The organism is Ruegeria sp. AF8, assembly GCF_056541825.1.
This window is the reverse complement of sequence record NZ_JBQFYW010000016.1, coordinates 55,937-106,148: the sequence shown is the minus strand read 5'-3', so window position 1 is coordinate 106,148 and position 50,212 is coordinate 55,937. Positions and strand designations below refer to the sequence as shown.

The following is a 50,212-nucleotide window of genomic DNA, read 5'->3' as shown; positions in this document are numbered from 1 at the left end:
AGCAAGGTGATCGCTACATTCGCAAGCTGTTGGTCGTAGGCATGACATCGCGCGCTGTGATGGCAAAACGTTCGCCAGAGAAGGTCGATCTGTGGACAGCAAAGATCATCGCTGACAAACCATTCCGATTGGCAACAACCGCCATGGCCAACAAGGCCGCTCGGGCCATCTGGGCGATGCTCACAAAGAAACAGGAATACCGGCAGCCTGCGTTCTAACCGCGCCGACTGCCCACGAGATGCAAGACGTTGAAGTGATGATGCGGAATTAAGTCAACCAAGAGCAAGGACACTCCGGGAACGGCAGCGACCCTCTGAGGTCGATAAGCCGATTGGAACCTCGCTCGCGGAATTCATCAAGGCCAGTGGCGACAATGCCGCCACACAAACAGGCCGGACAGACGAAGGTACTGACGAAAATGACCGCAGAAATCACCAGAAAACACTTGCAATGCAGGAGCCACCCACAGATGCCGTTTAGGCCGGGACCGGTTTATCGGTCCACAGCCTAGGCTAACAGAATAGGTTACCCTTGGAACTACGCAACAGAACAAAACTTATGTTTTGCGAGCCAGTTGCCGACGCGATGGGCGTTGCAGCCGAGTGCATCCAATCGTTTTCATTTTGGGGGTTATTTAGGCGGGTAGGCGCCCATGGATTCGATTTTTTTTGTTTAAAATCAAAGCATAGTGGCGGAGACGAAGTCCGTCAAACTGCCGGGAAATTTTATTTAACGCACTGTAATATATATGTTTTTTAATTTACCGTGCTGCAATATGTGTAGCAAAATGTGCAGCAAAATATTACCTCATGACCGAACCACTAACCTTTAGCTCCACTCAATACCAAACACCGCCCCAGAGCGAACTGAGCGGCATTCAACGCAGTCTGATCTCAATTTTTACTTCAACTGATGTCCGGTTGCTCGTCGCTACGCGATGAGTGCCAATCTGATTATCAATTGATTGAAAGTCCCGCGTTTTATACCGGATGTACCGCCAGCTTTGCGGCCATGACCCAATACGGTCAGTACATTGCTGAAGTCCTTAATAGGCAACTTTTCAGCTTTCCGATGGGGTCTTAAGGGGTTGGAAAACTTGCCACCTTGAGCGTGGTGCACCGAACTGCAACCACCGGGATTTGATCAGTACGTTAGTGAAGTACGAAGTCGTTGGGTGACTCAGCAGTCCGCGCAACACCAACTACTGCTAAACATGAGTTTGTTCTTCGGTGTCCTGAGTTGTAAGAATTCTCCAAAGTCAAAATATTGAGGATTCGAGGCGACCTGATGGCAGTAGACATCGAGAGCATTTTCAAAGCGACGGCGCAAAGTTCGCGCTCTTTTTTGATCACCAACGGCCAGGGCTGCTACATACCCGCCTATCAGCGTCCATATTCCTGGGGTGCAGAAAATATTGACCGATTGTTTGAAGACGCGCTGCACGGTCTCAACCTGCTAAAAAAACGGGAAAACACGATTAGTTTCCTAGGCACTGTGATCGCGATCCACGACACCAAGCATGTCACTGTGAAGCCGATTTACAAATCAGAGATGCCATCGCGGGTTATGACCATTATTGATGGTCAACAACGGATCAGCACATTCTTGATGATCAACATCGCGGTTCATAGCATTGCCAGTTCACTACTAAAAAAAATAACAAAGAATAGCGGGGAACACTTTGACTGGTTGGTTGAACAGGTCGAAACCCTTGCGGCTGACCTGCTTGATACAATCGTGATCGACATGAAGACGGGGGATGAAGAGTATAAGTTCTATCCGCGTCTAATCCGTTCTTACGAGGATGTTTGGTCGAAGCGAAAAGGCCAAGCGGAGTATCAAAGCCCAGTTTGCCGTCTGATTTGGGAATACCATACTCATTTGAAATCTGGAGATTCAAAAAAGGCATTTAAATACGAACCGAAAGACAAATCCGGTGAGCTACTCCCCCAATTCGTAGCGTCGACTACGGCGTTCAAACACATTCAAAAGAGAATTAACGAAATCACCGGCAAAAAATGGGAAGACAATGATTTTCCAGAGGTGCTTGAGGTAGCGCAGACGGCTTCAATCTCCAACTCGATTTGGGGATACGAAGTCCCTGATCAAGTCATCGAATTCTTGCGTGATGGACATGATGACAAAGCCTACGAGCAGTATTGCCAACTGTTTCGCCTATTAGTGCTCTCAAAGTACTTGTGCGAGCGGATGGCCTTCACAGTTGTTACTGCTGAGAATGAGGATGACGCATTCGATATGTTTGAGGCATTGAACACCACTGGCGAGCCTCTTACCGCTTTCGAAACATTCAAGCCGAAGGTCATTGAAGCAGAGGGCGTTGGTGAATACGAGCACTCGGATTCTATCGAGTACGTCAAAAGCATTGAAGACTACTTGGAGCGCTTCAAAAAAGCCGAGGAGAAGCAGAAAGCCACCTCAGAAATGCTTGTTCCTTTTGCGTTGGCAGAGACTGGTGAAAAACTACAAAAGCGCTTGGTGGACCAGAGAAGATACTTGCGGGAGCAGTTTGATAGCAAACTCACAGATATTGAAGAGAAACGAGCATTTGTATGCAGGTTGGCTCATCTAGCGCAGTTTATGCAATCCATCTGGAAAAACAGCAACAGTGACGCAATCTCGTTTGGCGGAGCTAAGAATATTGATGCTCAAACAGCAACGGGTTTGCTGGCTATTAGAGATTTAAATCATCACATAGTTGTTGCTCCGCTTTCCAGATTCTTCAGCAAAGTTCTACTTGCGGACGAGTCAGAAGAACGGGCGGCGGCTGAGATTGAACTCATCGAAGCTACAAGGGCCTCTGTCGCATACTCAATTCTATGGCGAGCCGCATTGGGCGGCACGGCAGGAATTGATACTAAGTATCGCAATATACTTTCTGAAAAACTGGACGGGAAATATGGCCCACTCGCCGCGCGTCCAAAAACTGGATTTGGTTCAGTTTCTTTGTCTAATTATAAGAAGGCATTGCTTTACTACTTGGAGAAGGAAGAATTAGGTGATCGGGCAAGTTGGGTAAAGCGTGTTTCGAAGGCTCCAATATACAAACAAAAGACGGTTGCGCGTTTCTTGTTGTTTGCAGCGTCGGAAGATTCGATGCCCGACGCAAGCTTACCTGGTTTGATAGTTGAGGGCCGGCCGGGGCTTTTGGAGATGTTGTCACCGAAACGTTGGAGTGACAAAGATTATTTGACTGTTGAGCACATCGCTCCCCAATCACGAAATGATGCCTGGGACGACAAGATTTATGATGATCCGGAAAATGTTGATTTCCTCGGCAACCTGACCCTCTTACCTTCCGTAGAGAACAGCATGGTCGGTAACAAAGAATGGAAACACAAGCGTGCTTTGTACAAAGTGCTTTCATCTGTGAACGATGTAGAGTTCGACGCGTTCAAAGAAGAGTGCAAAAGTGTAGGACTTACCCTTAGCCGTAAAAGTGACGAAATACTGGGGCAATCTAGCTACTTACCTCTTTGCAGAAGCTTGGGACAGAAAGATTCTGATTGGGATTTGGAGTTCATAAAAACTCGTTCGGAACGACTGGCAGGATTGGCATGGGATCGTTTGTACAAGTGGCTGGAATAACCAGCACTACTTGTGGCAGGCAAGGCAGACCTTCTGTTGTCCGTAGATCTCATCTAAATCCACACTTCCGTTGTGTGGTCTTAGCGGGTTTTCTGCTTTCTTCTTTGCGAGCGCTGCAAGACGTTTATTGTGGTCAGACTTAATCTGTTCCACTCTTTCGGGGCGGGAGAGATCATCCAGGGTCTCACCTTCGCTCCAAGAGAAGGGCGACCCGTGTTCTAACGCAGATTTCTCAAGGGACTTTGCTGCTTCAAAAGCTTCCGGGTGTTTTTCCATTAGTCCAACCCACTCGATTTTGCGCTGGAAAAAGCAAAAAGTGCAGCCGCTTCGAGACCGCCAGTCATAGTATCTGGGCAAGCCAAGCCCTGAATTTTCGAGGATGTCCAATACGCCTTGCTTGTCGATTCCATCTTCCTTGAAAGGCAGCTTGGTAATCAAGGAGGTGTCTTTGGATGATAGACCTTCTCTAAATTCTTCATCCGCTCTGATCGCAACATAGCTGTAAACAGTGTAGCCTTTGCTCGTATATTCGTTCTTGATCCACTTTTCGAATGGCTTGAGCTTCAAGTTCTTGGTGCACCACCGCGTTTGAGCTGATGGTAGGAAGTGGTTGTACTGAGCTAGCCAAAATCGAAAATCCCTATCTGGATCGAGGTTTTTGACCTGTTTTCCTAAGAAGCCCTCAAGCATCGAAAGATACTCATAAACTTCCTCAAGCTCTTCTCCTGTGTCCGTGAAAAAATACTCGATATCTAAATCCGGGTACTCTTGGTTCATATATAACGCTAGAGCTGAGCTGTCTTTGCCCCCTGAAAGACCCAAAACATGCTTCACCTTAGTTGTCATTGGAGACCACCTCGATTTCATTCAACATATGGTTGGCACTAACTCTCGCAAGCGCTGCTAAGACCAACTCGGCATCCAGGTCTTTGAAATCCGCAAGAGCGTTTTGAATTTCCCGCTCAATCCGCTTTACCGTTGGAATATCGTGCTCAGCCAACTCAAATTCTGAGAAAACATCCCGACCATTCTGCCCGCTTTGAACGAGAGCCATCGCTTGGCGTTTGTCCTTTCGCCCGGCGACGCGCGCAACAGTTTCAAGTTTTAGAAACTGGTAAGCCAGAAGCGACATTTCGACTTTTGCCTTGTCAATGTCATTATCAATCCAATTGGCGGCAGGCTTGTTGACAAGAAAACCGACAATGCTCTCGACGGCCTTCTCCGTGCCGTTGAACTCTGCAAGCTTTCCGACAAAGGCATTCACTCGAAGATCGCCGGAGATGTTTTGCACATTCTTTGCACGGCTATTTAGTTCTCTGATAGATTCCTTTGAGCGCCCAGGCACGCGAAGCTCGCTTAGAAGTTGTTCCGTCAATCCTTGAAGCATCATGCTGTATGCTGACAGAATCTCCTGCAACCCATCCCGTATTCCCTGAGCGATTGTCCCTGCATCAATCCCAGTGTCTGCGCCGCGTGCGAACAGTTGGGGAAGATCAGTAAACATAAACTGATTTGGGTCGCTGGATTTCTTAAAGAGTGAGCGTATGTTGCGTGCTTGTTTTGACAGTCGATTGGTTCGGTGCACCCATTTAGGGGCTTCATCAAAAGCCCGAATTAGACTTCGTGCAACCTCAAGACTGGAAAGCTGAGAGAGCGGCTGATCGTTAATTTCGCTTGCAACATTGGCTAGTTCCGTAAGTAGGTCTTTTGAGGCAGAGCTCATTTCCATCCAACGAAGTTGGATGACTTGAGGGGCGCGTAGAATGTAATCCACATCCACCTCAGTTAACTGGGTAAGAAAAAGCCCATCTCGATAGAAGCTTAATTTTTTCTTTTCAGTCAGCATAAAGAGAAGCGCCAGAAGTGGGAAAAGCCCTTTCTTGATACCAAATGGAGGTTTCTCCCAAAGTGCGTACACCTCCGGGAGCGAAACGTTCTTACTGCCCGCTGACTGCAAGAATTCCTTTGTTGCCTCCCAAAGGGCAGACAGACGCCCGTTGCTTTCTGATAGGGGGCTAACAAGTGCCCATCCTTGATCCGTATTTCTGTGTAAGCCGTTGCCCCCGATGACACTCAGATAAAGACCTTTTTCTGCTGGATATTTCTCAATTCCCAGAGCTTCGCTCGCCTGGTGCGTCAACATACGATAAGCGAGTAATTTCAAGGCCGCGTTTGCGTTTCCAGACGGCTTGTCCCGATTGAGCAATTCGTTACGAATACTTGGAGAGAGGTGAAAGCGTTTGTCAGCGAGGTCAGATACCAACCTGCTCAAGCTACTCCAAGTCAGTTCAACAGTTTGCTTCGGAAACTCCCATTTTGCCAAGCGAAGTATCGACCAAATTTCACGCTCGATAAAGAATGACACGGCATCCGCGCGATCTGCTACCTCCCTGCGTGCTACCTTGTCTCTTTGGAGTTCTTGGTTCGAGCTAGAAATGAGGTTTAGCGCCTCCAACTCACGAGCGTATGAAGTTAAATTCTTGGAAGCAGGGGCACGACAAACTGCATAATCCACATCATTTTTGACCGACGAAGTCTTGAAATCGCTTCCGTCTTCCAAGCAAAAAATTAATGCGCCAAAACAGCTTGAGGTCGGTTTAAACGAATTCAGGTACTGGCTTACTTGGCTCTCATACAGAACTTCGAACTTACACCAGCGAAGAGAACCAGATTCCATATAGTGCCGCTTCGCAATAACAGAAGTAACTGCAACTGCATCTGATACCGTTTTTAAACTTGCGTCACCGATCTCACGGAGAGTGGTTGTGAGCTCCTTTTCGATGTCAAAGTCAGAGCCGTCAAACAAGACATAAGCATTTCGGAACTTTTGGAAGACGACAACTTTAGCGGTTTCCAATTCAGATAACGCCCGGTCGATACTCACATCATCTTCACTCAAACATGCCAACAGGATTTCCTTGCTAGCTGCCAGCCCAGTACTCCGTGAAGTGAATTCCAATAAGGAAATCGTCTTGATAAGTTTCAGTGATAGTTCTGCATGAGACAGCTGAGAGGCGCGAGAAATTGCATCCTTTGCAGTCGCGAAATGGTGTCCGTCCAGTGAAACGGAAATGGCGGAGTGGAGATTGATGTCCAGATAGTCCCAGAAATGATGAAGCTCGTAGGCCTGCACGTCTTCCGCCGTTTGATCGAGCAGAAACTCTTGGAGCCCGGATCTCTCAGCGGAAGCAAGAAAACTGAAGATACTTCTTTGATTTTGCCCATAGCTTCGCCTCGACACAGGGCCAAGCAGTGCAGTAACGAGTGGGTTTAGTGGCCATGAGCGTATAAATGCATCGTATTTACTAAAGTTGAATTGAGACGGGGCGCTCTTTCTCAGTAACTCGTCCACCTCGTGACATTTCGCCTTGAAGATGTCCGGGGCACTTTGAGAATCTAACGCATTGGCGATCAGCTCAATTTGCTCACCAGCTGTCAAGTTTACTGGCAGGTCGACAAAACGCCCTTGGATTTTCGTCCATTCATCACGAACTTCACGAGCAAGCTTATTTGCGTATTCTTGAAAGGCCTGATGTAGGATTCCTACGAAAATTAACCGCCCTCTGCTTCGCGCTGCTGCTTCCGCAAGGAGTTGGAAAAAGTAGGCATCTCCCTCGCCAGAGGCGATGCTTTCCAAACACTTGCCAAGTTCGTCAAATACAATGAACAGGCCTCCGCTGTCGGGTTCGAGTTGGCTCAGCTCAAGGATAGCTTCAACAAGTCTTCTGTCATTGGTTATACGTTTCCCTTTTAACAGCCCCTGCTCACGTAGAACGGTCTTTAGCCGTTCAGAGGGCGAAGAGTTTGAACCGATAACATTTACGAATTTCCAGCCGCTTTTTCCTGGTGGCATCCGTTGCCAAAGATCATGCGCGCCCTTAAAGCCAATTGCTTTCGCGACGCCTTTTCGGCTTTTTTCTGGACCAGAAAGTAACCCAGCTAAAACAAGCGCCAATGTGGATTTTCCGCTGCCGTAGGGTCCGGTCCAAGTAAATGCCGCTTGTCCAGACTTACTGACCTGATCACTCAAGCTGTCCAATAGCGACAGGATGGAGGTCGAAACAACATAAGTATGGGCGATATCTTCGATAGAATCTTGGTCAACTCTCGCTGAACGCAAGAAGTTCGGGTTTACCGACGGCTGTTGGTGGAATACTTGTTCCGTCAACTGTCAAACCCCTTTTTCAGAAGGTCAAATTTCCAATCGTCGCCAAATTGTTGCGTTCTCAACAATTGCCTCAAGCCCGCTGTTTCTGACCAGACGATGGCACCTTTTGTTATACTCTCGATCCTCTCTAGTCGCTGGGCAAGCTCTGTTTCAGTAAGCATAAAAATTCTACCTGGCGATCCTGGGTCTAGAAGCAGCGAGTGAAGAGAAAGGGTGTTCTGGAGGCCTGCGTTATCCCAGAATTCACATACCGCATAAGCAAAAACTGCATCGTCAAGTGACTGTTTCTGGCTGAAATTTAAGCCGTATCGCCCTTTTTCATTCTCTCTAATCAGTCCAAGCTCGGATAAGGGCGAACCCAAACTATCATCGCTGACTCGTTTTCGATTTGCACCAACAGAGTAGTTCGAAAGCAGGACGCTAATGTCGGTGGTCAATGTTTTTGGCGCAGGGCAATCCCAACCCGCTTTGAGCGAAAATTGCCTTAGCCTTCGGGCCAGCGATTCTCGGTCGAAGTTTTGTTCATTGAAGTGATTGAACAGCCAAAAGGCCAAAGTGTGCTTAACTTTACTTGCGAGCTGCCAATGAATTAGCCACAAAGAGGCAAGGTTCTCTAGGTAGGGGTCTACACCATCTTTTCCCAGCAAGAAATCACCCAACCGAGTGGTGTGCACCTCTTTTCCAACGGTGCTCAACACACCCGTACTGTGTGACCAAAAACGAATGGCCGTGACCATATTCCGCCCCACACCAAACTGCGCTATATTATCGTCTTCACTGAAGATTTTCGGGCGAGATTGCCCGGTCGGGCTGACTGCCTCATACGCCTTTTCAAGCCATCCATGACGAAGCGCAAAGCTATCGTGGCCTGAGAATTGCGGCTTGTAACGCGAAGTCTGAATTGTATTGTAGTCCATGACCTGGAGCTCCCCTCCAGTCACTTCTAGACTCGGCATCGTAGGTGGTCAATAAAGACCTGGAGTTTTATTCCAGGAGGTTTTCGTGCAATTTGCTTCTTCCATCTATCTTGACCATCACGCGAGCACTCCGCCGTTCGAAGAAGTGGTGGAGGCTATGCACCCACATTGGTCTGCGATGCACGGGAATCCGCATTCTTCTGAACATGCGAGAGGTTGGTTTGCCCACAAAACCGTGGAGAACGCAAGGGAGAAAATATCCAATCTTTTTGGTGCCTTACCTGATGAGATTGTATTTACTTCTGGAGCCACAGAAGCGAACAATTTGGCGATCCTCGGCGTCTCCGACAAGTCAATCGAGCAGGTGGTTACAAGTGAAATTGAACACGCCTGTGTGCTACAGGCGGCTACTATTTATGCCGAGCGAAACTCGGTCCCTCTTGTTCTTGTAGGGGTAGATTCTAATGGCTACGTGCAACTCGATCAGTTGGAGCATACGCTAAAAGCTAAACGTTCGTTGGTCTCCATTGGCTACGTGAACAATGAAATTGGGACAATTCAGGATATTCAGGCAATAGGCAGAATCTCGCAGTCACATGATGCCATTCTTCATACAGACGTGGCACAAGCGCCATTTGCGTGTGATTTGAGTTTTTTGTTCAATTCGGTACATGCAGCTAGCATATCTGGACATAAGATGGGCGGCCCAATGGGGGTCGGTGCCCTCTTTTTAGCGGCGGGATTTCAAGGGTGTATGTCGCCACGAACCTTTGGCGGCGGACAAGAGAGAGGTTTTCGATCAGGTACTTTACCCGTACCACTGATTGTCGGCTTAGCCTGCGCAACCGAGTTGGTGTCCAATAGCGAATTTGAGGAAAAGCGAGTGGAAATGAAACGAGCACGCCAGGTCTTCACTGACGTACTAATCGATACGGGCATTGATTTCTCGATAAACGGCCCGAGCTTTGACGGTCGTCACCCAGGCAACCTGAATCTACAGATTTTTGACCGAGATGCTCAAGAGGTACTACTTCGTATGCAACCGAAAGTTTCAGCATCGACAGGTTCGGCTTGCTCCAGCGGACAGCTAGGCGTCAGTCATGTACTCAAAGCAATTGGCCTGAGTGTTGAAAGCTCAGAATCCTCCATCAGGTTTGGCTTCGGGCCAAATACAACACTATCAGAGGCGGAGGAGGCCGCCGAGGTTTTGGCAGGTATTGTCAAAGCGTAGATGACCGAAGCCCCACCTATCGGCACATCAGTTCCTTTCGAATTTCCAGAAGATGAATTCTGGAATTAGTTGGCGCTTGTAGTCGAACACGGTGACCAAAACGAATCTGGTTGTAGCTCATCCGGGCATTCCTTGGCTTGGTGAAAGCACACGAGCTGCAACGCGGGTTGCGCCAGATAGACTTTTTTTGAGCATCGCAGCCAATTTTTTCATTAAGTTTGGATCGCTCAAATCTGGCGGCGCATCCAGATCAGCGGCGGTGAGATCATCGCCACGGTTAGCCGCGAATTTCGCAACCTGTGGTTTCAGCTCGGCCGCAGCGGCCGTCAGCTCGGCGGCTTCGTCGTTTAGTCGATTTTCTGGGCTATCTTGGCTATCGCTGCCATGATCTTCAGCAATGCGTTCTGCTGCTGGATCATTTGGTTGTTGCTCTCGTGAATCCGGTTCTGGCCCTTGATGATCTGCGATAGTAGATCCCGTAAGGTCTGATCTGGATTCGGCGGTGTTGTCGGATCTGAGTTCATTCCAATTCTCCTTTGCTTCATGAATGAATGTTGCCACGTCGCGGGCCTGAATCTTTAGGGTTCTGTTGGCATTGTGCGGCTTGATGCCTTCGCCAAGATTTATGTTGATGCGGCTGCGGCCCCTGCCTTCCTCAATGGCGTCGGCCAGCTCTAGCCCTTCACGGTCGATCAGCTCGGCCAATGCGCGGGGCTGCTGATCGCGTGGCAGCTCGGCCAGAACTTTGAGCTGCTGCCGAAGGGCTGGCAGGTCGAAACTCTGTCGTTTAGCTTGCTGGTGCTGATCATGATTGAAAGCGGCAGGTTCTGCCGGGTCCAGAGCTGCAACCTGATCGGCGTAGTCATGGTGACCCATTTCTCGTAAACGCATGGCTGCAAATTGGTTGTGCTTTCCGCTAATCAGCTTGTGGCCAAATTCCAATTCTAGGAGGCGGCTAACGGCTTCGTCCTTACCTTTGGACCTGAAACGCTTGTACGTTTTCCCGGTCTCTGAATCTGCGGCTGCGGTGATCAAATGGCCGTGTTGTTGCAGGCTTCCGTCAGAACGGAAGCTCTCATGAATGACGAAAGACTCAGGGCCATTTGGGTTGAATCCATGCTCGGACCTGACCGCTTCCAATGCCCTCTCCCATTGGTCGGGAGTCAGTTCCTGGCCTGGATTTATCGTCGTATGGATCAAACCGGATTTGCGGCCCTTCAGCTCGGCAAATTGATCAGCCACAAATAGTTGAGCGGTATTGTCTTTATGGACAATAACTCGCTCATTCTTACCCGGTTTGAATGGGTAGCTGGCAACTGTGGCACCGTTGCCAGATTTTGCCGTGCCGCTCTTGATAATCACGGCTGCGGCATCTTGAACTTTTGCATCTCGGCCTTCAGCTCGGCCAACGGGTCGGCCCATGCAGCCATGCCATCGGTGAGAACCTTGTGCATTGCGGCGAACTCATTACGGGTGAGAGTTCCGTTTTTCTGGGCGGTGTTCGTTGCTGCTGTTTGCTGGTTTATGTTGCTGGCGATGCCCGCCAACTGACGGCAAATCGCTTCGAGTTTCGATGCATCCGGCAGGCTGTAATAAGTCTGTCCCAGCATTCGGAACCTGCCGAATTCAGACTGGCTCAGCTCGTGCTGATGGGCCGCAGTTTTCACTGCTGCGGCATCTTCAGGATACAGGTGAATTTTCAGCGTTTTCGTTTTCCGGGTAACTGGGGCCTCTGAGGCTTCCGGGGTCTCTGGTGTAATGGGGTCCATGAAAAATCCTCTTTTTTGTGGTGCCGATAAGGGGGTCAAGGGGGAGTGAAACTCCCCCTTGTAAGTGTCCTGATTGCCCCTTTGGGGTGATCTGGTCCCACTTGCTTCTCTTAATTCGGGCACTGATTTGTAAATTGCAGTGAAACCGCAAAATGCAAATTATTCAGAATGATAGCGGGGTAATTGGGGCAAATGGGCCAAAAAATTCTACAGAAATTGAGGCGTGTTGGCCTGTTTGGTCTATTGGGGAAAGAGAGCGTTCAACGTCTGGATGATGCTGAGGCGCTGGCAGCGATGCGTGGGGCGCACTGGGTTTACAGGCGGATGAAACAGACCGAAGCCGACAAAGGGGCCGCAGAGGCGGCTATCAAGGCCGCTGCTGATGATTGGTGAAAGCTCTGCGGGGTTACCGCGAGCTGCACAATCTGCCGTGTCCGGTTCAGGAGTATCAAGCCGAGTTTCGGAAAGATTAACGCCGGGTTGCGCCGCGCCTTCGGTCTTCCATTTGCAGGGTAGGCAATAGGAGGCCGAAAATGATAAAAAAATCGACGATAGAGACCGAGGAATATTTTGAAATCAAAAGGGCCATGGAAACATATTTCCGTTCCCAAAATGAGGTCCAAGAAACGATAGCGGGCGAGCTGCGGACGATAGCAATGCAGCAAAAAGCTTTGCTTTCGATTTTTGCGCATTCTGCTGAGCACTTGGAACGCAAGAAATGATGCGTGGTTTGATGGCGGGAATGTTCGGGATGGGCGTTGTCTTTGCGGCTCACCTGAGCCTGAAACTGAAAGAAACCGTGCGGGCCGCTGGTGGCCGGAACACTCCGGTTAACAACATGGCAAACAGGGCTGCGGCTTTGGGGATGCTCAAAGCATGGGCGCTGTTCAATGCCGCAAGAAAAGACATCGCCTACTACAGCAGTTTCAGGATGTAGTCAGGGCTTCATGGCATCGGCAATGATCTTTTCAACATCAATGCCGTTGTCTCCATCGTCGTCATCATCAGTAACAGAAACATCCGGTCTTAGCAGTGCGCGCACTGTGTTGAGGTCCGCTCTCATCAGATAAGCAACTGCTTTTTCACCGTAAGTTTTTGATGTGTCGTAACCGATGCTCTCGGCCAGCTCTTTGGCCTCGTCAAATTCAAACGAAACCTGAGAACAAGGATTGCGGATTGCCCTGAGTTTGCGATTTCGTTCTTTTGCAGCCCGCCATGGGCTGCCAAATATTATGTTGCGGGCTTGCTCCGGCGTTGCATCTGCTGGAATATCCAGTGTTCCCAAATAGCGAAGGAATTCGGTTAAATCTTTGCGCTCGTCATCTGTCATTCTTAGTCTCCAATATCTGAAAATTAGATGGTCGAGCTGATGCAAGAAACCGTTAAAAGGGCGAATTCCGGAAAGCGACCCGCTACCGGAATCTGCCTCTTAGTGCTGGGGCTTGCTATCCCCCGCCCTATCGAGCCGCCCGCCAAGAAGGCACGATTCTCGGAGATAAACCCGTCAAACTATTGAGCATTAAGCGCCCTCAAGAGCCGTGCTAGCCTTTTCTTCCATAAGATTGCATTTCTTGGCATACAGAAGGCGTAAGTGGCGCTCACTGTATGCAATTTCCTGCCAGCCCTTCACATCCTCCGAAGCGTCAAACGCTGCGGCAATCTCGTCGTCAATCTCCGCAAGTGTGAGCTTGTTGTATTGATATTCGCCGTGTTCGTTCAGAAATCTTTTCATAATGGATTCCTGGCTATTTGTTCGTTAAATTAGCAGGAGGTTTGTACGCTGGTTCGGGCGGGTTGTTGATCGCCTTCTCGAAATCCGCAAACCTGTTCTCAGCAGAGGTCAAGTAGTCGTTGGCAGGCGTGTAAATCCAACGTTCAACGCCTATTGACTCCAGTTCTTCGCGGCGCTCCATCAGGAACGCGCGATACTCACCAAGGATGGCGTCAACATCATCTGCAAGCCGCAGCCGCTCAAGAAACAGTTCGTCAGGAACTGCCACAAGAGCTTCAATGATTTGGTCATGATGATACGCCTCACATGCGCGAGGCTCCATCATCTCATTCAGGGCTTCGTGTTCACTTAGGCCGGAGCGAGGGAATTTTGGGTGCTTCATAAGTTTCCTGTTTTTTGTACCGCATCCTAAATACTCGAACTGAGTATCTGTCTGATTAAATAGATAAATAATAGGGCTTCCGAAACGTCTGATTTACTGGAAAAGCATCTGAGTGGGGGTCATTCTAATACGCTAGGTAGGCGTCAGAATCCGAGATAGCTCACTTCGAACCAACTTGTCACACCCATTCAGCGCCCGGAATGGGAAGTCAGAAACCGTGGCCCCGTTTTCTCTCAAAATGGACTTGGAAACGATCTCATATACGAAACCAGTCTCATATCCATCCTCATTTTCGACTATCCTCAGAACTGAATTTGGAAACCCAGCCATGCGGAACCCGTCGAAGATCGCATCTGGCTTGGTGCGGATCGGATACAGAGAATTGTGTTTGGAGATACGGTGTTTGAAACCAGCAGCGCGACCGTTTGCGTCGGTGCTGATGGATGGCTTGAACCCATTGTTTTCCGGCAGCTCTTCAAACAAGAGACCAGCTTTGTGAACAAGGCCCGCGGGTGCCAGCTTGAATTCTGGAATATCGCGGAACTCCCGGATTTCCTCGATGTCAGTCATGAATCTCGGGCGACCGTGAGCATCCAGAACAAATTCATCTTGGCCTGAAACAATATAAAACTGCACAGGAGAGTCAGCTGGATCCAGCTCATCTTCGAAGGTCTGGATTTGCAGCTCTGCAACCAAGACAATCGGCTCTTCTGGCGATCCGTCTTCCTTCGTCACTTCCGGCGTGGCACTGGGCGTGGCTTTGTATACCTCTGCATCAATTAGCTTGCCGTTCATGTCAGCCCAGTGTTTTCCGACCGCATGTGCGAGGCCATAGTCCTCAAAAGGCTCGATGTGGCTTCGGGCGGCCAGTTGTCGGGCGTATTCAGGAAACACATCATCCGCCTTCATGCCTGCGGTGTAAACATCCTTATTCTCATATAGATACCGCTTCCAGTCGTTGTGAATCACAACCGCCATCTCAGGGTCGTCGATATCAAATCCTGCTACGGCGAGCGCGTTTCTGAAGGCCGTTGGTGACACGTACATGTTGCCGTTCGCCCTCAGAATGAATGCCTTCATAACTTCGCGCGGACTGTTGACATACTCGGCGGGCCGCACCGGCGCCTTGAATAAAAATTTCATCCGACCTGTCTTGGTAGTAACGTTTTTACGCTGCTTTAGAGTGGCCTCACAGTACTCCGGCAGGACGAAGATACCGGGCCCAACAGGATCCCCTTCAAATGCCCTCATCAGTCCACTGACCGCATCAAGGACACGTTTCTGAATGCGTTTATCTTGCCGCGTGACATCGTCTTCCTTAAGATTAATCCACTCCGCGAGCGGGTGCAGTTTGAATTCCAGTGTGTTGGCGTCCCAATTCCTGATCTCCTTAGAATCCATGAAATCGTACCCTGCTGCCGCCGCTTTCAACCTCTCTCGCTTGTTGTGAGCCCGAACACCCTTCACGTGCCGCGTCTTCTGGGCCTCTTTGACAAAGTGGTCTGCCAGAAAAACTGTGAAAAGAAGTAGGCTGCCTAAGGAATTGAACTTTTGAATGCTGTTCAAACCAACATTTGCGTACAGTTTAGGGTCCTGAAATTCGTTCCAAGCGCCATCTGAAAGAATAAACGTGACGGCAAACTTGTCAGACGAGATGTCGTCGAAAATCTTAAAAGTAGACGGTTCTCCGGCCCCACGGACCATTCTCGTTACACCAACAGTAGCGGACAAGCTCGAAAGCCGGTTCAGATTCTCCTTCATCAATGACGTGCTTAGTGAGGCTTTCGACTTCGCCAGAAATCCCGTCAGTGCCTTCTTTTTTAAGGTAACGCTCCGCATTCTCATGTGTGCGACGGATGCAAAGACAAGGTGAAGCAGTTTGATCGCGCCGAGGCTCGCATTTGAGGACCAGCTGACGTCGGCGAAGCGAATTGGCAGTGAATACTCTGGGTATTTGGTCTCGTCTTTCTTACCAACCCTTTTTGCTTCGGAAGCAAATCGATCCAAAACCCAAGACTCAGGTGACTGTTTTTCTAGGCCATTTGTATCACATTCGCTCAAAAGTGGCGCGTGGTAGATGAAAGCCTGGTTTCTAGTTCGCTTGCCCGTCTTCCTATTGCCATCCTTAGAATAGATATTCATGGTGGCTGCACTCATTTGTGCGGAAGATTTTGTTGCCTTTGATACAGAAGCTCCATTCGCAAAATGGAAGTTGTCACTGCTAATTTTCGTTTCTGGTGTTTTCATTGCTTTATTTTGCTTGCCTGTTGTGAGTGTTTATATTGGCAACCTAAAAAAGGTAGCAAGCTTCATTTCACCTCAGAAGGAAATACATTGATGAATTTCGAGGGACGAGTTGCCGCCGCGATACTGCCAGAACCAGAAGTTATAGAAGATCTGTAGTCACGGAAGATTTTGTCGTTTAGATGGCTAAAACGCGGAAGATTTTGTCGTCTTTTGCTATGTACCGCAAGGGTTAAACGGGGCTACTAATAATATAAATAATATTAGTCTTCGAAAGGTCAGTCTAGCTCATCAGAAATCTGACTTGGCTCATAAGCCCGAGAGAAACTAGTGTTGCAGAATATTTCCTCTGTGGAAAAAATTGTAATAGTCGATAACCCGCCACCAATAAATCCAGAGTTCGGACGCCTTCAGATTCCCGAAACTGAAACATACCTACACTTTTCACGGAATTTGAGGTGCCTTGGCCTCGCAGGCTATGGTTGAACTTCAGCTTAGCCAAGGAGTGGCTAGGTCACCTGTAACGGAATAATGCAACGGAATTTTGTTTCTAGACTGGTAGTTTAGGATACCGACACTGCGGTACGATTGCCACATTCGGCGGGCTCTGCCGCGCGAACCGGCTGAAAGAAATTAGCTGAACGAGATTATCATTCTGTCTCGACGGCTGCGATGTGTGCATGAGGTATTTACCAAAGGTGTTCTTGAGCGGGTGAAGCCATTTAGTGAGTTTAAAAATATTGACCTTCCTTAGATTTTCAGGATTAAGCTTCATTTGGCAATTGATGGGCACTTTACTAGATTTCCTTTGACGGGCGGTGCTATTGACCGGCTTTTTTTAAATGGGCTGTTGTGGATTATTTTAAGAAACGGTCAGCTAAAATTATTTTAACCACTTCGCTCATTCACTTTTAAATTTCTTGATTTACCCTCATTGAAAAAGTATTAATTGTTCAGGGCTTTGGATTTACCGCCACAACCGCTCGCGGAATTTCAATACCCATTGTGTCTTCGGCACTCACCCAATGATGAGATGAATGTATGAGGTGATATGCAGTAAAGCTAAATTAGAGCCAAGAACAGGGTGTTTTAAAACTTTTAACTCAGGTTTTAGAAGATGCCCACATAATAAAATAAAAATAAAAGAGGCAAAGCCCGATGAGTTTAGATGCAGCAATAACACTCCCGTATTGCGCAGGACAGAATTTCGAAAAACTGAAATGTTCGAATGAGCTGGGTTCCGTTCAACCTGCTCAACAGCACCGCTCGTCTGCCGACAACGTCAGGCCATCGCACCTGGGCTGGAGAAGTACATGTTACGGAACAAAAGAGCAGCTGTTGAAAGAGTATGATCGCATCGACAGGGCTTTGATCAAAGTTGCACAGTTAGCTTCTGATGATCTAACTTATATGCCAATCTTCGAGCGGCTAGAAAAAGAACTCGCCCAAATGGCGAAAGCGATCAATGACAATCCGTTAGATCGAGCGCGCGAAATTGCTCAGAAGATTGCCAGCCGCTGAATAATCTTCGCTTTATGTTCTATGGTTGCTCCATCACCGTAGCGTTCCCTGTTTAGTGTGTGGCCAAAAAGGTCTCTTCGAATTCTATCGTCAACTTCGGCAGCGATCATTCTGTCTTCGAATGAGTGACGGAGCGAATACATAGAATGCCTTTTTGTTTCTCGAAGTCCGTTTTCCTTGAGGAACTTGTTGACCGTGTCGGAAACACCTGGCTTTCCACGATAACTGGGGAAGCCATTGGGGCACTCGCGGAAAGCTTCAAGACTTACTCCCGCCAAAGGAATGCTGCGTTCAGACGCTTCAGTTTTTAGTTCGCGGCCAACAGGAGCAATTTCGATATATGGTGTTGGTCCCTCAAGGCGAATGTGGGTTTCGAGCAAATTGGCCCCTTCGCTGGGTCGGTAACCGGTGTTGATCATGCCGAGAAGCAGGCAACGCGCCTCGGTATTCAAGCCGCTTAATGCACCATCCGCCAACAACTTTTCTCGAATCCAGCGCTCTGAGAACGAAGGGCGCTTACTCTTCTTACTCTCTTTGATATGGTATCCAGATATAGGCAAAACCAAGCCGAGGCGCTTTTTGTGGTTAACTGTTTTAAGCACATCACCCAAATGAGTGAGATCCTTATTTGCCGAATTCGGAGTTAGGCCTTCGTCCTCGATCCTGTCCAGCCACATTTCCTGAAAATCTAACATATCGTCGGCGGTAATATCGGACAGTTGTTTGTCTCCGACAACCTGGATGAAATTTGCAATCGCCTTTTTTCGCGGGTTTGCCCACCGTCGCTTCTGGTCAGCATCTTTGTTTAGCACTCGGTCCCTTGCGACATCCCAGTAAATTTCTAGGGCTTTAGAAATCGAGATCATCGGTCTTGCCACTCCTCCCAATAAGGCGCGGGCCTCAGACCGATTGGGAATGTCATTTACTGTAGCAATAGCCTCGACACGTTGTAGCAACTGGCTTCTTGGAAGCTGAGCGACTTCTTGAGCGTCAAAATACTTGAAGCCTCTGGATTGAGCCAAACCCATGGCGGCCCGGTACTGCTCTTCTGCGTCAACGGTGTCACCCTTCAAGCGAGCCTCCCATGACTCCTCCAAGTAAGCCCAAACCGAGGTGGCCTTCCGTTCCGCATGTGTTCTGGAATCTGTCTTGAGGCTTACCCAAACTGTTTCGCGCGGTTCCACTGAGCGGAATCGACGCGGCACACGCTTCCTAAGATAGAAGACTGCATTTCTCTGAGTAACTGACATTTATGCTACCAACTTCCGACCTCAGTGCAGCAATTTGTGCAGCATTTTGTGCAGCAAATCAAGGGACGACGGAAGCTTTGGAGCTGGGCGTCCTCGATTTTTCTCAGATAATTCAGATGATTGGGGATATTATCGCCAGGATTGAATGGCGGAGACGAAGGGATTCGAACCCTCGAGACGGTTTCCCGCCTACTCCCTTAGCAGGGGAGCGCCTTCGACCACTCGGCCACGTCTCCGCCGACGGGTATATCCGCGCAAGCAACGGAAATACAAGGCCAATTTCGCCACATCCGGAAATTTTTGCCGACCTGTGCGAACCCTTTGAAATAGCACGAAAAGGCGCTGATTTGCATCGGGTTTGAGCAGGAAACTGTCACTTCTCGGGCTTCGGTTTCCGCCCGATTTCGGCTGAATCGGTCCCGGACCTCCTGGGCCGGAACCATCTGATTGGACAAAATATCCACCGTCGAACCCGGCCAGACGGCAACACCATCAGGAGTTCCGCAGCAGCCGTGGCACTTATCCCCTCGCCGCTTTCTGCGCCGCCACGTTCCGCGCCACCAGATCCTTGTACAACCCGCGCAGGCGCAGCGTCACTGGGCCGGCGCCAACGTGGTCGCCGATTTTCTTGCCGTCGATTTCCGAAACCGGTGTCTGCGCTCCGAACGTGCCGGTCAGAAACGCCTCATCCGCGCCATAGGCCTCGTAAAGCGAAAAGTTCTTTTCCCGCACCGGGATATTGTTGGCGCGGCATAGGTCGATCACCTTCTGCCGGGTGACGCCGTTCATGCAGTAGTCCCCGGTTGAGGTCCAGACCTCGCCCCGGCGCACGATAAAGAAGTTGCAGGCATTGGTGGTGTTCACGAAGCCGTGCGGGTCCAGCATCAGCGCCTCGTCCGCGCCGGCCTGTTCGGCCTGAAGGCAGGCGATCACACAGTTCAGTTTCGAGTGGCTGTTGAACTTGGCGTCCTGGCTTGTCGGCAACCCGCGCACCTGCGGAACGGTGGCCAACCGGATGCCGTGCGATTGCAGGCTTTCGGCAGGCCTGGAATGCTCGGCGATGACCACGATGGTCGGGCCCCATTTTGACAGGCCCGGATGCTGGAACGGCTTGGCCTTGCGCCCGCGCGTGATCATCAGACGGCAGTGAGCGTCGCCGGTCATGCCGTTGGCCGCCGCCGTTTCGTCAAGAATCCTGCGAATATCGTCCGGCCCTGTGCCGATGTCGATGGAGACCGATTTCAGCGAGTTGAACAGCCGGTCCATATGTTCGTCGAAAAACGCCCATTCTCCGTCATACAACCGCAACCCTTCCCACATGCCGTCGCCCAGCATGAAACCGCTGTCATAAACCGAGACCACGGCCTCACGCCTGGGCACCAGCTTGCCGTTGACATGGATCAGGATGTTTTCGTTGCGGTCGTCCGCCTGGGCGTCATGGGTTGAATGGCTGTGTTCGGTCATCTCGGTATCTTTCATCGGCTTGACGCCCAATCACCTGATTGAGGAAAGCCCGTGTTGTAGGTTGTCAAAGAGCCGCGTGGGCGGGTCCTGTTCATGGTTTTTCCGCCGACTACAAATGCGACCTCCTCGGCGAATTGCGGGCAAAGCCCATCTCGAGGGAAACGCAGGTTCCGGCCGTTTCTCGTGAGGTCTGCGAAAGACCGTTTGCTGTAGGTTGCGCTGCCCGCGCTGAGAAATGAACTCCAAACTCATTTCGTTGTGAAGGCCCCTTTCACACTTTGAATGCGGTCGGCGAAATCGCAAGGCGGCTCATGCTGGCTGAAACCTGCGCCAGAAACTGTTCACCTATTGCCGATACCGGACGCCCGCGTGCGGTGACAATCACCACGTCCAGTACAATCTGCGGCATGAACCGACGCAGAACATAGCCCTCATGGTCGTCGCTGGACAAGGTAAAGGGATCGACAAAGGTCACCCCCAACCCCTGCTTGACCAAGTTCAGCGCATTGCGGAACAGATCGGTATGGCATCTTGTTTTCATGTTGGCGCCTTCGGTATGGAACGCCTCGCGCGCACGGCGGGTCACCATGTGATCCGCTCCCATCACGATGAACGGGACGTCATCCAGCAGCCGCGGGGTCAGCGCTCCGTGCCCGGCCAGCGGGCTGTCTTGCGGAACCGCGCACAGGATCTCAAAGAAAAAGGGGGTATAGTCCAGGCCGTCCTGCCGCAGCGGCGGCTCGCAAATGCCGATTTCGAACAGGCCCGCGGCGACCCATTCCTGTATCTTCGATGAATATTGCGACTGGAACGCGATGGTCAGGTTCGGTTTGTCCTCGGCAAAACGTGCGATTTCACCCGGCATGAACCCAAAGGCCATGGCGTGACTGGTCGCCACCTGCAGCTGCCCCGCCTTCTGGTTCTGCAGGTCCACTACCGCCTGATTGACATGGTCGAGGCCCCGCACGACGGTATCGATTTCCTCGAACAGGACCATCGCTTCGGGTGTCGGCAGCAACCGCCCCCGGCTGCGCTCGAACAGCTTCAGCTTGGTCTGCCGTTCCAGTTGCCCAAGCAGGTTGGAAATGGCTGGCTGTGACACGCCAAGCTGTTCGGCTGCTCGGGTCACGGTCCCGGTTTCGATGATCGCGTGAAAGGCCTGATAGTGGCGAAAGAACGAGGTCATACTACCAACTACATCATTTTTTATGATGTGACACTAAAATATTAGTATTTGAAATGATGATACTGACGCCGCACACTGTTCTTGACGTTGGGGGAGGACAACGTGGAGCTTTTGCAAAAAATAACCAGGTTCGACCTGTGGCATCTGGAACTGCCGGTCGTGTCCGCAAGGGATCACGGTATCGGCCGCGTCGAAGGTTCCTGCGAGATCGTTGTTCTGCGCCTGACCGCCGAGGGCGGCGCGCAGGGGTTCGGCGAGGCGTCGCCCTGGTCGGTTTTCACCGGCACGCCCGAGGCCAGCTATGCCGCGCTGGATCGTTATCTGCGTCCGCTGGTGGTTGGCCGCCGGGTCGGAGACCGCGCCGCGATCATGGCCCAGGCTGCCCGCGCGGTGGCCCACTGCACCGAGGCCAAGGCGGCGCTGGAAACCGCGTTGCTGGATCTGGCCGGGCAGATCACCGGACAACCGGTCTGGTCTCTGCTGGGGGGCAAGTGCCGCGATACAATTCCGCTGAGTTGTTCGATCGCCAATCCGGATTTTGCGGCCGATATCGCGCTGATGGAGCGGTTGCGCGCGGACAAGGTAGGGCTGATCAAGCTCAAGACCGGGTTCCGGGACCATGCTTTTGACATCATGCGGCTGGAGCGGATCGCGCAGGACTTTCCCGAGTTTCGCGTGCGGGTTGACTATAATCAGGGGCTTGAGATCGAACAGGCGATACCGCAGGTACTCGATGTCGCCCGGTTCAACCCGGATTTCATCGAACAGCCCGTGAGGTTCCACCATTTCGACATGATGGCGCAGCTGCGCAGCCTGACCGACGTGCCTCTGCTGGCCGATGAAAGCGTGTTCGGCCCCGAAGACATGGCGCGTGCTGCGCGCGAAGGCATCTGCGACGGTGTGTCGGTCAAGATCATGAAATCCGGCGGCCTGTCCCGTGGCCAGACGGTGGCGCGGATGGCTGCGGCGCACGGGCTGACCGCCTATGGCGGTGACATGTTCGAGGCTGGTCTGGCGCATCTGGCCGGAACCCACATGATCGCGGCCACGCCCGAGATCACGCTGGGCTGCGAATTCTACCAGGCCTCGTATTTCCTGAAAGAGGACATTCTGGAAACGCCTTTCACCGTCAGGGACGGTCAGGTCGTTGTGCCGGACGGTCCCGGGCTGGGAGGGCGGCCCGATCCGGACAAGCTCGCCCATTACGCCGTGCGGAAGTCCGCATGAGGGCGCGGCACTCAGAACACGCTGGCGCCACGGGCGGCCTGATCATACTGCCCGGACATCATCCGCATGAGCGCAGAAACGCGGCTGAGCTGTTCGGCTTCGATACCGATTTCCTGCATCGCCTCCAGCAAAAGCGCCTCGCGGATCTCTCCGTAGCGCGCGCAGGCCGCCGCGCCTTCGGGCGTGGCCTCGACCGTCTTTTCCTTGCCCTGACGTCCCTGTTTCACCAGCCCCGCATTGCCGAGCTTCTTGATGGCATAATTCACCGTGTGCGTGTCCTCGACATTCAGGACATGGCAGATATCGGCCAGCTTTTTTGGCCTGTCGCGGTGCCGGACCGTGTGCAGCACCAGAACGTCCAGCGAAGACAGGCCCGAATAGCCTGCGGCGGCCATCGCCCGGACCGTCCAGCGGGCAAAGGCGTGGCCGGCGATGATCAGTCCGAACTCGAACTCGGAAACTTCCGGAAAGCTGCCTTCGGCAAGATGCGCCGAAGAGACGACGGGGCCAAGAGGAGAGTTTGACATGGTATCAGAATATCCCTCACTTACATTTTGTCAACATTTTGTTGACGTTTTTTTAAAGTATGGCACTCTGTATCGAAACGAATCGTTCTGTTCAGAGGCTACCCTTCGGAGGGCACCATGACTGAAACGCCCAAGACCATTGCAATTGTCGGTGCCGGCATCGTCGGGGTTTCCACGGCGATCTGGCTGCAAAGGGATGGGCACCGTGTCATCCTGATCGACAAGAAAGGCCCCGCCGAGGGGACCTCGTTTGGCAATGGCGGGATTTTGGCGTCATGCTCGATCGTTCCTGTCACGGTGCCCGGCCTGCTGCCCAAGGCGCCCCGGATGCTGTTCGATCCCAACCAGCCGCTGTTCCTGCGATGGGGATATCTGCCGAAACTGGCACCCTGGCTGATGAAATATCTTGGCAACGCCAGTACCGCAGGTGCGGAACGGGCAGCGGCGGCGCTGGCGCCGATCGTCGGCGACAGCCTGCAGGATCATCTTGCACTGGCGCAGGGGACCGGGGCCGAGAAGTGGATCAAGCCGTCTGATTACCTGTTCGTCTACAATGACCGCCCGCATTTCGAAGAGGACGCGTTCGGCTGGGGCCTGCGGCGCAAGCATGGTTTCACATGGGACGAGTTCGAGGCGAGTGAGTTTCACGCCTATGATCCGGTGTTCGCATCGGACCTGAACTTTGCCACGCGCCTGAAGAATCACGGGCGGATTGCCGATCCGGGTCAGTATATCAAGGATCTGGCGGGGCATTTTCAGGCGCAGGGCGGTCAGTTGGTGCGGGCGGATGCGGAAGACATCGTGCATGAAAATGGTCGCGTTATTGCGGTGCGCGCGGCGGGACAGAACATTGCCTGCGATGCTGCGGTCATCGCCACCGGCGTCTGGTCCGGACCACTGGTCAAAAAACTGGGGCTGAACATCCCGCTTGAGGCTGAGCGCGGTTACCACATCGAGTTCTGGGAGCCGTCGGTCATGCCGAAATCCCCGGTGATGGTGGCGGCCCGCAAGATCGTCGCGACCCCGATGGAGGGCCGCTTACGTCTGGCTGGCGTGGTCGAGTTCGGCGGGCTGGAGGCCGGGGCATCGAAAGCGCCGATCGAGCTGCTGCACAAAAGCGCCAAGGCGGTCTTCCCGAACCTGAAAGCGGCAGAGGTGACCGAATGGCTGGGCCACCGCCCTGCCCCGGCGGATTCGATCCCGGTGATCGGAGAGCTGCCGCATATCAAGGGTGCATTCACCGGGTTCGGGCATCACCATGTCGGGCTGACCGGCGGGCCGAAAACCGGCCGTCTGCTGGCCCAGCTCATCTCGGGGCGGCAACCAAATGTTGACCTGAGCGTCTATTCACCGGCACGCTACACCAGGGCCGGCCAATAAGGACCACGCAATCAAAAACATCAAACCAGGGAGAAAAATATGAAAACACTTGCGAAACTGATGACGGCAACCGCGCTGACCGCGACGGCGGCAATGCCGGCGATGGCCGAAAAATGGGATATGCCTATGGCCTATTCCGGCTCGAACTTTCATTCGGTGACCGGCGCGGAGTTTGCCAAATGCGTGACCACGGGCACGCAGGGCGAGATTGAAATCGTGACGCATCCGTCGGGGTCGCTGTTCCCCGGCGCACAGATCAAACGCGCGATACAGACCGGACAGGTGCCGATCGGCGAGCGTTTGCTGTCGGGTCACCAGAACGAGAACGCCATTTTCGGCGTCGACTCGATCCCGTTCCTGGCCACGTCGTTCGATGATGCGGACAAGCTGTGGAAAGCCGCCAAGCCAACCTTGGAAAAGGTGCTGGCGGATCAGAATCTGACGCTGCTTTATTCGGTGCCATGGCCGCCGCAGGGCCTGTATTTCCGCGACGAGGTCAACTCGGTCGAAGATATGAAGGGCATCAAATTCCGCTCCTACAACAACGCCACCGCGCGTCTGGCGGAGCTGACGGGCATGCTGCCGGTTACCATCGAAGCGGCCGAGATCAGCCAGGCCTTTGCCACCGGCGTGGCGGATTCGATGGTCAGCTCGGGCGCCACCGGTTACGACCGCAAGGTCTGGGAAAGCCTGAACTATTTCTACGAAGTCGATGCATGGCTGCCACGCAACTACATCATGGTGAACTCGGACACCTGGTCGGGTGTGTCGGACGCGAACAAGGCGGTGATTCAGGGCTGTGCGGAACTGGCGGAATACGCAGGCACCTGGCGTGCGGTTCAGTATACCGATTTCACCCTCAAGGGCCTCAGTGACGGCGGCATGACCGTGGCCAAGGCCAGCGACCAGATGAAGGGCGAATTGCAGCAGATCGGCGAGACCATGACCGCCGAATGGCTGGAGGCCGCAGGCGATGACGGCACGGCAATTGTCGAGGCCTTCAAGGCGTCCAAATCGGAATAACCCCGGGCCGGGGCGGGCCATGCGCCCGCCCCCAATCCCAATCGGCAATAAAAACAGGGGGGCATCATGACAATGGCCCAGCGGCTTCGCTCCGCCCTAGATTTCCTGTACCTCGGCTCTGGCATATTGGCCGCCCTCTGCCTGATCGCGATCCTTTCGTTGATCGTGGTCCAGATGGTGGCCCGCTGGACGGGCGAGGTGTTTCCCGGCGCGCCGGATTATGCGGGCTATGCCATGGCGGCGGCCTCGTTTCTGGCCTTTGCCAACGCACTGAACCGAGGCGCGCATATCCGCGTTTCGATTCTGCTGAACGCGGTGGGACCAAAGACGCAGCGGGTCATCAATATCTGGTGTTTCGCCATCGGCACTGCAATCGCGTGGTTCTTCGTCCGCTATTGCGTGAAGTTCGTCTACTGGTCGTGGAAGTTCAACGACATCAGCCAGGGGCAGGACCGCACCGCGCTGTGGATACCACAATCCATCATGTTGCTGGGCGCGGTGATCTTTGCCATCGCGCTGACCGATCACCTGATCAGCCTGATTGTCAGCGGCGAACACCGCATCAAGCGCGATCTTGTCGATCAGAGCTTTGGGGAGTGAGGCAATGGAAGATTTCTCGATCATCATTCTTTTTCTCTTCGTGCTCTTCCTGCTTTTGGGCACCGGCGTCTGGGTCGGCCTTGCGCTGATGGGCGTTGCATGGGTGGGAATGGAACTGTTCACCACCCGCCCCGTGGGCGACGTGATGCTGACCACGATCTGGACATCCTCGTCCTCGTGGACGCTGACGGCATTGCCGTTGTTCATATGGATGGGTGAGATCCTGTATCGAACGCGGCTGTCCGAGGACATGTTCAAGGGGCTGGCCCCATGGATGGCGGGCCTGCCCGGCGGGTTGGTGCACACTAATATCGTCGGTTGCACCGTGTTTGCCGCCGTGTCCGGCTCGTCCGCGGCGACGCTGACCACGGTCGGCAAGATGTCGATCCCCGAATTGCGCAAGCGGCAATACCCCGAGCCGATGATTATCGGCACACTGGCTGGCGCGGCGACATTGGGGCTGATGATCCCACCCTCGCTGACGCTGATCGTCTACGGCGTGACCATCAACGAGTCGATCTCGAAACTTTTCTTCGCGGGTATCCTGCCCGGTCTGGTTCTGGCGGCGATGTTCATGGCCTATGTGGCGATCACCTCGCGCGTGTCGAAGAGTTGGAACCCGGCGCAGGAACCGCCGCTGACGATGGCGCAAAGGCTGGCCAATTCACGCTTTCTGCTGCCGGTGATCTGCCTGATCCTCGTTGTGATCGGCTCGATGTATCTGGGTTATGCCACCGCGACCGAGGCCGCCGCATTCGGCGTCATCGGCGGGCTGATCCTGGCAGCCAGCCAGGGCTCTTTGACGTGGGAGACTTTTACCGAAAGCCTGATGGGTGCCACCCGCACCAGCGCCATGATCGCACTGATCCTTGCCGGGGCTGCCTTCCTGTCGCTGTCGATGGGTTTCACCGGCCTGCCACGCGGGCTGGCGGATCTGATCGCGCAGCTGGAACTGACCAAGTTCCAGCTGCTGATGGTTCTGCTGGTGTTCTACATTATCCTCGGCATGTTCCTGGATGGCATCTCGTCCGTGGTGCTGACCATGGCGGTGGTCGAACCGATGGTGCGGCAGGCCGGCATCGACCTGATCTGGTTCGGTATCTTCATCGTCGTGGTGGTCGAGATGGCGCAGATCACGCCGCCGATCGGGTTCAACCTGTTCGTGCTGCAGGGCATGACCCATCACGAGATGGGCTTCATCGCGCGCGCGGCATTCCCGATGTTCCTGATCATGGTGCTGATGGTGTTCGTTCTGATCACCTTCCCCGAAATCGCCACATGGCTGCCCGAGAATATCCGGCAGGCTCCGGGCGGCGGGTAGGACCGTCAACAATCCCGGCGCGGGCCCGTCCGGCCCGCGTCAGCCCTTTTCCAGCGCCCCAAACCCATGTTCCATTCCACACTGTCCTTTGTCGCCCGCCACGGCAAACTGGCCCTGATCGCCGGTCTTATCGCCGGTGTCGCGCTGCCGGGTCTGGCGGCGACATTGCGGGCTTGGATACCGGAGATGGTGGCGCTGCTTCTGTTCCTGACCGCCTTTCGCATCGGGCCGCGCGATACGGTGGAAAACCTGAACGCGGTGGCCAGAACCTCGGCAACCGCGCTGGTTCTGCAACTGGCCCTGCCGCTGGCATTTCTGGCGATGCTGGCAATTCTTGGCCTGCCATTGTCGCCGCTGGCCCTGGCGGTCGTCCTGATGCTGGCAGCCCCTTCGGTCACCGGGTCGGCCAATTTCTCGATCCTGCTGGGCCACGAGCCGGCTCCTGCCCTGCGTCTTCTGATCCTGGGCACGGCGGCGCTTCCGCTGACCTGCATTCCGGTATTCGCCCTTCTGCCCCAATTCGGTGCCCTGGCGTCGGTGCTTCAGGCGGCAGCGCGATTGCTGGCGGTTATTCTAGCGGCAGCCGCGCTCGGCTTCGCTTTGCGCCATTGGGGCTTTCCCGGGATGACCGACCGGGAACGCCGGGCAACGGACGGGCTGACGGTGATTACGCTGGCGGTGGTTGTGGTCGGTCTCATGTCGGCAATTCGCCCCGCTTTCGCGCAAAACCCGACCGAGTTGGGGTTCTGGCTGGCCGCCGCGTTTGGCGTCAATTTCGGAATGCAGATCACCGCCTATGCGGTACTGCGCACGCTGGGCCGCCCCGATGCCGTGCCCGCCGCGATCGTTGCGGGGAACCGGAATTTCGCCCTGTTCTTCGTCGCACTGCCGCCGGAAACCACCGAGCCGTTGCTGATCTTTCTTGGATGCTATCAGTTCCCCATGTATCTGACGCCGACCCTGCTTCGGAGGCTTTATGAACCGCGCTGATCCCTTTCCCGCGATCCGGAATGTTGGCTTGGACGGGATGCTCGTCACCTTCGCCGACACCATGTCCGAGCCGTCGAACCGCGCGGCGCTGGCCTTTCGCGGCGCGATGGAAGCGGCCGCGTGGGAGGGGGTGATCGAAACCTCGACCTCGCTGGCTTCGGCCTATGTCCGCTTTGATTTCCGACGCCTTCCCCATCCCGAGATCGAACGGCGTCTGCAAGACCTGCTGACCTCACGCGACTGGTATACCGCGCCCCTGCCCATGGGCCGCAGATTGCTGAAGGTCCCCACGGTCTATGGCACCGATCTGGCGCCGCAACTGGAAGAAGCCGCCACAGCCGCCGGGTTGTCGGCACCAGAGGCCGTCGAACGCCTCAGCCGGACGCGCGTAAGGGTGCTGACCATCGGATTTGCGCCGGGTCAGCCCTATCTCGGCCCGCTGGGGCCCGAATTCAACATTCCGCGCCTCAAGGAGCTGAACCCGATGGTGCCCGAAGGGGCGCTGGTTCTGGCGATTTCGCAATTCGTTCTCTTTTCCGGACCGACACCGACCGGCTGGCGGCATGTCGGGCAAACCGCGTTTCGCTGTTTCCGACCTGAAATGGAACACAGCTTTGCCCTGAATCCCGGCGATGAGATGCTGTTCGAACCCGTCACGCGCGACGAACTTGAACATATCCGCGCGCATAACAAAGATGGCGCGGGCGGTGCGACGATCGAGGAGATCCCGGCATGAGCGTGTTCGTCCGCCGCATCGGCCCCGCCTGCACCATTCAGGATCAGGGCCGCGAGGGGTTCCTCGATCAGGGGCTGTCGCGCTCGGGGGCCGCCGACCTGCTGGCGCTGTTCGAGGGGGCCGCTCTGCTGGGTCAAAGCCCGACGCTTGCGGTGCTGGAAATGGCCGGGCTGGGCGGCGAGTTCGAAGCGGCCGAGGATACCCGCATCGCCCTGACCGGCGCGCCGATGCAGGCCAACATCGATGGCAGTCCGATCATGTGGAACGCCTCGCACCTGCTGGCGAAGGGGCAGCGGCTGAACCTGGGCGCGGTGCTGAAAGGCGGGTATGGCTATCTGCATTTCGGCGGAGGAATCGCGACCGCGCCGTTTCTGGGCTCGCGCGCCACACATCTGACCGCCAAGGTGGGCAAGGCGGTCGAGGTCGGGGACACGCTGCCAGGCGGGCCGGACGCTGGCATGACCGGCATGAAACTGATCCCCGACGAACGGTTTTCCGGCGGTGTTCTGCGCGTCGTGCCCAGCTTTCAGACCGCGCTTTTCGATCCCGATACGCTGGCGCGGTTCACGCAGACCGAATTCCGGCGCGGCGCGCGCGCGAACAGGATGGGGATGCAACTGGACAGCGATGGGGACGGATTCGCCGCCAAAGGACAGCTCGACATCCTGTCCGAGGTCATCACCCCCGGCGACATCCAGATGACCGGCACCGGCAATCCGTTCATTCTGCTGCCCGAATGCCAGACCACCGGCGGCTATCCCCGCATCGCCACCGTCCTGCCCTGTGACTTGCCGCGCGCGGCACAGACACCGGCGGGCGGCAGGATAAGGTTCCGATTTGTCACCCTGGATGAGGCGACGGCGGCCCAGGCGGCCTTCACCGCGGAATTGTCACGCCTGCCGCGACGGGTCGAGCCCCTGGTGCGCGACCCGCATGACATTCCCGACCTTCTGTCCTACCAATTGATCGGCGGGATGATTTCCGCCACCGACTGAGGAGATGTACAGATGAACCGCGTCGATCTGAACGCCGATATGGGCGAAAGCTTTGGCCCCTGGAAAATGGGGGATGACGAAAGTCTTTTGCAGATCATCACATCGGCCAATATCGCCTGCGGGTTTCACGCCGGTGATCCGGATGTCATGGCCCGCACCATGCGTTTGGCGGCCGACAACGGCGTGGGGATCGGCGCGCATCCCGGCTTTCCCGATCTGCAGGGATTCGGGCGGCGCAACATGAAGGTGCCGCACGATACCCTGCGCAATCTGGTCCGTTACCAACTGGGCGCGGCGCAGGGCATGGCCGGGGCCGTGGGCACGACGGTGCGCCACCTGAAACTGCACGGGGCGCTTGCCAACATGTGCTCGGCCGATGCGGACATGGCGCGCGCCTGCTATCAGGGCGCGCTGGATGTGGACCCGGACATCATCGTCATGGTGCTGGCGGTGACCAGACAGGAACAGGCCGTGCGCGACCTGGGCTGCAAGTGGGTGGGCGAGATATTTGCCGACCGCGCCTATAACGACGACGGCACGCTGGTGGACCGGTCGCTGCCCGGCGCGGTCATTCACGACCCTGCCATCGCCGGGCCGCGCATCCTGAACATGGTGCGCGAGGGGGCGATCATCACCGAAAGCGGCAAGCGTCTGGAAACCTCGATCGACACGATCTGCCTGCACGGCGACGGGCCGACGGCGGTTCAGATCGCCAAATCCGTCCGCAGCAGCCTGGTCGATGGCGGCATCGCGGTGACCAGATTCGAGCGATAGCCGCTACGGTAGCGGCGAAACATCAGGCCCGCACGAAACATTTGGCCGAAACGCGAAACTCTATGGCGTCCATTCACAAGCACGAACGCGGGCAGAGGCACATGTCACCGGTGTAGCCAATCAGGCTGTCTGACCCGGAGGACCCCGATGAACGTCAAAGTCACGCTCGACCAACCGACCCCGAAAGCGAAAACCGTCAGGAACACACTGACGTGTCGGCCGACGAACCTGCGAAAAAACCTGGCTCTGGTGGAATTGTCGCCATTGGATGCCGGGTGCCTGGCTGAAGGGGATACCGTTACCCTCGTGACGGAGTTCCGGGACAATGATGCCGTGGTCTCCGAAGTGCGGACCCTGCCGTCATGCTGGCGTATCGTGATGATCGAAACCCGGCAGGATGGCCCTTTTGCCTATTGCACGCCGGTGAACCCGTCCCTTGGGCGGCCGATGCTGCTGATCTGAAACCGGGACGAGCGGAATTACCCGCACTGCGACGGAAAACGGCTGCGATGGGGTTCGCAGCCGTTCGGTTCGCGTGAGTGAGTGAGTGAGTGAGTGAGCGTCAGACTTCAGGATGGCCCGATCATGAAACAGGTGACATTGCGGGCTTTCAGCCGGCGGCAGGCCAGGTCGGCCTGTTCGCGCGTCATGCCCTGAAAGGTGGCATCGAACCCGCGGGTGCTTTGATTGACCTTGCGTAGCGTACCGTCAAGCGTGGTCATTTCCGCCAGTGCAGTTCTCAGCAGGATTTTCTCGGCCTCGTACCGGGTGGTATAGCGGCCCACATTGATGCCCCAAAGATGCCCCCCCGATGTGGACAGGCGGGTGACGATCTCCTGCTCGGGTTCCGGCACCGGTTCCGGCGAGGCCGAAGCAAGCACCAGCTTGTTCGGACGCACCACCGGACGGGTACCGGCAGGATCCGCCGCCGCCGCCGGCGTGGCGACTGCCCCGGCTTCGGCAATGGCGGCCTCGATGCTGTTCTGGATCAGCGAGCCGTTTCTGGCCGCATTTTCCGCAACAGCGCTGGCAACCAGAACCGGCTGCGCGCCCGGGCGGGATGGCGGGCGGGGGCTTTTTTCCGGGGCGCGAACCAGCCGGATCGTTTTGGTTGCACTATCCTCGATCCCGGTATTGCCAGCATATTGAGGGCGCGCAGGTTTGCGGATCGGCGCGCGCGACGGCGCTTTGCGAAAGCCGAGATCCAGCAATTCCGCCACCTTGGCATTGCGCGATGCGCTGGACTTGCCGCCAAAGACGGTGGCGATGATGCGCTCATCCCGGCGCTTGGCCGACGCCACCAGGTTGAAACCCGCCGCGCGGGTATAACCGGTCTTGATCCCGTCCGCCCCCTGGTAAGCCGCCAGCAGTTTGCGGTTCGTATTGGGAACGGTCTTGATCCCCGCATTCGTGGATTTGCGCGAGAACAGGTTGTAATACTGCGGGTAGTCATACAGCAGATGCCGGCCCAGCGTGGTCATGTCGCGCGCGCTGGACAGGTGGCCTGCCTCGGTCAGGCCATGCGCATTCTTGAAGGTTGTGCGGGTCATGCCCATCGATTTGGCGGTGCGCGTCATGCGGCGGGCAAAAGCGGCCTCGGAGCCGCTGAGCGCGATCCCGATCGCCGTTGCCGCGTCGTTTGCCGATTTCACCGCCGCCGCCCGGATCAGAAAGCGGAAGGCGATCTTCTGCCCGCTCCGCAGACCCAGCTTCGACGGTGGTTCCGCCGCCGCCTGCGCCGGGACCGTTACCATTGTGTCAAGGGTGATTTCACCGTTCCGTACCGCCTCGAAGGCGATATAGAGCGTCATCATCTTTGTCAGCGAGGCCGGGTGCAACCGGGCATCCGCATTCCTGGAATGCAGTTCTTCGCCCGTTCGGGCGTCGATGACCATCGCCGCATAGGGCGCCGCAATCGCCTGCAGCGGTGCCACCAAAAGCAGCCACAAAAATGCTGAAAGATATAGCCCCATACGGGCCGGACCTGTTCGCCGAACCTGCACGATCTTTGCCTCTGTCTGCCTCGCGCCGCCGGTTTTTCCGGTCGGCTAAATTTCTTTTTGTTGGACCGAGCGTAACACAGGGTTTTGCCGAAAGAAACCGAAAGCGCCAATTTCACACCTTCAAATTCCTGAAAGCGCAACCCTGTATGTGGTATTCCGATTCGGGCAATGGACCATATTTGGGGTGTGGCAGGCCATTCCACCAAATTTGCGTCGATAAAATTGGAATATGAGGCGCTTTTGCAACAAGCGTGTCTAGTCCAGCGAACGCACCAGACCTGCCAGATCCCCCAAGTCCGGAATCTCGCGAAAACGCTGTCGATCCTCGGGGGCTTCGGCCTTTTCGACGTCCCATTCCAGCCCGTGCGGCACGAAAACGCCCCACCCGCCGGCCGCGATCGCGGGCAGAACATCCGACCGCATGGAATTGCCAACCATCATTGCCTGCGCCGCACCGTCACCATGCCGGGCGAAGATACCGTGATAAATGTCGGGTGTTTTTTCCGACACGATCTCGACCTCGTCGAAAAGCTCACCCAGTCCCGACTGCGCCAGTTTGCGTTCCTGATCGATCAGGTCGCCCTTGGTGATCAGCACGACCCTGTGCGTTTCCGCCACGGCCGTGACCGCTTCGCGCGCATGGGGCAGCAATTCGATGGGATACGCCAGCATCTCCTGTCCCGCTTCGATCAGTTGACGGATCACCGAACCGGGCACCCGGTCCCGGGTCACCTCGACCGCGGTTTCGATCATCGACAGGGTGAACCCCTTTACCCCATATCCATAGTGCCGGATGTTGCGCCTTTCCGCCGCCAGCAGCCGCTCGATCAGGTGGTCCTTTTCGGCGTGATCGGCCAGCAGGCTTGCGAAATGCGACTGTGTCAGCTGAAAGAACCTTTCGTTGTGCCACAGCGTATCGTCAGCGTCGAACCCGACGGTCGTGAGCTTTTGTCCCATGCCAAATTGCCTGCTTTCTCTTTTCCAAAGCTGCGCTAACGTTATATAAGCGCTCTATTGAACCGAAGGCTGAATCGGAAATTTGCAAGTAATGGTGATCGAACCCCTGTCGATGTCGGACAAGCCGAACGAGGATGAAAACACTTCGGTCCTCGTACAGACGCGCCCAAAAACCAAGCGTCCGCCGCTCTACAAGGTTCTGCTGCTGAATGACGACTACACGCCGATGGAATTCGTCGTGCATGTGCTGGAACGTTTCTTTGGCATGAGCCACGCGCAGGCGTTCGAGATCATGCTGACCGTGCACAAGAAAGGTGTGGCCGTGGTGGGCGTGTTCAGTCACGAGATTGCCGAAACCAAGGTCGGACAGGTGATGGATTTTGCCCGCCGCCATCAGCACCCGCTGCAATGCACGATGGAAAAAGAGGATTGAACCGGCGGACCGGCCGTGACAATGCCCGCTGCCGTGGCCTGCCCAGGCCCGCCCCGCCCCTCTCACACGACCCGGATTCTTGAATGTCGCCCCGCATTTTCCTTGCCCTGCAAAACGGACTGACCCTGTCCGAACCCCTTTCCGTCCTGCTGCCCACACCCGAACACGACCTGTCGGACCTGCCCGGCGGGGCTGAGGTGGTGCAGCCGTTCAAACCGTTCCACGATCATTTCGCGACGCTCGGATTCCGTGCAACGCCCGCCTCGGATGCGCCCTGCGCGGACGCGGTCCTGTTTCTGCCGCGCGCCAAGGCTTTGGCACGGGCGATGGTCCAAAAAGCGACCGCGCGGGCCTCGGGAACGGTCATCATCGACGGGGGAAAGACCGACGGCATCGACAGCCTGCTCAAGGACATTCGAAAAAGGGTCACGGTGCACGGGCCGATTTCCAAAGCCCATGGTAAGATTTTCTGGTTCACGTCTGATGCCGGTGCATTTTCCGACTGGGCCGCGCCCGAACGCCAACAGGCCGACGGCTTTGCGACCGCGCCGGGTGTGTTTTCGGCGGATGGCGTCGATCCTGCCTCTGAACTGCTGCTTTCCGCATTGCCCGGAAAACTGGGCCGTCACGTCGCCGATCTCGGCGCCGGGTGGGGGTATCTGTCGGCACATCTTCTGAAGGATGGCGGCATCGAAATGCTCGATCTGGTCGAGGCTGATCACGCGGCGCTGGATTGTGCGCAGGAAAACGTGCGGGACACCCGCGCCCGATTCCACTGGGCCGATGCCCTGACGTGGCAATCCGCCGTGCCGCTGGATGCGGTAGTGATGAACCCGCCGTTCCACACCTCCCGCTCTGCGGACCCGTCCATCGGCAAGGGATTCATTCAGACCGCCGCGCGAAATCTTGGACGCTCGGGGCAGCTGTGGATGGTCGCCAACCGCCATCTGCCCTATGAGGCATCTCTGGCCGACTGCTTCGCATCCGTCAAGGAGACAGCGGGAAACAACCGCTTCAAGGTGCTTCACGCCTCTCGCCCTCGGCGGTGATCCCGGTTAACGTGCGCCGCGACTCAGGAGGAACCTCATGTCCTTTTCCATCGCGGGCAAAACCGCAATCGTCACCGGTGCCGCCAATGGCATCGGGCTGGCCATCGGCCGCCACTTTGCCGAAGCAGGGGCGAATGTCATGTTCGCCGACATGGACGAGGCACGGCTGCTGGATGAACTTGGCGAACAGGGCGAAGATAGCAACGTTCGCTATTTTGCCGGCGATCTGCGGGAAAAACTGACCATCGCCAATCTGTTGTCCGCGACCCTGGATGCTTTCGATCAGGTGGATATCCTGGTCAACGGCGCGCGGCAGGTTCTGCCGACCGATCCGCTGGATCTTGAGGACGACTCGGTTCGCGAATTGCTGAACCAGAACCTCATGCCGGCATTGCGGCTGACCCAACTGGTCGCGAAGCGGATGATCAAACAGGCGGATCGGGATGACGAAGGTCCGGCAGGTTCGATCATCAACCTGTCCTCCGTGGCCGCGCGCCGGACCCATCCGGAGCTGCTGGCCTATTCGGTTTCGACGGCGGCGCTGGATCAGCTAACGCGCTCGCTCGCGGTATCTCTGGCGCCCAGCCGCATTCGCGTAAACGCCATCGCGATGGGATCCATCATGAGCGCATCGCTGCGCCAGACCCTCAAGGAAAACCGCGAGTTCCGTCTGGACATCGAAAAACACACCCCGCTGGCCCGGATCGCGGCGCCGACCGAACTGACCGAAACGGCGCAGTTTCTGGCCTCTGAGGCCTCGGGGTTCATGACCGGTCAGATTCTGACCGTCGATGGCGGTCGCACCCTTCTCGATACAGTCGCAGCCCCAGCCCACTGAAACCCATGTTCGATACTGAAAAAACCACCGCCTCAACCTGGTTCCGTCAACTGCGGGACGAGATCGTCGCCACCTTCGAAGCGCTTGAGGACAGCCACGACAGCGGGCCGTTCTCGGATACCGAACCGGGCCGGTTCGAGGTTACCGAGACCAAACGTCGGTCGGATGACGGATCGGACGCCGGTGGCGGGCTGATGTCCGTCATGCGCGGCGGGCGTGTGTTCGAAAAGGTGGGCGTCAATGTCTCGACCGTCTATGGCACGCTGGGTACGCGGGCACAGGCGGCGATGGCGGCGCGCAAGGGCATTCCGGGCATGGCCGAAGACCCGCGCTTCTGGGCCTCGGGCATCAGCCTTGTGGCGCATATGCAAAACCCGCATGTGCCTGCGGTCCACATGAACACGCGGATGTTCTGGACACCGCATGCCTGGTGGTTCGGCGGTGGGTCCGACCTGAACCCCTGTATCGAATATGACGAGGACACCGCTCATTTTCACGCCACCCAGAAAGCGTTCCTCGACCCGCATGGCACGGGCCACTATCCGCGTCTCAAGGACTGGGCCGACGAGTATTTCTATATCCCGCACCGCAAGCGCGCGCGCGGCGTCGGCGGTATTTTCATGGATGACTATTGCTCGGGCGACTGGCAGGCCGATTTCGCTTTGACCCAGGATATCGGCCGCGCCTTTCTGCCCGCGTTTGTGCCGCTGGTCGAGAAACGCAGGGGGCAGGGCTTCACCGCCGGAGACAAGAACACCCAACTGGTGCACCGCGGTCTCTATGCGGAATACAACCTCGTCTACGACCGCGGCACCAAGTTCGGGCTGGAAACCGGCCATGATCCCGATGCCGTGCTGATGAGTCTGCCGCCAATGGCGAAATGGGTCTGAGCGTTACCGCAGCCACAACTCGTCAGAGATGTTGTCGTAACAATACCCCTGCGCCATCACGGCAGACATGTTGTCACCGACCCGCTTGACGGTCACGGAAAATCCCGGCGTGGTATCTGCGTCCGCCGGCGCTTGCATCGAAAACTGCACGCCCTTCTTTCCCGGCCGCGATACCGATGGCCCGATCTCGTGCCACAAATAGATGCGTTCGCCGCCTGTCAGCCCGAGCACCCGGATGCCGTAATCGCCGGCGCCGCACCAATAGTCCTTGGGGGCAGAGCCGAAATAATTCACGACCTCGAACACGCCGTTGCCGATGGGGGTGACTTCGGACCGGTTCCACGCCCGGAAAGCCAAAGCCATACCCGGGGCCAGAATCAGAATGGCCAGAACACTCGCCTTAACCAGCTTTTTCATCCATATCTCCAAATTTGAAACCTGCAATCTCGGGTAAACATAGCGCATTCCGCCGCCGCTCCCACATGGAAACACGTGGGTGTTATTTTTTGAGACCGGCGATGTCATCAGGTGCCGTGCAGAACACGCCCGCCGACATCCTCCGGTGCAATCGCCACTGTCTTGACGATGGCATAGCATTCGCTCCCCACCGCAAGGCCAAGGGCTGCCACCGACCGCCGTGTGACGCGGGCCAGTATGGGTCCGGCGTTGGTCGCGACCGAGACGATCGCCCCCGGCCCGTCGCCCGGGCGGATACCGGTGACCGAGCCGGAAAGGACATTCAGCGCCGATATTCCTTCGGGCCGGTGGCTGGCCAGGATCACCTCCTGCGCGGCGATGCGCACCCGCAGGGTTTCGCCGATCCGGTGCGGGATGCGGGGCAGAAACAGGCGGTTGTCGCCCGCCTGCAGCTCGGTCAGACCGTCGTCGTGATGGGTCAGGACACGCGCCTGCAATATCGCTCCGACCGCCCGCACGCCCGCTGGCGCGACCGCCGGGTCGGACATGACCTCGGACGCCGGCCCGTGCCGGGCAACGCGCCCGTCCTGCAGGGCCACGACCGATGTCGCCAGCCGCGCCACCTCGGCGGCAGAATGGGTGACATACAGGATCGGAACCGAAACCTCGTCCCTGAGCCGCTCGAAATAGGGCAGGATCTCCGCCTTGCGGGCTTCGTCCAGCGCCGCCAGCGGCTCATCCGCCAGAATCAGGCGCGGACCGGCCAGCAGGGCGCGTCCGATGGCGACGCGCTGTTTCTCGCCCCCCGACAGATCCGAGGGTCTGCGATCCATCAGGCGGCCGATGCCCAGTATTTCCACAACCTTCGCCTCGCTTTCGTGGCGCGTACCACGCGGGGCGAACCAGCGGCCATAGGCAAGGTTCTGCCGCACGGTGAGATGCGGAAACAGGCGGCCTTCCTGAAAGATATAGCCAAGCCGGCGTCGGTGCGGCGGCAGCCACCGCCCCTCCTGCGTGTCGAACAGAACCCAGTCTCCCACCGCGACCCGGCCGATATCGGGTTTCAGCAATCCGGCCACCGCATTGACCACCGTGGTCTTGCCAGACCCCGACCGCCCGAACAGAACGGTCACCCCCGGCGGCGCATCGAAGGCCACGTCCAGCGCCATATCGGGCAGCCGGTGTTCGATATGCACCGACAGCGTCACGTTCCGGCCACCCGTGCCGCCGCGCGTCTGCCGACATATTCCGACAACAGCAACGCACCCATCGCGATCCCGATGGAAACAAGCACAAGCCGCGTTGCCGCAGGCTCGCCGCCCGGCACCTGCAGAAAGGCATAGACGGCCGAGGGCAGTGTCTGTGTCTGACCGGGAATGTTCGACACAAAGGTGATGGTGGCGCCAAACTCGCCCATCGCCTTGGCAAAGGCCAGGATCGCCCCGGCGACGATGCCCGGCAGGATCATCGGCAGCGTGACCGTGGCGAACACCATCAGCCGGTTCGCGCCCAGCGTTGCAGCCGCCTGTTCCAGTCTGGGGTCGACCGCCTCGATCGACAGCCGGATGGCGCGCACCATCAGGGGAAAGGCCATGATCCCCGCCGCCAGCGCTGCCCCGGTCCAGCGGAAGGCAAAGACGATACCGACCTGTTGCAGGGCATTGCCCAGCGGGCCCTGGGTGCCAAAGGTCAACAGCAGCAGATACCCGGTGACCACCGGCGGCAGGATGAGCGGCAGATGCACCAGCCCGTTCACGACATGCCGCCCCGGAAACCGCCAGCGGGCCAGCGCGTAAGCCACGAATATCCCGAACGGCAGCGCCACCGCCGTCGCCCAGAGCGATACCTTGAGCGACAGCATCAGGGCGCTCCATTCCTGCGGTCCCAGCCAGCCCATGGCGCTAGTCCTCCGGCAGGGTGAACCCCTGCGCGGCAAAGATGCGGCGGGCCTCGCCCCGCCGCAGATAGGCAAGGAAATCGCCGGCAGAGGCAGAGCCCCCGGCCGTCACCGCAGCGGGATAGACGATCGGTGGATGCGACGAGGCCGGAAAGCGCCCCACGACCTGAACGCGGCCGTCGGCCATCGCGTCGGTGGCATAGACCACCCCGAAAGGTGCCGCACCAACGGCAACCAGGGCAAGCGCGGCACGCACGTTGTCGGATTGCGCAATGCGATCCGACACGGCGCCCCAAAGACCCAGATCCCGCAGCGCCGCCTGCCCATAGACACCGGCGGGCACCGAATCCACCAGCGCCATGGCAAGGTGACCACCGCCCAGACGACGACCCAGGTCATAATCCGGCCCGATCTCGACCGGGGCTTCTCCGGTGGGTGGCCCGACCAGAACAAGACTGTTGCCCAGCAGGTCCACCCGGGTCGCCGCGTCGATGAGGCCTTCCGCCTCCAGAACGTCCATCCATTCGGCATTGGCAGACAGAAAAACCTGCGCCGGTGCGCCAAGCTGTATCTGACGCGCCAGAACCGAGGACCCGGCGTAAGAGATGGTCACCGGCTGCCCGCTGTCCGCCGAATAGCCCGCCGCGATTTCGTCCAGCGCGGTTTTCAGACTGGCCGCCGCAAAGACAAGGATGTCCTCGCCTGCCCGCACCGGCATCGCCAGCGCGGCGCAAAGGCCCAACGCGGCAGCCCAGATACGGCAGATGCGGGAAAGGGTCATGGTCATGGGCGAAGGCTCGTTATGTTTCTCGGGGAATATCGGAGGTTCATAAACAAGGGCAAGCCCTAATTTTCACTGCCCCGGTTGCGCAGCATCCCTTGAAGCTTTTCGATTTGCGTACGCGCGGCCTGACGCGCCTCGTCTTCGAGCAATCGATAAGCCGCCAGCACCTCGCGCCCCATCGGCGTCAGTTCGGCCCCGCCTCGGCTGGCGCCTCCGCGTGTGCTGCGCACCACCGGCTCGGCGAACATCGTGTTCATCGTCTCGACCAGTTGCCAGGCCCGCTTGTAGCTCATGTTCATCTCGCGGCCCGCCGCCGCGATGGAGCCGTTGCGCGCGATATGCTCCAGCAACTCGGCCTTGCCCGGTCCGATCATCTCGTCCGGGCTGAACACGACACGCAGTCGAAAACGGGGGGCGGGAAAACGGTTTGTCATGGCGCGATAGTGCTTGGCCTCGGCGCGGGGTTCAACCGGGATCGGCAGAACAGGCCGCATCCCCGGCACCACTGATGGCGCCTGCGCCCATCATCCCGCCACAGCCTTCATGAAGCGGTCGCGGATGACCACCGGGTCCATGGTGATGACGGGCATTTTGGCATTGCCGCTTTCGCATTTGCTCACGATGACGGTTTTCCGGCCCGCATCCAGCGCCTGTTGCAACGCGGCGGCGGTCTCTTCCGCCTGGCATTCGACCACATTCTCGCAGCCCGCCTCGCGCGCCATGCCCGCAAGTGAAGTCCGCTGACCCGAATAGGTCGGCTGATCCCCGGTCGATCCATAGGACCCGTTGTCGATGATCAGCAGGATAAAATTGTCGGCCTGATGGTTGCCGATGGTCGGCAATGTGCCCAGATTGGTCAGAACCGACCCGTCGCCGTCAATCACGATCACCGGCCTGGGCTGTGCAAGGGCCAGACCGAACCCGATGGACGAGGCCAGACCCATGGTGCCCAGCATATAGAAATTGGTCGGCTGATCGTCGATCGCGTGCAGTTCCTGACTGGGGATGCCGATATTGCAGACCACCAGATGGTCACGGATGATCGGGGCGATTTCTTTCAGGATTTCGGAACGGATCATTGGTCGCCATAGCCTCCCCAGAAACTGGCATCCGTCAGGATCGCCACGGGCTTGTTGCACATGAAAGTGTATTTGAGGATGGCATCCAGTTCCTCGACGTCCCTCTGATGGTGGAAATGATAGGTGGGGATATTAAGCTGCGCCAGCAGCGCCTTTGTGTGGACCGCCATCTCGACCTGGCAGGCCACCGGTTCGCGCAGCTCGCCGCGATAGGAGATCAGCATCGGAAGCGGTATCCGGTAGAACTGGATCAGCGTCGCCAGCGTGTTGATCGTTACGCCGATGGCGGTGTTCTGCATAATGATGGCGGGGCGCTTGCCACCCATCCAGGCCCCGGCGCACAGCCCCATGCCCTCGTCTTCCTTGTTGGAGGGGACATGGCGGAATTCCTCTCGCCCGTCGATTTCGGCAATAACGCCGGCCAGTTGCTTGCACGGCACCGAGGTGACGAACGAGATACCGTTCGCGACCAGAGTATCAGCTATTTTCCTGTCTATGTTCATGTCCGGGCGGTCGGTCCTGAATGGGCGCTTCGGGCGCGGTTGAAGGGCTCAGGGCAGGCGGTGCACGTGCACGGCGCATGGGGCATGGCGCACCACTCGTGACGCGGTCGATCCCAGGAAATAATCGCTGAGACCCGGCTTGTGCGAGCCGACGACAATGCATTCGACGTCGTTGTCGCCCGCATATTCGATGATTGTTCGCGCCGTGTGGCCCCTGACGATTTCGGCCGTGACACCTTCAAGGCCCTCGATCTTCTCCAGAAGTTGCCTGCGCGCATACTGAAACGCCTCCTTGACGTCGGCCTTGTCCAGATATGTCCTGACCGAGCCCTGGGGCGCCTCATACACATGCAGCGCGATGATTTCCGCGCCCTCGTTGGACAGGGTTCGGGCCACTTCCAGCGTGCGCTGAGAGATGCCGTGATCCAGCGCCATCGGAACCAGAACTTTTTTGTACATGGCTGCCTCCATCTCTGCCGGGTCCGCGTTACCGCACCGGGATGATCCTTGGCGCGGTGGCGGTGCCCAAGCGCAAAAGACCCGCCCACTCGGTCCGGCGAAAACCCTGGCCGTAGGGACATACGGTGCCGGTAAACGTGGTCCCCTGCAAGATTTTTCGACGAGTACTCCGCCATCAGGCCGGGTGTTTTTCCTGCACCGATTTCGCTCAGGCTCTTTCAGGTGACACCAAAGATGAACGGCAACCCTTGTCGTTTCCCTCTGTTCTTTCCTTCGTTTTTCAGGAACGGCGGCAAGTTCCCGGCGTGGTACCAGATATCCAGCCCCTTCCCGCCAGCGCCGCCTGCGATGGATCAGTGCTGTGGGCCAGCAACCACGCCTGCACCTGAGCCGGACTGAACTGCCCGGCACCCAATCCCGCCTCGAACTGCTGCGCAAGATCGTCCTCGCCGGGGAAGAACCGCTCGAACAGCTTCCGGGCAGTGCCGGCGCCGATTTGGCCAAGCTCCATGTGAACATCCGCGCGCCCCGGACGGATCAGCGCCGGGTCGAGCTTTTCAATGTGGTTCGTCGTCATAATCAGTGCCCGCCCCTCTTGTGCCGCGACGCCGTCAATGGCGTTCAGAAGGCCGGAAAAGCTGATACCGGCGCGCTTCTCCGCGCCCTCGCGCTGGGTGAATACGGCGTCCACATCCTCGATCGCGATCACCGCACCCCTGGGCGCACAGATCATCGCCTCGCGCAGATCATCATCGGTCAGCGTGGCGCGGCCGACATCCAGCGTTGCAATATCCAGCCCGAGTTCCGAAGCCAGAGCCCGTATCAGGCTGGACTTGCCGGTCCCGGGCGGGCCGTGAAACAAATATCCCCGGCGCCAAGGCACACCCCGCGCGGCATACCAATCGCTGGCCCCGTAGAACCAGCGCATGTCGTTCAGCACGATGGCGACCCTGTCGTCATCAACCAGAACCGTGTCAATGGACCGGCGCGGGATGTCCCCGACCTCGTCCCAGTAATCCCCACGCAGGATATGCAGGCCCGGGCCAATCCGGTCCTTGCATTGCGCGGCGTTCCGGCCTTCCTCGATCCAGCCCAGCACGGTCGGAACGCTGCCGAAAAGCACCGTGATCTTCAGCGTCTCCATCGGACGTTGGTTGTGAGAACCGCCGATACGGGTCTTTTCATTGATGTCACGCTCCAACCGGCATAGCCTTCCATCGCGCAGAAACCAGTGCCGCCCGGGCGCGGGGGCAAACCCTCTGGTGCCGCCGGCCCAGCTGCCGTCCATCATGCGTACGTGCCTGCTGCTGGTCAGCACGCCGTTGCGCTCCATCCAGATGCAGAAATGGCGATAGGCGGCGTTGCGGTTGTCCAGGGTCAGGCTGACCCAGATTCGCCGCATGAGCGCGCCATAGACGCGTTCCCAGAGCAGGCGCAACGCCGCAACCGCAACGCCGAGCGCCCCGAGCGCAAGCCCACCGGCAAAGAAATCACTGCCCGCCGCGTTGGACAGAAAATCATTCAGACCTTCGGTCATCATGTGACCACCTCGCGGAAGTCCGGGCCGATGAATGTCCGAACCGGACTGCCGAATGCGACAGCGTGGTGCAACTGGTGCTGCGTGTCTTTGGCGGCCTGCCGGGCGGCACTGGCATGGGCATTGCTCAACATTTGCAAACGTTGAAGCGCCAGCGCCTTGTTGCGGTGCTGCGAGCGGCTTTCGCGTGCCACGGCCGTCAGGCCCGAGGGCCCATGCGTGGCCCGCACCGCGCTGTCGGTGGTATTCTGGTGCTGCCCGCCCGGACCGCCGGCGCGAAAACTCCCGAACGTGACATCTTGCAAGCGGATTGCCACTGGCCCGCCATCTGTCTGAGGCAATTCGAAGACACCCACGAACCAGTTTGACCGCTTGTGTTGCCGCCGCAGCGCGCTTTTGGACCGCCAGCAGAGGGTGCCAAGCCATCGCATGGCAAAGCTTCGCGCTCCGGGACCATCGGGAACAAGAACCGCGGATTTGAGGCCGAACCTGGTGGCTTCGGCATCGACATTCAGCGCGACGCCCAGCACCTCGGCCTCTTCCTGCATCCGCCGCAGAATTCCGGCCACCGCCTGATGACATTCCTCCGGACCGTTGCCGCCCGTGATCAGCAAAGAGATATGCGCTTCCATGGTCACCTCCTCGCGCCCCGGATGGTCTTGTAGGTCAGCAAGGGATGAAGCGTGCCGACCCGTCGGGCCACGCCGGTTCGCACCAGATCGCCCATCACGGCCTCGGTCGATTTATAGGCCAGCGGAGCCTCTTCGATCAGCAGGTCGCGGTCTTCGCACAGAATGCGGCCGCCAAAGGGATTGCGCTGCATCGCCTCGATATCCGAACGCTTGCCCCGCTGCCGCCCATGCATCGAGCCGCGGTCATACCGGCGCCCCGCCCCATGGGCGAGCGATTCCAAGGCATCGGGATGGTTCGCGCCCTGCATCAGATAACTGACCGTCGCGCGCGACCCCGCAAGCGGGACAATACCGTCCCGCGCCACGACGGCCCCCTTGCGATGCAGCCATCCGCCACCACCCCGGGTCAGAAGGTTGTGCGGAACGTCGCAAATCTGGCGCAGATCGGCGCCCAGGGCCTCAGCCGCGCGTTCAGCGATGATCCGGCGGTTCAGCCTGGCCCAAAGAACGGCCTGATCGTGGCCCCGCAAATATGCGCTTATGCCTTCACTGTCCGAGATGCCTTGCGAAAACATCCGCTCGGACAGCGCAGAAAAGATTGCCTGCCCGAAACCGCGTGACCCCGAATGCACCAGCAAATACAGCTCATCCTTGTCCAGCCCGGCGACCGAGACGTCCGTCAGGCGCTGCACCTCACAAAAGTGATTGCCGCCCCCCACCGTACCGAGCGCGGCGGAATGGGTATCCCGAGAGAGGCCCAACGCCTCCAACCGGTCGGCATGGGCGTCGACCGCAGGTTCGCCCAAAACCCGCATCCGCCGCAGCGCCCTGTCGAGTTTGAATTTGCGCGCCGGCATATCGAGCGCAAAGAAGGCCATGCCACAGCCGATATCGCTGCCGATCAGTTGCGGAAAGATGCGGTCCGCCAGAACTGCGCAGCCGACCGGGCCGTATTTACCCGGATGCAGATCAGGGAACGCCGCGAGTTTCTGCACGCCCTGCCAGCCGGCGATTTGCGACAATTGTTGTTCGGCCCGGCCATCAATCCAGGCCCGGTCCGTATAGAATTTGTTGACGGTGCCGCCGCTGACATCAGCGCGCAGACCACCGCCCAAGACAAAATTGCCCATGGAACAGGTTCCAGTTTTTCAATTGTTCTGACTTCCGACGCAATGTCGGACAGCACGATCAGTTCCGGCCGGATGCGGCTCGGACTATGATCAGACCCCTAAGGGCGGTGCGATGAATTAGCATGTGGTGCCCTTTCCTGATTCGGGGTTGAAACTGGACCTGTCGGTCGGCGAAGACCTGACCGATATGTCAGAGCATCGGGTTCCGACAACAAGAATTGTTGCATCCCGGTATCGCTGTGACATTTCGGAGACAGGCATTCGGCTCGGCTGAGGCGACGACTGTCTTCATGCGCAACCGGCGCCAATGAACCACCCGCTTTCGGGCTTGCGCCGGTAACATGCCCGGAGACAGACTTTGCAACCTTGCAACGTCACACATTCTGATTTAATCAAGCGCCCACGCAGGGGAGTCCCGCTTAGGGGACTGAGAGGCTGACATGGGGAAACCCTGGTGATGCGACCCTTTGAACCTGACCCAGTTGATACTGGCGTAGGAAGCTAGGGCCGCTCGCCCCGGGAATCGTATCCCCTCTGGCAAGCGTCACCCGAACAAGGGGCCGACCCCCTCTGTTTCCCAAGCCTTGGCTCATCTGGTGTCTTTTTGAGTGCAAGCTTGAGGAGCGCCAAAATGAACGTCCCCAACCCGAAGATCACCACCGGTGGTCTGCCCGCCTCGCGCAAGATCTATGTGAACGGAACCCTGCACCCGGATGTGCGTGTGCCGATGCGCGAGATTTCGGTCCATCCCACCGCCGGTGAGCCACCGCTGCCGGTCTATGACAGCTCGGGGCCCTATACCGACCCGGACGTGATCACCGATATCCGCCAGGGTCTGACGCCGCTGCGCCGCAACTGGATCGAGGCGCGCGGCGATGTCGAGGAATACGAGGGTCGTGACATCAAGCCCGAGGATAACGGCTTTGTCGAAGGTGATCGGTTGACCCCGGAATTCCCCGTCCGCCCGCGCCCTCTGCGTGCCAAAGACGGCAAGGCGGTGACGCAACTGGCCTATGCCCGTGCCGGGATCGTCACCCCCGAGATGGAGTTCATCGCCATCCGCGAAAACCAGCTGCGTGAAGCTTTCGCCGAACAGCGGCAGGGCAATGACTGGGGCGCAAATATCCCCGACTATGTAACCCCCGAATTCGTGCGGGACGAGGTTGCGGCGGGCCGCGCCATCATCCCCGCCAACATCAACCACCCCGAAAGCGAACCGATGATCATCGGGCGCAATTTTCTGGTCAAGATCAACGCCAATATGGGCACCTCGGCGGTGACCTCTTCAATGGAAGAGGAAGTGGACAAGATGGTCTGGTCGATCCGCTGGGGCGCGGATACGGTCATGGATCTGTCCACCGGCCGCAACATCCACAACACCCGCGAATGGATTATCCGCAACAGCCCGGTGCCCATTGGCACCGTGCCGCTCTATCAGGCGCTGGAAAAGGTAAACGGCATTGCCGAAGACCTGACCTGGGAGGTGTTCCGGGACACGCTGATCGAACAGGCCGAACAGGGTGTGGACTATTTCACCATCCATGCCGGTGTTCGCCTGCACATGGTGCCGATGACGGTGAACCGGGTGACCGGGATCGTTTCGCGCGGCGGTTCGATCATGGCCAAGTGGTGCCTGCATCACCACAAGGAAAGCTTCCTGTATGAGCATTTCAACGAGATCTGCGATATCTGCCGCCAGTATGACGTGAGCTTCTCGCTGGGCGACGGCCTGCGCCCCGGATCGATCGCCGACGCCAATGACGAGGCGCAATTTGCCGAGTTGGAGACGCTGGGCGAGCTGACCGGGATTGCCTGGGCCAAGGATTGCCAGGTGATGATCGAAGGGCCGGGCCACGTCGCCATGCACAAGATCAAGGAGAACATGGACAAGCAGCTGGAATGCTGTCACGAGGCGCCCTTCTATACGCTTGGACCGCTCACCACCGATATCGCGCCGGGATACGACCACATCACCAGCGGCATCGGTGCCGCGATGATCGGCTGGTTCGGCTGCGCGATGCTCTGTTATGTCACACCCAAGGAACATCTGGGCCTGCCGGATCGGGACGACGTGAAAACCGGTGTCATCACCTACAAGATCGCGGCCCATGCCGCCGATCTGGCCAAGGGCCTGCCGGGTGCCCAGCGCCGCGACGACGCCCTCAGCCGCGCCCGCTTCGAGTTCCGTTGGGAGGACCAGTTCAACCTGTCGCTGGATCCGGACACGGCGCGTGAGTTCCACGACCAGACCCTGCCGAAACAGGCGCACAAGGTGGCGCATTTCTGCTCCATGTGTGGCCCGAAATTCTGCTCGATGCGGATCAGCCACGACATCCGCTCCGAGGCGCAGAAAGAGGGGATGGAGGCGATGGCCGCCAAGTTCCGCGACGGCGGCGAGCTTTATTTGTCCGTCACCGAACCTGTAACGGAACCGGGCGAATGATCGTCATTGCGGGGGCCGGCGTGGCCGGCCTCGCCTGCGCCTATGAACTCGCGCGGCGCGGGTCGGAGGTGACGATTTACGAGGCGGGTTCCGCCCCGTCGGACAACCCAAGCTCCTGGTTTGCGGGCGGGATGCTTGCGCCCTGGTGCGAAGGCGAGGTGGCGGAACCCGAAGTCGTGCGCCTGGGCGCCGGCGCCGTCAACTGGTGGTCGCAATTCACCCCGGTGACGCGGCGCGGCACCCTGGTGGTTGCGCCCCATCGCGACCGGGCCGAACTGACCCGCTTTGCCCGCCGCACTGAGCGCCACCAATGGGTAAATGCGGGCGAGATCGCCACGTTGGAACCGGCGCTGAAGGGTCGGTTCCAGAGCGGGCTCTTCTTTTCGGACGAGGCCCACCTTGACCCGCGCCGCGCGCTCGTGGACCTGACCCGGGCGGTGCAGGATCTGGGCGTCCCGATCCTCTATGACACGCCCGCTCCCGCGCGGGTGGATGTGGATTGCCGGGGGATGGTCGCCGATCTGCCCGGGCTACGGCCGATCCGGGGGGAAATGGCGGTGATCGAAGCGCCCGACGTCGAGATCACACGCACCGTCCGCCTTCTGCACCCGCGCATCCCGCTCTACCTCGTGCCGCGGGGTAACGGGATCTACATGATCGGGGCGACGATGATCGAAAGCTCATCCTGGCGGGAAATCACCGTGCGTTCGATGCTCGAACTGCTGGGCGCGGCATTCACCCTGCACCCCGGCCTGGGCGAAGCGCATGTGATTGAAACCGGCGTCGGCCTGCGCCCGGCGTTTTCCGACAACCTGCCGCGGTTGGCCCATTCGGGCGACACCACCCATGTGAACGGCCTCTACCGCCATGGATTTCTGCTGGCCCCCGCCCTCGCGGGCCAGCTGGCCACACAATTCTTTCAGGAACAGCCCCATGAAGATCATCTTGAACGCAGTACCTCATGACGTTGCCGGATCGACGCTGGCGGACGTGTTGAGCGAACTGGGCTTCACCAGCCCTGCCGTCGCCACCGCCCTGAACGGCAAATTCGTACCGCGCGAGGCTCGCGATGCGGCGACACTCGAAGACGGTGACCGGCTGGAAGTGCTGGCACCGATGCAGGGGGGCTGAACCGATGCGTATCTACGGCACCGAGATCGGCTCGCCTCTTCTTCTGGGGACGGCGCAATACCCGTCCCCTGCCACGCTGAAGGCCGCGATCAAGGCCAGTGGCACCGAGATCGTCACCGTCTCGCTGCGCCGCGAAACCGCTGGCGGCTCCGGGGCCGGTTTTTTTGACCTGCTGGGCCAGACCGGCTGTCGCATTCTGCCCAACACCGCCGGCTGCCACACCGCGCAAGAGGCAGTGACCACCGCCCGCATGGCGCGCGAGCTTTTCGGCACCGATTGGATCAAGCTCGAAGTGATCGGCCATTCCGACACCCTGCAGCCCGATGTCTTTGCGCTGGTCGAGGCCGCGCGAACCCTCACGGGTGACGGGTTTCGGGTGTTTCCCTACACCACGGACGACCTTGTCGTCGGAGAAAGGCTGATCGAGGCAGGCTGCGAGGTTCTGATGCCTTGGGGCGCGCCGATCGGTTCGGGACAAGGGCTGCGCAACCCCGACGCGTTACGATCATTGCGGGCGCATTTTCCCGGCGTGCCGATGATTGTGGATGCCGGTATCGGGCGGCCTTCGGATGCGGTCCAGGCCATGGAGCTTGGCATGGACGCCATATTGCTGAACACCGCAGTCGCCAGGGCGGGCGATCCCGTCGGCATGGCGCGCGCCATGGCGCTGGCGGTCGAGGCCGGACGTCTGGGATATCATGCCGATCCGATGGAGCGGCGTGACATGGCGGTGCCCTCGACACCGATCCTGGGACTGGCGGAGTTGGCGTGATGGAGCGTTTCTACCTGATCGTGGGCCACGTCTCGCGGCTTGAATTGCTGGTGCCGCACGGGGTCCGGCTGGTGCAACTGCGGCTGAAGGGCCAGCCCGAGGCCGAAACCCGTCGCCAAATTGCCCGGGCGCGGGATTTCTGCGCCGTTCACAAGGCACGGCTGGTTGTCAACGATCACTGGCAGGCGGCGCTGGATCTGCGCTGTTCCTTCGTG

The 50,212-nt window shown here is 57.4% G+C and carries 51 protein-coding genes, 1 tRNA gene, 1 pseudogene and 1 riboswitch (1 of these 54 only partly in view); of the genes and pseudogenes, 26 read left to right on the top strand and 27 right to left on the bottom strand.

Annotation, left to right across the window (positions count from 1 at the left end; genetic code table 11):
* Together ACR0AO_RS20030 and ACR0AO_RS20025 are read left to right on the top strand one after the other, a co-directional pair.
* Positions 1-218 (top strand): annotated as a pseudogene (locus tag ACR0AO_RS20030) (IS110 family transposase); the annotation flags it as partial.
* A gap of 1,069 nt (positions 219-1,287) precedes the next feature.
* Positions 1,288-3,606, top strand: a complete 2,319-nt coding sequence (locus ACR0AO_RS20025; protein WP_480607592.1) for a DUF262 domain-containing protein — start codon at positions 1,288-1,290, stop codon at positions 3,604-3,606.
* 6 nt (positions 3,607-3,612) lie between these two features.
* On the opposite strand, the gene ACR0AO_RS20020 is transcribed toward ACR0AO_RS20025, so the two are convergent.
* The 3 genes from ACR0AO_RS20020 to ACR0AO_RS20010 are packed head-to-tail and all read right to left on the bottom strand — an operon-like array spanning position 3,613 to position 8,691.
* A complete protein-coding gene (locus tag ACR0AO_RS20020; RefSeq protein WP_480607589.1) occupies positions 3,613-4,452 on the bottom strand; it encodes a phosphoadenosine phosphosulfate reductase domain-containing protein in 840 nt (279 codons plus the stop codon).
* Positions 4,442-7,774, bottom strand: coding sequence for an NACHT domain-containing protein (locus tag ACR0AO_RS20015; protein WP_480607587.1), 3,333 nt, complete (start codon positions 7,772-7,774; stop codon positions 4,442-4,444). The genes ACR0AO_RS20020 and ACR0AO_RS20015 overlap by 11 nt, the downstream gene beginning before the upstream one ends.
* On the bottom strand, positions 7,771-8,691 hold the full coding sequence (locus ACR0AO_RS20010) for a DUF4007 family protein (RefSeq protein WP_480607584.1): 921 nt from the start codon (positions 8,689-8,691) through the stop codon (positions 7,771-7,773). The genes ACR0AO_RS20015 and ACR0AO_RS20010 overlap by 4 nt, the downstream gene beginning before the upstream one ends.
* Before the next feature lie 85 nt (positions 8,692-8,776).
* Here ACR0AO_RS20010 and ACR0AO_RS20005 point away from each other — a divergent pair, with 85 nt between their 5' ends.
* Positions 8,777-9,922 carry a cysteine desulfurase family protein gene (locus ACR0AO_RS20005; RefSeq protein WP_480607581.1) on the top strand — a complete coding sequence of 382 codons (1,146 nt, stop codon included), beginning with the start codon at positions 8,777-8,779 and terminating at the stop codon, positions 9,920-9,922.
* Positions 9,923-10,039: 117 nt separating this feature from the next.
* Here the strand turns inward: ACR0AO_RS20005 and ACR0AO_RS20000 are convergent, their stop codons facing one another.
* Together ACR0AO_RS20000 and ACR0AO_RS19995 are read right to left on the bottom strand one after the other, a co-directional pair.
* Positions 10,040-11,284: a hypothetical protein gene (locus ACR0AO_RS20000; RefSeq protein WP_480607578.1), complete on the bottom strand. Its 1,245-nt coding sequence runs from the start codon at positions 11,282-11,284 to the stop codon at positions 10,040-10,042.
* Positions 11,281-11,691: a plasmid mobilization protein gene (locus ACR0AO_RS19995; RefSeq protein ID WP_480607575.1), complete on the bottom strand. Its 411-nt coding sequence runs from the start codon at positions 11,689-11,691 to the stop codon at positions 11,281-11,283. Before ACR0AO_RS19995 ends, ACR0AO_RS20000 begins: the two co-directional genes overlap by 4 nt.
* Positions 11,692-11,883: 192 nt before the next feature.
* Between ACR0AO_RS19995 and ACR0AO_RS19990 the strand changes: the two genes are divergently transcribed.
* The 3 genes from ACR0AO_RS19990 (at position 11,884) to ACR0AO_RS19980 (ending at position 12,628) form a co-directional block, all read left to right on the top strand.
* Complete coding sequence (locus tag ACR0AO_RS19990) at positions 11,884-12,084, top strand: hypothetical protein (protein ID WP_480607572.1); 201 nt, start codon at positions 11,884-11,886, stop codon at positions 12,082-12,084.
* Positions 12,085-12,224: 140 nt separating this feature from the next.
* A complete protein-coding gene (locus tag ACR0AO_RS19985) occupies positions 12,225-12,413 on the top strand; it encodes a hypothetical protein (RefSeq protein ID WP_480607569.1) in 189 nt (62 codons plus the stop codon).
* Positions 12,410-12,628 (top strand): hypothetical protein, encoded by a 219-nt coding sequence (locus tag ACR0AO_RS19980; protein ID WP_480607566.1) that lies wholly within the window; start codon positions 12,410-12,412, stop codon positions 12,626-12,628. Before ACR0AO_RS19985 ends, ACR0AO_RS19980 begins: the two co-directional genes overlap by 4 nt.
* Here ACR0AO_RS19980 and ACR0AO_RS19975 read toward each other — a convergent pair whose 3' ends face one another.
* The 4 genes from ACR0AO_RS19975 to ACR0AO_RS19960 all read right to left on the bottom strand — a co-directional run bounded on the left by ACR0AO_RS19975 (position 12,629) and on the right by ACR0AO_RS19960 (position 16,052).
* The gene (locus ACR0AO_RS19975; protein WP_480607563.1) at positions 12,629-13,021 is read right to left on the bottom strand and encodes a hypothetical protein; all 393 of its coding nucleotides are present in this window, start codon (positions 13,019-13,021) and stop codon (positions 12,629-12,631) included.
* 189 nt (positions 13,022-13,210) lie between these two features.
* The gene (locus ACR0AO_RS19970) at positions 13,211-13,423 is read right to left on the bottom strand and encodes a hypothetical protein (RefSeq protein WP_480607561.1); all 213 of its coding nucleotides are present in this window, start codon (positions 13,421-13,423) and stop codon (positions 13,211-13,213) included.
* Positions 13,424-13,436: 13 nt separating this feature from the next.
* On the bottom strand, positions 13,437-13,805 hold the full coding sequence (locus ACR0AO_RS19965) for a hypothetical protein (RefSeq protein ID WP_480607558.1): 369 nt from the start codon (positions 13,803-13,805) through the stop codon (positions 13,437-13,439).
* Positions 13,806-13,937: 132 nt separating this feature from the next.
* The gene (locus ACR0AO_RS19960) at positions 13,938-16,052 is read right to left on the bottom strand and encodes a hypothetical protein (protein ID WP_480607555.1); all 2,115 of its coding nucleotides are present in this window, start codon (positions 16,050-16,052) and stop codon (positions 13,938-13,940) included.
* Positions 16,053-17,207: 1,155 nt separating this feature from the next.
* Between ACR0AO_RS19960 and ACR0AO_RS19955 the strand changes: the two genes are divergently transcribed.
* Positions 17,208-17,570, top strand: a complete 363-nt coding sequence (locus ACR0AO_RS19955; protein ID WP_480607552.1) for a hypothetical protein — start codon at positions 17,208-17,210, stop codon at positions 17,568-17,570.
* Here ACR0AO_RS19955 and ACR0AO_RS19950 read toward each other — a convergent pair.
* The 4 genes from ACR0AO_RS19950 to ACR0AO_RS19935 all read right to left on the bottom strand — a co-directional run bounded on the left by ACR0AO_RS19950 (position 17,549) and on the right by ACR0AO_RS19935 (position 21,470).
* The gene (locus ACR0AO_RS19950) at positions 17,549-18,820 is read right to left on the bottom strand and encodes a DUF6538 domain-containing protein (RefSeq protein ID WP_480607550.1); all 1,272 of its coding nucleotides are present in this window, start codon (positions 18,818-18,820) and stop codon (positions 17,549-17,551) included. The two genes, ACR0AO_RS19955 and ACR0AO_RS19950, sit on opposite strands and share 22 nt — an antisense overlap.
* A gap of 146 nt (positions 18,821-18,966) precedes the next feature.
* A tRNA-Ser gene (locus ACR0AO_RS19945) sits at positions 18,967-19,056 on the bottom strand.
* 283 nt (positions 19,057-19,339) lie between these two features.
* On the bottom strand, positions 19,340-20,284 hold the full coding sequence (locus ACR0AO_RS19940) for an aminotransferase class IV (RefSeq protein ID WP_480607595.1): 945 nt from the start codon (positions 20,282-20,284) through the stop codon (positions 19,340-19,342).
* A 271-nt stretch (positions 20,285-20,555) separates the two neighbouring features.
* A complete protein-coding gene (locus tag ACR0AO_RS19935; protein ID WP_480607548.1) occupies positions 20,556-21,470 on the bottom strand; it encodes a LysR family transcriptional regulator in 915 nt (304 codons plus the stop codon).
* A 102-nt stretch (positions 21,471-21,572) separates the two neighbouring features.
* On the opposite strand from ACR0AO_RS19935, the gene ACR0AO_RS19930 reads away from it, so the two are divergent.
* Entirely contained in the window at positions 21,573-22,697 is a 1,125-nt protein-coding gene (locus ACR0AO_RS19930; protein WP_480607545.1) for an enolase C-terminal domain-like protein, read from the top strand.
* A gap of 11 nt (positions 22,698-22,708) precedes the next feature.
* Here the strand turns inward: ACR0AO_RS19930 and ACR0AO_RS19925 are convergent, their stop codons facing one another.
* Positions 22,709-23,224, bottom strand: coding sequence for a winged helix DNA-binding protein (locus tag ACR0AO_RS19925; RefSeq protein WP_480607543.1), 516 nt, complete (start codon positions 23,222-23,224; stop codon positions 22,709-22,711).
* A gap of 117 nt (positions 23,225-23,341) precedes the next feature.
* Here ACR0AO_RS19925 and ACR0AO_RS19920 point away from each other — a divergent pair, with 117 nt between their 5' ends.
* The 9 genes from ACR0AO_RS19920 (at position 23,342) to ACR0AO_RS19880 (ending at position 31,505) form a co-directional block, all read left to right on the top strand.
* Positions 23,342-24,604: an NAD(P)/FAD-dependent oxidoreductase gene (locus tag ACR0AO_RS19920; protein WP_480607541.1), complete on the top strand. Its 1,263-nt coding sequence runs from the start codon at positions 23,342-23,344 to the stop codon at positions 24,602-24,604.
* A gap of 39 nt (positions 24,605-24,643) precedes the next feature.
* The gene (locus ACR0AO_RS19915; RefSeq protein WP_480607538.1) at positions 24,644-25,627 is read left to right on the top strand and encodes a TRAP transporter substrate-binding protein; all 984 of its coding nucleotides are present in this window, start codon (positions 24,644-24,646) and stop codon (positions 25,625-25,627) included.
* Between the two features lie 66 nt (positions 25,628-25,693).
* Positions 25,694-26,227, top strand: a complete 534-nt coding sequence (locus tag ACR0AO_RS19910) for a TRAP transporter small permease (RefSeq protein WP_480607536.1) — start codon at positions 25,694-25,696, stop codon at positions 26,225-26,227.
* Positions 26,228-26,231: 4 nt separating this feature from the next.
* Positions 26,232-27,548, top strand: a complete 1,317-nt coding sequence (locus tag ACR0AO_RS19905) for a TRAP transporter large permease (RefSeq protein ID WP_480607533.1) — start codon at positions 26,232-26,234, stop codon at positions 27,546-27,548.
* Positions 27,549-27,614: 66 nt separating this feature from the next.
* The gene (locus ACR0AO_RS19900; RefSeq protein WP_480607530.1) at positions 27,615-28,538 is read left to right on the top strand and encodes a hypothetical protein; all 924 of its coding nucleotides are present in this window, start codon (positions 27,615-27,617) and stop codon (positions 28,536-28,538) included.
* On the top strand, positions 28,525-29,274 hold the full coding sequence (locus ACR0AO_RS19895) for a 5-oxoprolinase subunit B family protein (protein WP_480607527.1): 750 nt from the start codon (positions 28,525-28,527) through the stop codon (positions 29,272-29,274). Before ACR0AO_RS19900 ends, ACR0AO_RS19895 begins: the two co-directional genes overlap by 14 nt.
* A complete protein-coding gene (locus ACR0AO_RS19890) occupies positions 29,271-30,269 on the top strand; it encodes a 5-oxoprolinase subunit C family protein (RefSeq protein WP_480607524.1) in 999 nt (332 codons plus the stop codon). Before ACR0AO_RS19895 ends, ACR0AO_RS19890 begins: the two co-directional genes overlap by 4 nt.
* A 12-nt stretch (positions 30,270-30,281) precedes the next feature.
* Positions 30,282-31,043: a LamB/YcsF family protein gene (locus tag ACR0AO_RS19885; RefSeq protein ID WP_480607522.1), complete on the top strand. Its 762-nt coding sequence runs from the start codon at positions 30,282-30,284 to the stop codon at positions 31,041-31,043.
* A 147-nt stretch (positions 31,044-31,190) separates the two neighbouring features.
* The gene (locus tag ACR0AO_RS19880) at positions 31,191-31,505 is read left to right on the top strand and encodes a hypothetical protein (protein ID WP_480607519.1); all 315 of its coding nucleotides are present in this window, start codon (positions 31,191-31,193) and stop codon (positions 31,503-31,505) included.
* Between the two features lie 107 nt (positions 31,506-31,612).
* Here ACR0AO_RS19880 and ACR0AO_RS19875 read toward each other — a convergent pair whose 3' ends face one another.
* A complete protein-coding gene (locus tag ACR0AO_RS19875; protein WP_480607516.1) occupies positions 31,613-33,016 on the bottom strand; it encodes a D-alanyl-D-alanine carboxypeptidase family protein in 1,404 nt (467 codons plus the stop codon).
* A gap of 285 nt (positions 33,017-33,301) precedes the next feature.
* Positions 33,302-34,003: an HAD family hydrolase gene (locus tag ACR0AO_RS19870; RefSeq protein WP_480607514.1), complete on the bottom strand. Its 702-nt coding sequence runs from the start codon at positions 34,001-34,003 to the stop codon at positions 33,302-33,304.
* Positions 34,004-34,094: 91 nt separating this feature from the next.
* Here ACR0AO_RS19870 and clpS point away from each other — a divergent pair, with 91 nt between their 5' ends.
* The 4 genes from clpS to hemF all read left to right on the top strand — a co-directional run bounded on the left by clpS (position 34,095) and on the right by hemF (position 37,213).
* Complete coding sequence (clpS, locus tag ACR0AO_RS19865; RefSeq protein WP_480607511.1) at positions 34,095-34,436, top strand: ATP-dependent Clp protease adapter ClpS; 342 nt, start codon at positions 34,095-34,097, stop codon at positions 34,434-34,436.
* Between the two features lie 83 nt (positions 34,437-34,519).
* The gene (locus ACR0AO_RS19860) at positions 34,520-35,485 is read left to right on the top strand and encodes a class I SAM-dependent methyltransferase (RefSeq protein WP_480607508.1); all 966 of its coding nucleotides are present in this window, start codon (positions 34,520-34,522) and stop codon (positions 35,483-35,485) included.
* Between the two features lie 37 nt (positions 35,486-35,522).
* Positions 35,523-36,323 (top strand): SDR family NAD(P)-dependent oxidoreductase, encoded by an 801-nt coding sequence (locus ACR0AO_RS19855; RefSeq protein ID WP_480607505.1) that lies wholly within the window; start codon positions 35,523-35,525, stop codon positions 36,321-36,323.
* A gap of 5 nt (positions 36,324-36,328) precedes the next feature.
* On the top strand, positions 36,329-37,213 hold the full coding sequence (gene hemF, locus ACR0AO_RS19850; RefSeq protein ID WP_480607503.1) for an oxygen-dependent coproporphyrinogen oxidase: 885 nt from the start codon (positions 36,329-36,331) through the stop codon (positions 37,211-37,213).
* A 3-nt stretch (positions 37,214-37,216) separates the two neighbouring features.
* Here hemF and ACR0AO_RS19845 read toward each other — a convergent pair whose 3' ends face one another.
* The 11 genes from ACR0AO_RS19845 to ACR0AO_RS19795 all read right to left on the bottom strand — a co-directional run bounded on the left by ACR0AO_RS19845 (position 37,217) and on the right by ACR0AO_RS19795 (position 45,651).
* A complete protein-coding gene (locus ACR0AO_RS19845) occupies positions 37,217-37,630 on the bottom strand; it encodes a hypothetical protein (protein WP_480607502.1) in 414 nt (137 codons plus the stop codon).
* A 107-nt stretch (positions 37,631-37,737) separates the two neighbouring features.
* Positions 37,738-38,838 carry a molybdenum ABC transporter ATP-binding protein gene (gene modC / locus ACR0AO_RS19840; protein ID WP_480607500.1) on the bottom strand — a complete coding sequence of 367 codons (1,101 nt, stop codon included), beginning with the start codon at positions 38,836-38,838 and terminating at the stop codon, positions 37,738-37,740.
* Positions 38,835-39,527 carry a molybdate ABC transporter permease subunit gene (gene modB / locus ACR0AO_RS19835; RefSeq protein ID WP_480607497.1) on the bottom strand — a complete coding sequence of 231 codons (693 nt, stop codon included), beginning with the start codon at positions 39,525-39,527 and terminating at the stop codon, positions 38,835-38,837. Before modB ends, modC begins: the two co-directional genes overlap by 4 nt.
* A gap of 4 nt (positions 39,528-39,531) precedes the next feature.
* Positions 39,532-40,314, bottom strand: coding sequence for a molybdate ABC transporter substrate-binding protein (modA, locus tag ACR0AO_RS19830; RefSeq protein ID WP_480607494.1), 783 nt, complete (start codon positions 40,312-40,314; stop codon positions 39,532-39,534).
* A 59-nt stretch (positions 40,315-40,373) separates the two neighbouring features.
* Positions 40,374-40,805 carry a winged helix-turn-helix domain-containing protein gene (locus tag ACR0AO_RS19825; RefSeq protein WP_480607491.1) on the bottom strand — a complete coding sequence of 144 codons (432 nt, stop codon included), beginning with the start codon at positions 40,803-40,805 and terminating at the stop codon, positions 40,374-40,376.
* Positions 40,806-40,835: 30 nt separating this feature from the next.
* On the bottom strand, positions 40,836-41,390 hold the full coding sequence (comE, locus tag ACR0AO_RS19820) for a sulfopyruvate decarboxylase subunit beta (RefSeq protein ID WP_480607490.1): 555 nt from the start codon (positions 41,388-41,390) through the stop codon (positions 40,836-40,838).
* Positions 41,387-41,893 carry a sulfopyruvate decarboxylase subunit alpha gene (comD, locus tag ACR0AO_RS19815; RefSeq protein ID WP_480607488.1) on the bottom strand — a complete coding sequence of 169 codons (507 nt, stop codon included), beginning with the start codon at positions 41,891-41,893 and terminating at the stop codon, positions 41,387-41,389. The genes comE and comD overlap by 4 nt, the downstream gene beginning before the upstream one ends.
* A gap of 48 nt (positions 41,894-41,941) precedes the next feature.
* Complete coding sequence (locus ACR0AO_RS19810) at positions 41,942-42,352, bottom strand: universal stress protein (protein ID WP_480607487.1); 411 nt, start codon at positions 42,350-42,352, stop codon at positions 41,942-41,944.
* A 280-nt stretch (positions 42,353-42,632) separates the two neighbouring features.
* Positions 42,633-43,889, bottom strand: a complete 1,257-nt coding sequence (locus ACR0AO_RS19805; protein WP_480607484.1) for an AAA family ATPase — start codon at positions 43,887-43,889, stop codon at positions 42,633-42,635.
* On the bottom strand, positions 43,889-44,521 hold the full coding sequence (locus ACR0AO_RS19800; protein ID WP_480607482.1) for a peptide chain release factor-like protein: 633 nt from the start codon (positions 44,519-44,521) through the stop codon (positions 43,889-43,891). Before ACR0AO_RS19800 ends, ACR0AO_RS19805 begins: the two co-directional genes overlap by 1 nt.
* A gap of 2 nt (positions 44,522-44,523) precedes the next feature.
* A complete protein-coding gene (locus tag ACR0AO_RS19795) occupies positions 44,524-45,651 on the bottom strand; it encodes an RNA ligase RtcB family protein (protein ID WP_480607479.1) in 1,128 nt (375 codons plus the stop codon).
* Positions 45,652-46,047: 396 nt separating this feature from the next.
* A riboswitch (TPP riboswitch) is annotated at positions 46,048-46,168 on the top strand.
* Between the two features lie 114 nt (positions 46,169-46,282).
* On the opposite strand from ACR0AO_RS19795, the gene thiC reads away from it, so the two are divergent.
* The 5 genes in view from thiC to ACR0AO_RS19770 are tightly spaced (at most 4 nt apart) and all read left to right on the top strand, a layout consistent with a single transcriptional unit that may run on beyond the window.
* On the top strand, positions 46,283-48,094 hold the full coding sequence (gene thiC / locus ACR0AO_RS19790; RefSeq protein ID WP_480607478.1) for a phosphomethylpyrimidine synthase ThiC: 1,812 nt from the start codon (positions 46,283-46,285) through the stop codon (positions 48,092-48,094).
* Complete coding sequence (locus tag ACR0AO_RS19785; RefSeq protein ID WP_480607475.1) at positions 48,091-49,059, top strand: FAD-dependent oxidoreductase; 969 nt, start codon at positions 48,091-48,093, stop codon at positions 49,057-49,059. The genes thiC and ACR0AO_RS19785 overlap by 4 nt, the downstream gene beginning before the upstream one ends.
* Positions 49,028-49,225 carry a sulfur carrier protein ThiS gene (gene thiS / locus ACR0AO_RS19780; protein WP_480607472.1) on the top strand — a complete coding sequence of 66 codons (198 nt, stop codon included), beginning with the start codon at positions 49,028-49,030 and terminating at the stop codon, positions 49,223-49,225. The genes ACR0AO_RS19785 and thiS overlap by 32 nt, the downstream gene beginning before the upstream one ends.
* A gap of 4 nt (positions 49,226-49,229) precedes the next feature.
* On the top strand, positions 49,230-49,997 hold the full coding sequence (locus ACR0AO_RS19775; protein WP_480607469.1) for a thiazole synthase: 768 nt from the start codon (positions 49,230-49,232) through the stop codon (positions 49,995-49,997).
* On the top strand, positions 49,997-50,212 hold the start of the coding sequence (locus ACR0AO_RS19770; protein WP_480607466.1) for a thiamine phosphate synthase. Its footprint extends 378 nt past the window's final position; only the first 216 of its 594 coding nucleotides appear in the window; it begins with the start codon at positions 49,997-49,999; its stop codon lies beyond the right edge, outside the window. The genes ACR0AO_RS19775 and ACR0AO_RS19770 overlap by 1 nt, the downstream gene beginning before the upstream one ends.

Bases quoted from the DNA above. Each gene is read 5' to 3' on its own strand.
- ACR0AO_RS20025 (WP_480607592.1), top strand. From the start codon at position 1,288: ATGGCAGTAGACATCGAGAGCATTTTCAAAGCGACGGCGCAAAGTTCG.
- ACR0AO_RS20020 (WP_480607589.1), bottom strand. From the start codon at position 4,452: ATGACAACTAAGGTGAAGCATGTTTTGGGTCTTTCAGGGGGCAAAGAC.
- ACR0AO_RS20010 (WP_480607584.1), bottom strand. From the start codon at position 8,691: ATGGACTACAATACAATTCAGACTTCGCGTTACAAGCCGCAATTCTCA.
- ACR0AO_RS19995 (WP_480607575.1), bottom strand. From the start codon at position 11,691: ATGGACCCCATTACACCAGAGACCCCGGAAGCCTCAGAGGCCCCAGTT.
- ACR0AO_RS19990 (WP_480607572.1), top strand. From the start codon at position 11,884: ATGGGCCAAAAAATTCTACAGAAATTGAGGCGTGTTGGCCTGTTTGGT.
- ACR0AO_RS19985 (WP_480607569.1), top strand. From the start codon at position 12,225: ATGATAAAAAAATCGACGATAGAGACCGAGGAATATTTTGAAATCAAA.
- ACR0AO_RS19980 (WP_480607566.1), top strand. From the start codon at position 12,410: ATGATGCGTGGTTTGATGGCGGGAATGTTCGGGATGGGCGTTGTCTTT.
- ACR0AO_RS19975 (WP_480607563.1), bottom strand. From the start codon at position 13,021: ATGACAGATGACGAGCGCAAAGATTTAACCGAATTCCTTCGCTATTTG.
- ACR0AO_RS19970 (WP_480607561.1), bottom strand. From the start codon at position 13,423: ATGAAAAGATTTCTGAACGAACACGGCGAATATCAATACAACAAGCTC.
- ACR0AO_RS19965 (WP_480607558.1), bottom strand. From the start codon at position 13,805: ATGAAGCACCCAAAATTCCCTCGCTCCGGCCTAAGTGAACACGAAGCC.
- ACR0AO_RS19960 (WP_480607555.1), bottom strand. From the start codon at position 16,052: ATGAAAACACCAGAAACGAAAATTAGCAGTGACAACTTCCATTTTGCG.
- ACR0AO_RS19955 (WP_480607552.1), top strand. From the start codon at position 17,208: ATGAGTTTAGATGCAGCAATAACACTCCCGTATTGCGCAGGACAGAAT.
- ACR0AO_RS19950 (WP_480607550.1), bottom strand. From the start codon at position 18,820: ATGTCAGTTACTCAGAGAAATGCAGTCTTCTATCTTAGGAAGCGTGTG.
- ACR0AO_RS19940 (WP_480607595.1), bottom strand. From the start codon at position 20,284: ATGACCGAACACAGCCATTCAACCCATGACGCCCAGGCGGACGACCGC.
- ACR0AO_RS19935 (WP_480607548.1), bottom strand. From the start codon at position 21,470: ATGACCTCGTTCTTTCGCCACTATCAGGCCTTTCACGCGATCATCGAA.
- ACR0AO_RS19925 (WP_480607543.1), bottom strand. From the start codon at position 23,224: ATGTCAAACTCTCCTCTTGGCCCCGTCGTCTCTTCGGCGCATCTTGCC.
- ACR0AO_RS19920 (WP_480607541.1), top strand. From the start codon at position 23,342: ATGACTGAAACGCCCAAGACCATTGCAATTGTCGGTGCCGGCATCGTC.
- ACR0AO_RS19915 (WP_480607538.1), top strand. From the start codon at position 24,644: ATGAAAACACTTGCGAAACTGATGACGGCAACCGCGCTGACCGCGACG.
- ACR0AO_RS19910 (WP_480607536.1), top strand. From the start codon at position 25,694: ATGACAATGGCCCAGCGGCTTCGCTCCGCCCTAGATTTCCTGTACCTC.
- ACR0AO_RS19905 (WP_480607533.1), top strand. From the start codon at position 26,232: ATGGAAGATTTCTCGATCATCATTCTTTTTCTCTTCGTGCTCTTCCTG.
- ACR0AO_RS19900 (WP_480607530.1), top strand. From the start codon at position 27,615: ATGTTCCATTCCACACTGTCCTTTGTCGCCCGCCACGGCAAACTGGCC.
- ACR0AO_RS19895 (WP_480607527.1), top strand. From the start codon at position 28,525: ATGAACCGCGCTGATCCCTTTCCCGCGATCCGGAATGTTGGCTTGGAC.
- ACR0AO_RS19890 (WP_480607524.1), top strand. From the start codon at position 29,271: ATGAGCGTGTTCGTCCGCCGCATCGGCCCCGCCTGCACCATTCAGGAT.
- ACR0AO_RS19885 (WP_480607522.1), top strand. From the start codon at position 30,282: ATGAACCGCGTCGATCTGAACGCCGATATGGGCGAAAGCTTTGGCCCC.
- ACR0AO_RS19880 (WP_480607519.1), top strand. From the start codon at position 31,191: ATGAACGTCAAAGTCACGCTCGACCAACCGACCCCGAAAGCGAAAACC.
- ACR0AO_RS19875 (WP_480607516.1), bottom strand. From the start codon at position 33,016: ATGGGGCTATATCTTTCAGCATTTTTGTGGCTGCTTTTGGTGGCACCG.
- ACR0AO_RS19870 (WP_480607514.1), bottom strand. From the start codon at position 34,003: ATGGGACAAAAGCTCACGACCGTCGGGTTCGACGCTGACGATACGCTG.
- clpS (WP_480607511.1), top strand. From the start codon at position 34,095: ATGGTGATCGAACCCCTGTCGATGTCGGACAAGCCGAACGAGGATGAA.
- ACR0AO_RS19860 (WP_480607508.1), top strand. From the start codon at position 34,520: ATGTCGCCCCGCATTTTCCTTGCCCTGCAAAACGGACTGACCCTGTCC.
- ACR0AO_RS19855 (WP_480607505.1), top strand. From the start codon at position 35,523: ATGTCCTTTTCCATCGCGGGCAAAACCGCAATCGTCACCGGTGCCGCC.
- hemF (WP_480607503.1), top strand. From the start codon at position 36,329: ATGTTCGATACTGAAAAAACCACCGCCTCAACCTGGTTCCGTCAACTG.
- ACR0AO_RS19845 (WP_480607502.1), bottom strand. From the start codon at position 37,630: ATGAAAAAGCTGGTTAAGGCGAGTGTTCTGGCCATTCTGATTCTGGCC.
- modB (WP_480607497.1), bottom strand. From the start codon at position 39,527: ATGGGCTGGCTGGGACCGCAGGAATGGAGCGCCCTGATGCTGTCGCTC.
- modA (WP_480607494.1), bottom strand. From the start codon at position 40,314: ATGACCATGACCCTTTCCCGCATCTGCCGTATCTGGGCTGCCGCGTTG.
- ACR0AO_RS19825 (WP_480607491.1), bottom strand. From the start codon at position 40,805: ATGCGGCCTGTTCTGCCGATCCCGGTTGAACCCCGCGCCGAGGCCAAG.
- comE (WP_480607490.1), bottom strand. From the start codon at position 41,390: ATGATCCGTTCCGAAATCCTGAAAGAAATCGCCCCGATCATCCGTGAC.
- comD (WP_480607488.1), bottom strand. From the start codon at position 41,893: ATGAACATAGACAGGAAAATAGCTGATACTCTGGTCGCGAACGGTATC.
- ACR0AO_RS19810 (WP_480607487.1), bottom strand. From the start codon at position 42,352: ATGTACAAAAAAGTTCTGGTTCCGATGGCGCTGGATCACGGCATCTCT.
- ACR0AO_RS19805 (WP_480607484.1), bottom strand. From the start codon at position 43,889: ATGACCGAAGGTCTGAATGATTTTCTGTCCAACGCGGCGGGCAGTGAT.
- ACR0AO_RS19800 (WP_480607482.1), bottom strand. From the start codon at position 44,521: ATGGAAGCGCATATCTCTTTGCTGATCACGGGCGGCAACGGTCCGGAG.
- ACR0AO_RS19795 (WP_480607479.1), bottom strand. From the start codon at position 45,651: ATGGGCAATTTTGTCTTGGGCGGTGGTCTGCGCGCTGATGTCAGCGGC.
- thiC (WP_480607478.1), top strand. From the start codon at position 46,283: ATGAACGTCCCCAACCCGAAGATCACCACCGGTGGTCTGCCCGCCTCG.
- ACR0AO_RS19785 (WP_480607475.1), top strand. From the start codon at position 48,091: ATGATCGTCATTGCGGGGGCCGGCGTGGCCGGCCTCGCCTGCGCCTAT.
- thiS (WP_480607472.1), top strand. From the start codon at position 49,028: ATGAAGATCATCTTGAACGCAGTACCTCATGACGTTGCCGGATCGACG.
- ACR0AO_RS19775 (WP_480607469.1), top strand. From the start codon at position 49,230: ATGCGTATCTACGGCACCGAGATCGGCTCGCCTCTTCTTCTGGGGACG.